At 50.2% G+C, this 57,671-nt stretch carries 56 protein-coding genes and 1 pseudogene (1 of these 57 running past the window's edge); 17 read left to right on the top strand and 40 right to left on the bottom strand.

Going from position 1 to position 57,671, the window contains the following annotated elements; genetic code table 11:
- Positions 1–401, top strand: the 3' portion of a protein-coding gene (locus AC1RVX_RS16015) for a phytanoyl-CoA dioxygenase family protein (protein ID WP_493217602.1). 325 nt of this gene lie to the left of the window's left edge; only the last 401 of its 726 coding nucleotides appear in the window; its start codon lies off the left edge, out of view; it ends in the stop codon at positions 399–401.
- 2 nt (positions 402–403) lie between these two features.
- Here the strand turns inward: AC1RVX_RS16015 and AC1RVX_RS16010 are convergent, their stop codons facing one another.
- Positions 404–946 carry a YaeQ family protein gene (locus AC1RVX_RS16010; protein WP_493217601.1) on the bottom strand — a complete coding sequence of 181 codons (543 nt, stop codon included), beginning with the start codon at positions 944–946 and terminating at the stop codon, positions 404–406.
- The gene (gene purU / locus AC1RVX_RS16005) at positions 946–1,818 is read right to left on the bottom strand and encodes a formyltetrahydrofolate deformylase (RefSeq protein ID WP_493217600.1); all 873 of its coding nucleotides are present in this window, start codon (positions 1,816–1,818) and stop codon (positions 946–948) included. The genes AC1RVX_RS16010 and purU overlap by 1 nt, the downstream gene beginning before the upstream one ends.
- Positions 1,819–2,065: 247 nt before the next feature.
- On the opposite strand from purU, the gene AC1RVX_RS16000 reads away from it, so the two are divergent.
- Positions 2,066–3,091, top strand: a complete 1,026-nt coding sequence (locus tag AC1RVX_RS16000; RefSeq protein ID WP_493217599.1) for an NADP-dependent oxidoreductase — start codon at positions 2,066–2,068, stop codon at positions 3,089–3,091.
- Between the two features lie 84 nt (positions 3,092–3,175).
- Here AC1RVX_RS16000 and otnI read toward each other — a convergent pair whose 3' ends face one another.
- Positions 3,176–3,967 (bottom strand): 2-oxo-tetronate isomerase, encoded by a 792-nt coding sequence (gene otnI / locus AC1RVX_RS15995; protein ID WP_493217598.1) that lies wholly within the window; start codon positions 3,965–3,967, stop codon positions 3,176–3,178.
- Between the two features lie 10 nt (positions 3,968–3,977).
- On the bottom strand, positions 3,978–4,937 hold the full coding sequence (locus AC1RVX_RS15990; protein WP_493217597.1) for a bile acid:sodium symporter family protein: 960 nt from the start codon (positions 4,935–4,937) through the stop codon (positions 3,978–3,980).
- Positions 4,938–5,143: 206 nt separating this feature from the next.
- Here AC1RVX_RS15990 and AC1RVX_RS15985 point away from each other — a divergent pair, with 206 nt between their 5' ends.
- A complete protein-coding gene (locus AC1RVX_RS15985) occupies positions 5,144–5,587 on the top strand; it encodes a GNAT family N-acetyltransferase (RefSeq protein ID WP_493217596.1) in 444 nt (147 codons plus the stop codon).
- Positions 5,588–5,595: 8 nt separating this feature from the next.
- Here AC1RVX_RS15985 and AC1RVX_RS15980 read toward each other — a convergent pair whose 3' ends face one another.
- A complete protein-coding gene (locus AC1RVX_RS15980) occupies positions 5,596–6,057 on the bottom strand; it encodes an acyl-CoA thioesterase (RefSeq protein WP_493217595.1) in 462 nt (153 codons plus the stop codon).
- 73 nt (positions 6,058–6,130) lie between these two features.
- On the bottom strand, positions 6,131–7,615 hold the full coding sequence (gene ubiD / locus AC1RVX_RS15975) for a 4-hydroxy-3-polyprenylbenzoate decarboxylase (RefSeq protein ID WP_493217943.1): 1,485 nt from the start codon (positions 7,613–7,615) through the stop codon (positions 6,131–6,133).
- Between the two features lie 488 nt (positions 7,616–8,103).
- On the opposite strand from ubiD, the gene AC1RVX_RS15970 reads away from it, so the two are divergent.
- Positions 8,104–9,033: a transglycosylase SLT domain-containing protein gene (locus AC1RVX_RS15970; RefSeq protein ID WP_493217594.1), complete on the top strand. Its 930-nt coding sequence runs from the start codon at positions 8,104–8,106 to the stop codon at positions 9,031–9,033.
- Between the two features lie 125 nt (positions 9,034–9,158).
- On the opposite strand, the gene AC1RVX_RS15965 is transcribed toward AC1RVX_RS15970, so the two are convergent.
- The 6 genes from AC1RVX_RS15965 to AC1RVX_RS15940 all read right to left on the bottom strand — a co-directional run bounded on the left by AC1RVX_RS15965 (position 9,159) and on the right by AC1RVX_RS15940 (position 14,814).
- Positions 9,159–10,331, bottom strand: coding sequence for a pyridoxal phosphate-dependent aminotransferase (locus tag AC1RVX_RS15965; protein ID WP_493217593.1), 1,173 nt, complete (start codon positions 10,329–10,331; stop codon positions 9,159–9,161).
- 212 nt (positions 10,332–10,543) lie between these two features.
- Positions 10,544–11,008 carry a transcription antitermination factor NusB gene (gene nusB, locus AC1RVX_RS15960; RefSeq protein ID WP_493217592.1) on the bottom strand — a complete coding sequence of 155 codons (465 nt, stop codon included), beginning with the start codon at positions 11,006–11,008 and terminating at the stop codon, positions 10,544–10,546.
- A gap of 47 nt (positions 11,009–11,055) precedes the next feature.
- The gene (gene ribH, locus AC1RVX_RS15955; protein ID WP_186945612.1) at positions 11,056–11,553 is read right to left on the bottom strand and encodes a 6,7-dimethyl-8-ribityllumazine synthase; all 498 of its coding nucleotides are present in this window, start codon (positions 11,551–11,553) and stop codon (positions 11,056–11,058) included.
- A gap of 94 nt (positions 11,554–11,647) precedes the next feature.
- On the bottom strand, positions 11,648–12,769 hold the full coding sequence (gene ribBA, locus AC1RVX_RS15950; protein WP_493217591.1) for a bifunctional 3,4-dihydroxy-2-butanone-4-phosphate synthase/GTP cyclohydrolase II: 1,122 nt from the start codon (positions 12,767–12,769) through the stop codon (positions 11,648–11,650).
- A 177-nt stretch (positions 12,770–12,946) separates the two neighbouring features.
- On the bottom strand, positions 12,947–13,828 hold the full coding sequence (locus AC1RVX_RS15945; RefSeq protein WP_493217590.1) for a PhzF family phenazine biosynthesis protein: 882 nt from the start codon (positions 13,826–13,828) through the stop codon (positions 12,947–12,949).
- A complete protein-coding gene (locus AC1RVX_RS15940) occupies positions 13,825–14,814 on the bottom strand; it encodes an XdhC family protein (RefSeq protein WP_493217589.1) in 990 nt (329 codons plus the stop codon). Before AC1RVX_RS15940 ends, AC1RVX_RS15945 begins: the two co-directional genes overlap by 4 nt.
- A 188-nt stretch (positions 14,815–15,002) precedes the next feature.
- Between AC1RVX_RS15940 and AC1RVX_RS15935 the strand changes: the two genes are divergently transcribed.
- Entirely contained in the window at positions 15,003–16,478 is a 1,476-nt protein-coding gene (locus AC1RVX_RS15935) for a peptide MFS transporter (RefSeq protein WP_493217588.1), read from the top strand.
- A gap of 47 nt (positions 16,479–16,525) precedes the next feature.
- Here the strand turns inward: AC1RVX_RS15935 and AC1RVX_RS15930 are convergent, their stop codons facing one another.
- Together AC1RVX_RS15930 and AC1RVX_RS15925 are read right to left on the bottom strand one after the other, a co-directional pair.
- Positions 16,526–16,771 (bottom strand): DUF1653 domain-containing protein, encoded by a 246-nt coding sequence (locus AC1RVX_RS15930; RefSeq protein ID WP_493217942.1) that lies wholly within the window; start codon positions 16,769–16,771, stop codon positions 16,526–16,528.
- Between the two features lie 18 nt (positions 16,772–16,789).
- Positions 16,790–17,401, bottom strand: a pseudogene (locus AC1RVX_RS15925) (3'-5' exonuclease); the annotation flags it as partial.
- Positions 17,402–17,711: 310 nt separating this feature from the next.
- Here AC1RVX_RS15925 and AC1RVX_RS15920 point away from each other — a divergent pair.
- The 3 genes from AC1RVX_RS15920 to AC1RVX_RS15910 all read left to right on the top strand — a co-directional run bounded on the left by AC1RVX_RS15920 (position 17,712) and on the right by AC1RVX_RS15910 (position 21,851).
- Positions 17,712–19,001 carry an MFS transporter gene (locus tag AC1RVX_RS15920; RefSeq protein WP_493217587.1) on the top strand — a complete coding sequence of 430 codons (1,290 nt, stop codon included), beginning with the start codon at positions 17,712–17,714 and terminating at the stop codon, positions 18,999–19,001.
- 178 nt (positions 19,002–19,179) lie between these two features.
- On the top strand, positions 19,180–21,432 hold the full coding sequence (locus AC1RVX_RS15915; RefSeq protein WP_493217586.1) for an OPT family oligopeptide transporter: 2,253 nt from the start codon (positions 19,180–19,182) through the stop codon (positions 21,430–21,432).
- Positions 21,433–21,581: 149 nt separating this feature from the next.
- Positions 21,582–21,851: a hypothetical protein gene (locus tag AC1RVX_RS15910; protein ID WP_493217585.1), complete on the top strand. Its 270-nt coding sequence runs from the start codon at positions 21,582–21,584 to the stop codon at positions 21,849–21,851.
- A gap of 105 nt (positions 21,852–21,956) precedes the next feature.
- Here the strand turns inward: AC1RVX_RS15910 and flgL are convergent, their stop codons facing one another.
- From flgL to flgB, 11 genes are all read right to left on the bottom strand, one after another.
- Positions 21,957–23,171: a flagellar hook-associated protein FlgL gene (flgL, locus tag AC1RVX_RS15905; protein WP_493217584.1), complete on the bottom strand. Its 1,215-nt coding sequence runs from the start codon at positions 23,169–23,171 to the stop codon at positions 21,957–21,959.
- A gap of 8 nt (positions 23,172–23,179) precedes the next feature.
- Complete coding sequence (gene flgK, locus AC1RVX_RS15900; RefSeq protein WP_493217583.1) at positions 23,180–25,432, bottom strand: flagellar hook-associated protein FlgK; 2,253 nt, start codon at positions 25,430–25,432, stop codon at positions 23,180–23,182.
- A 103-nt stretch (positions 25,433–25,535) separates the two neighbouring features.
- On the bottom strand, positions 25,536–26,453 hold the full coding sequence (flgJ, locus tag AC1RVX_RS15895) for a flagellar assembly peptidoglycan hydrolase FlgJ (RefSeq protein WP_493217582.1): 918 nt from the start codon (positions 26,451–26,453) through the stop codon (positions 25,536–25,538).
- 9 nt (positions 26,454–26,462) lie between these two features.
- Positions 26,463–27,590 carry a flagellar basal body P-ring protein FlgI gene (locus AC1RVX_RS15890; RefSeq protein WP_493217581.1) on the bottom strand — a complete coding sequence of 376 codons (1,128 nt, stop codon included), beginning with the start codon at positions 27,588–27,590 and terminating at the stop codon, positions 26,463–26,465.
- Positions 27,591–27,610: 20 nt separating this feature from the next.
- Entirely contained in the window at positions 27,611–28,279 is a 669-nt protein-coding gene (locus AC1RVX_RS15885; RefSeq protein WP_493217580.1) for a flagellar basal body L-ring protein FlgH, read from the bottom strand.
- A gap of 29 nt (positions 28,280–28,308) precedes the next feature.
- Positions 28,309–29,091, bottom strand: a complete 783-nt coding sequence (flgG, locus tag AC1RVX_RS15880; RefSeq protein ID WP_493217579.1) for a flagellar basal-body rod protein FlgG — start codon at positions 29,089–29,091, stop codon at positions 28,309–28,311.
- 62 nt (positions 29,092–29,153) lie between these two features.
- Complete coding sequence (flgF, locus tag AC1RVX_RS15875) at positions 29,154–29,894, bottom strand: flagellar basal-body rod protein FlgF (protein ID WP_493217578.1); 741 nt, start codon at positions 29,892–29,894, stop codon at positions 29,154–29,156.
- 65 nt (positions 29,895–29,959) lie between these two features.
- A complete protein-coding gene (gene flgE / locus AC1RVX_RS15870) occupies positions 29,960–31,294 on the bottom strand; it encodes a flagellar hook protein FlgE (protein ID WP_493217577.1) in 1,335 nt (444 codons plus the stop codon).
- Positions 31,295–31,386: 92 nt separating this feature from the next.
- The gene (locus tag AC1RVX_RS15865) at positions 31,387–32,061 is read right to left on the bottom strand and encodes a flagellar hook assembly protein FlgD (RefSeq protein WP_493217576.1); all 675 of its coding nucleotides are present in this window, start codon (positions 32,059–32,061) and stop codon (positions 31,387–31,389) included.
- Positions 32,062–32,083: 22 nt separating this feature from the next.
- A complete protein-coding gene (gene flgC / locus AC1RVX_RS15860) occupies positions 32,084–32,488 on the bottom strand; it encodes a flagellar basal body rod protein FlgC (protein ID WP_493217575.1) in 405 nt (134 codons plus the stop codon).
- 54 nt (positions 32,489–32,542) lie between these two features.
- Positions 32,543–32,947, bottom strand: a complete 405-nt coding sequence (gene flgB, locus AC1RVX_RS15855) for a flagellar basal body rod protein FlgB (RefSeq protein ID WP_493217574.1) — start codon at positions 32,945–32,947, stop codon at positions 32,543–32,545.
- Positions 32,948–33,124: 177 nt separating this feature from the next.
- Between flgB and flgA the strand changes: the two genes are divergently transcribed.
- The 3 genes from flgA (at position 33,125) to AC1RVX_RS15840 (ending at position 34,790) form a co-directional block, all read left to right on the top strand.
- Complete coding sequence (flgA, locus tag AC1RVX_RS15850; protein ID WP_493217573.1) at positions 33,125–33,847, top strand: flagellar basal body P-ring formation chaperone FlgA; 723 nt, start codon at positions 33,125–33,127, stop codon at positions 33,845–33,847.
- 131 nt (positions 33,848–33,978) lie between these two features.
- Positions 33,979–34,287, top strand: a complete 309-nt coding sequence (flgM, locus tag AC1RVX_RS15845; protein WP_493217572.1) for a flagellar biosynthesis anti-sigma factor FlgM — start codon at positions 33,979–33,981, stop codon at positions 34,285–34,287.
- A 2-nt stretch (positions 34,288–34,289) separates the two neighbouring features.
- Positions 34,290–34,790, top strand: a complete 501-nt coding sequence (locus AC1RVX_RS15840; protein ID WP_493217571.1) for a flagella synthesis protein FlgN — start codon at positions 34,290–34,292, stop codon at positions 34,788–34,790.
- An 86-nt stretch (positions 34,791–34,876) separates the two neighbouring features.
- On the opposite strand, the gene motD is transcribed toward AC1RVX_RS15840, so the two are convergent.
- The 9 genes from motD to AC1RVX_RS15795 all read right to left on the bottom strand — a co-directional run bounded on the left by motD (position 34,877) and on the right by AC1RVX_RS15795 (position 45,357).
- Positions 34,877–35,716 carry a flagellar motor protein MotD gene (gene motD / locus AC1RVX_RS15835; RefSeq protein ID WP_493217570.1) on the bottom strand — a complete coding sequence of 280 codons (840 nt, stop codon included), beginning with the start codon at positions 35,714–35,716 and terminating at the stop codon, positions 34,877–34,879.
- Positions 35,717–35,755: 39 nt separating this feature from the next.
- On the bottom strand, positions 35,756–36,490 hold the full coding sequence (locus tag AC1RVX_RS15830) for a flagellar motor protein (protein ID WP_493217569.1): 735 nt from the start codon (positions 36,488–36,490) through the stop codon (positions 35,756–35,758).
- Positions 36,472–37,203 carry an RNA polymerase sigma factor FliA gene (locus AC1RVX_RS15825; protein WP_186945636.1) on the bottom strand — a complete coding sequence of 244 codons (732 nt, stop codon included), beginning with the start codon at positions 37,201–37,203 and terminating at the stop codon, positions 36,472–36,474. Before AC1RVX_RS15825 ends, AC1RVX_RS15830 begins: the two co-directional genes overlap by 19 nt.
- A gap of 4 nt (positions 37,204–37,207) precedes the next feature.
- On the bottom strand, positions 37,208–38,050 hold the full coding sequence (locus AC1RVX_RS15820) for a MinD/ParA family ATP-binding protein (RefSeq protein ID WP_493217568.1): 843 nt from the start codon (positions 38,048–38,050) through the stop codon (positions 37,208–37,210).
- Positions 38,043–39,377: a flagellar biosynthesis GTPase FlhF gene (flhF, locus tag AC1RVX_RS15815; RefSeq protein WP_493217567.1), complete on the bottom strand. Its 1,335-nt coding sequence runs from the start codon at positions 39,375–39,377 to the stop codon at positions 38,043–38,045. Before flhF ends, AC1RVX_RS15820 begins: the two co-directional genes overlap by 8 nt.
- Positions 39,374–41,458, bottom strand: coding sequence for a flagellar biosynthesis protein FlhA (flhA, locus tag AC1RVX_RS15810; RefSeq protein ID WP_493217566.1), 2,085 nt, complete (start codon positions 41,456–41,458; stop codon positions 39,374–39,376). Before flhA ends, flhF begins: the two co-directional genes overlap by 4 nt.
- Entirely contained in the window at positions 41,455–42,606 is a 1,152-nt protein-coding gene (gene flhB, locus AC1RVX_RS15805; protein ID WP_493217565.1) for a flagellar biosynthesis protein FlhB, read from the bottom strand. The genes flhA and flhB overlap by 4 nt, the downstream gene beginning before the upstream one ends.
- Positions 42,607–42,834: 228 nt before the next feature.
- Positions 42,835–44,082 (bottom strand): MFS transporter, encoded by a 1,248-nt coding sequence (locus tag AC1RVX_RS15800; RefSeq protein ID WP_493217564.1) that lies wholly within the window; start codon positions 44,080–44,082, stop codon positions 42,835–42,837.
- A 69-nt stretch (positions 44,083–44,151) separates the two neighbouring features.
- Positions 44,152–45,357 carry an FAD-dependent oxidoreductase gene (locus AC1RVX_RS15795; protein WP_493217563.1) on the bottom strand — a complete coding sequence of 402 codons (1,206 nt, stop codon included), beginning with the start codon at positions 45,355–45,357 and terminating at the stop codon, positions 44,152–44,154.
- 313 nt (positions 45,358–45,670) lie between these two features.
- Between AC1RVX_RS15795 and AC1RVX_RS15790 the strand changes: the two genes are divergently transcribed.
- Positions 45,671–46,231 carry a TetR/AcrR family transcriptional regulator gene (locus AC1RVX_RS15790; protein WP_493217562.1) on the top strand — a complete coding sequence of 187 codons (561 nt, stop codon included), beginning with the start codon at positions 45,671–45,673 and terminating at the stop codon, positions 46,229–46,231.
- A gap of 37 nt (positions 46,232–46,268) precedes the next feature.
- Here AC1RVX_RS15790 and AC1RVX_RS15785 read toward each other — a convergent pair whose 3' ends face one another.
- Entirely contained in the window at positions 46,269–46,877 is a 609-nt protein-coding gene (locus tag AC1RVX_RS15785) for a TetR/AcrR family transcriptional regulator (RefSeq protein WP_493217561.1), read from the bottom strand.
- 14 nt (positions 46,878–46,891) lie between these two features.
- A complete protein-coding gene (locus tag AC1RVX_RS15780) occupies positions 46,892–47,236 on the bottom strand; it encodes a hypothetical protein (protein ID WP_493217560.1) in 345 nt (114 codons plus the stop codon).
- Between AC1RVX_RS15780 and AC1RVX_RS15775 the strand changes: the two genes are divergently transcribed.
- Positions 47,225–48,679: a 2OG-Fe(II) oxygenase gene (locus tag AC1RVX_RS15775; protein WP_493217559.1), complete on the top strand. Its 1,455-nt coding sequence runs from the start codon at positions 47,225–47,227 to the stop codon at positions 48,677–48,679. The two genes, AC1RVX_RS15780 and AC1RVX_RS15775, sit on opposite strands and share 12 nt — an antisense overlap.
- A 101-nt stretch (positions 48,680–48,780) precedes the next feature.
- Here AC1RVX_RS15775 and AC1RVX_RS15770 read toward each other — a convergent pair whose 3' ends face one another.
- Genes AC1RVX_RS15770 through AC1RVX_RS15760 form a run of 3 tightly spaced genes read right to left on the bottom strand, consistent with a single transcriptional unit; the run spans position 48,781 to position 52,077 of the window.
- Positions 48,781–49,659 carry a M48 family metalloprotease gene (locus AC1RVX_RS15770; RefSeq protein ID WP_493217558.1) on the bottom strand — a complete coding sequence of 293 codons (879 nt, stop codon included), beginning with the start codon at positions 49,657–49,659 and terminating at the stop codon, positions 48,781–48,783.
- Position 49,660: 1 nt separating this feature from the next.
- Positions 49,661–50,185: an SH3 domain-containing protein gene (locus tag AC1RVX_RS15765; protein WP_493217557.1), complete on the bottom strand. Its 525-nt coding sequence runs from the start codon at positions 50,183–50,185 to the stop codon at positions 49,661–49,663.
- A complete protein-coding gene (locus tag AC1RVX_RS15760; protein ID WP_493217556.1) occupies positions 50,182–52,077 on the bottom strand; it encodes a CHASE2 domain-containing protein in 1,896 nt (631 codons plus the stop codon). Before AC1RVX_RS15760 ends, AC1RVX_RS15765 begins: the two co-directional genes overlap by 4 nt.
- Positions 52,078–52,649: 572 nt before the next feature.
- Between AC1RVX_RS15760 and AC1RVX_RS15755 the strand changes: the two genes are divergently transcribed.
- The 3 genes from AC1RVX_RS15755 to AC1RVX_RS15745 all read left to right on the top strand — a co-directional run bounded on the left by AC1RVX_RS15755 (position 52,650) and on the right by AC1RVX_RS15745 (position 55,432).
- Positions 52,650–53,000, top strand: coding sequence for a hypothetical protein (locus AC1RVX_RS15755; protein ID WP_493217555.1), 351 nt, complete (start codon positions 52,650–52,652; stop codon positions 52,998–53,000).
- Positions 53,001–53,260: 260 nt separating this feature from the next.
- Positions 53,261–54,406 (top strand): acyltransferase family protein, encoded by a 1,146-nt coding sequence (locus AC1RVX_RS15750; RefSeq protein WP_493217554.1) that lies wholly within the window; start codon positions 53,261–53,263, stop codon positions 54,404–54,406.
- A 129-nt stretch (positions 54,407–54,535) separates the two neighbouring features.
- Positions 54,536–55,432 (top strand): hypothetical protein, encoded by an 897-nt coding sequence (locus AC1RVX_RS15745; RefSeq protein ID WP_493217553.1) that lies wholly within the window; start codon positions 54,536–54,538, stop codon positions 55,430–55,432.
- 63 nt (positions 55,433–55,495) lie between these two features.
- Here the strand turns inward: AC1RVX_RS15745 and AC1RVX_RS15740 are convergent, their stop codons facing one another.
- Positions 55,496–55,978 carry a hypothetical protein gene (locus AC1RVX_RS15740; protein ID WP_493217552.1) on the bottom strand — a complete coding sequence of 161 codons (483 nt, stop codon included), beginning with the start codon at positions 55,976–55,978 and terminating at the stop codon, positions 55,496–55,498.
- 555 nt (positions 55,979–56,533) lie between these two features.
- Between AC1RVX_RS15740 and AC1RVX_RS15735 the strand changes: the two genes are divergently transcribed.
- Positions 56,534–57,523: a carbonic anhydrase family protein gene (locus tag AC1RVX_RS15735; RefSeq protein ID WP_493217551.1), complete on the top strand. Its 990-nt coding sequence runs from the start codon at positions 56,534–56,536 to the stop codon at positions 57,521–57,523.
- Positions 57,524–57,671: the final 148 nt, after the last annotated feature.

Here is a 57,671-nt window from a genome sequence, read left to right as displayed (position 1 = left end):
AGAAAATGGAAGTGCCTGGATACACAAAATGGACACTAAAAACCGGCGTACACCATGTCGAGCCACCAGCAGATGTATTGGAAAACATGCTGACCCTGCGCATAGCGCTTGACGCTGCCGACCACGACAACGCCGCCCTGAAAGTCATGGCAGGCAGCCATCGTTACGGCAAACTAAAGGGTCAGCAGGTAGACACCTATGTTGAGAATGCCGCGCAAACAGATGTGCACGTCTGCGCCATGCAGGCGGGCGACGTTTTGCTGATGAAGCCACTGCTATTCCATGCATCGGACAAGGCCAACCATGCTAACCAGCGTCGGGTTCTGCATCTGGAGTTCAGCAGCACTACGCTGCCTGTACCCATGCAATGGGCAGAAGCAGCGGATGCAATGTCAGCCTGAATTTAAGAAAAGTCTTTCAGCGTTTCCAGATCAATCTGCACAGACGCTTCACCAGCAGACATCCAGATTTGTCCATCCTGTATCGTGCATTGCAATTGCATGTTGCGCTGGGCGAGTTTTTCCAATGCCTGGCTTTGCTCTGAAGGCACATTCATGACACGCAAATTCTTGGCACGGTCAAGACGGCTGTTCATTGCCTTCCACCAGATATCACTGGCGCTGGCAAAACTGTAGACAACGACCTGCTCTGAACGGCCACAGGCTTTCAGCAAACGCCTGTCGTCCGGCTGGCCGACTTCTACCCACAACTGTATGGCATCGGTGTAATCCTTCAGCCAGATATCGGGTTCTTCGGTATCAGATATACCCTTGCCGAATTCCAGGCGTTCTGCCGCATGAATGGCAAAAGCCAGCACACGTATCATCATGCGTTCATCGGTTTCGGATGGATGGCGGGCGATCGTCAGGCTATGGTCAGCATAATAGCCGCGGTCCATATCCGAGATATTCAGGTCAGCCTTGTAAATGATGGATTTGAGTGCCATTACTTGAACACCACCGTCTTATGGCCATTCAATAAAATACGATGTTCAACAAAGCATTTAACGGCACGCGCCAGCACCACGCATTCAACGTCACGACCGATAGCGGTCAGGGTTTCCGGTTCCATGGAGTGATCAACACGTTCCACATCCTGTTCAATAATCGGGCCTTCATCCAGGTCACCTGTTACGAAATGTGCGGTAGCGCCTATCAGTTTGACACCACGCTCATGTGCCTGGTAATAAGGCTTGGCACCCTTGAAGCTGGGCAGGAAAGAATGATGGATATTGATCGCCTTGCCCTTCAGCGCATCGCACAATTGAGGCGACAGTATCTGCATATAACGCGCCAGCACCACTAGCTCTATATCATTGGCAGCAACAATATCCAGCACTTTTTGTTCTTGTACGCGCTTGGCTTCTGCCAGTGCGCCAGCTGCCAGCGGCAGGTGATGGAAAGGAATGTTATAGCTGGCCGCCAACTGATAAAAATCGGTATGGTTGGATACGATGGCCTTGATCTCTACTGGCAGCAAACCGCTCTTGTAACGGAACAGCAAATCATTCAGGCAATGACCAATTTTGGATACCATCAACATCACGCGCGGCTTGTGATGTGCGTCATGCAGTTGCCAGTTCATTTGCATGCTACCACCTAGCACGGCAAAATCTTCCCGCAAGGCGCTGTCGCTGATGGCTGTGTCTTCCACGGCGAAATGTACGCGCATGAAAAAAGTGGCCGACTGCGCATCACCAAACTGGGCAGAGTCGATAATATTGCAGCCATGATGGGCCAGGAAACCCGATACGCTATGCACAATGCCGCGTTGATCGGGACAGGATAAGGTCAAGATATATTCTGGTCGTATGCTCATGATTTCAGTAGTGTGGCCCGGAGTTAATAGCGTCCAGGCCAGGGTGACAAATTAAATTCGTTGATATAGTAGTAAAGCTTAAAAATTAACTGTGTATTGTCGCATGTTCAGCCGCATAATTCATAGAACCCGATTCCAATTAAATAATCACAACAAAAAGCACGATCGTACTAATTAGTGTATAGTCACTCTTCTGACAGCCCCATTTTGATTCAGACGCCACAAGTACTTACATCAAGGAGACAACATGAGCACACTCAGCAACCAGCAATACCGCCTCGCCGCTCGCCCAGTTGGGAACCCCAAGCACAGTGACTGGAACTTCACCACAGAAGCAGTGCGCGACATCACCAATGGTGAAATTGTCGTACAAACCATTTATATCTCGCTGGACCCGGCCATGCGCGGCTGGATGAATGAGGGCAAATCCTATATCCGCCCAGTCGCCATCAATGAAGTGATGCGTGCTGGTGGCATAGGCAAGGTGATTGCTTCCAAATCCCCCAACTTTGCCGTTGGTGATTATGTTTCCGGCGGTACGGGTGTGCAGCAATACTGGGTAGGTGCTGCCGATGACAAAACGGCTGGCTTTTACAAAGTGAGCCCTAAACTGGCTCCCTTGCCCAAATTTATGAATGCCTTGGGCATGCCTGGCATGACGGCCTATTTCGGCCTGCTGGACGTGGGGCAGCCCAAGGCGGGCGAAACCGTGGTGGTATCCGGTGCAGCCGGTGCCGTTGGCCAGACAGTGGGTCAGGTCGCCAAGCAAAAAGGTTGCCGTGTTGTTGGTATCGCCGGTGGCAAAGATAAATGCGATTTCGTTATCAATGAACTGGGCTTTGATGCCTGCATAGATTACAAGTCCGGCTCAGTCAAAGATGGTTTGAAAGAACATTGCCCGAATGGCGTTGATATCTACTTTGACAATGTCGGTGGTGACATTCTCGATACCGTACTGACCCGCATCAATCTGAAGGCACGCATCATTATCTGTGGTGCCATCTCCCAGTATAACAACACGACTCCAGTCAAAGGTCCGGCCAACTACCTGTCACTGCTGGTCAACCGCGCCCGCATGGAAGGTATCGTCGTATTTGATTACGCTGCCCGTTATGGCGAAGCAGTAGCTGAAATGGGTAAATGGATGGCTGAAGGCAAGTTCCAGACGCGTGAAGATATCGTCAAAGGCATAGAAACCTTCCCCGATACCTTGATGATGCTATTTGAAGGTAAAAACTTTGGCAAACTGATCTTGCAGGTCAGCGAAGAATAAGTACTCTGCTTTACCAGGCGCACAACAGAAAAGCAGTCATGAAGACTGCTTTTCAGCTTCTTATTTGTATATCGGCATCATTCTTCACTTCAGCCAGGGCTTTACCCAGGACAAACCTTCCGACGTACCAGCGCGTGGCCGGTATTCACAACCTATCCAGCCCTGATAGCCCAGTTCATCAAGCAAATCAAACAGGTAAGGATAATTGACTTCACCCTGATCCGGCTCATGCCTGTCCGGCACACCGGCTATCTGTACATGACCAATACCGGCGTGCTTACGTGACATATCACGGCGCAGCTTGGTGGCGACATCGCCTTCGACAATCTGGCAATGGTAAATATCAAACTGCACACGCAAATTCTCTACCCCAACTTCCTGGCAAATTTCCTGTGCTTCATCCTGCCGGTTCAAAAAGTAACCGGGGATGTCGCGGGTATTGATGGGTTCAATAACGATGGTGATGCCATCCCGGTCAGCCAGCAAGGCGGCATAAGAGAGATTGCTTAAATACACGGCGCGATGCTTTGCCCTGTCCTGCTCTGGCTGGATCAGGCCAGCCATCACATGTAAAGTGCGATTACCCAGGGCACGGGCATAGTCCAGCGCCTGATCAAAACCTAGTTTGAACTCTTCTTCACGCCCCGGTATCGATGCCATGCCACGCTCACCCGCTGCCCAGTTACCGGGCGAGGTATTGAACAACACCTGCGTCAAACCATTGTCCTGCAATAGTTTTTGCAAGTCCTGCACCGGATATTCATAGGGAAACAGATATTCAACTGCCTTGAAACCATCTTTCGCAGCAGCAGCAAAGCGCTCAGTAAAAGGTAATTCGGTATACATCATGCTGAGATTGGCAGCAAAACGTGGCATGTTTGACTCCTTATCTTTTTGCGTAGCGTTGCGCCATCACGGCACATACCATCAACTGTAACTGGTGAAATAGCATCAATGGTAATAAGACCATACCTACGGCATGACTGGCAAATAAAACTTTGGCCATGGGTACGCCACTGGCAAGGCTTTTTTTGGAACCGCAAAACACGATCGTGATCTCATCTTCCTTGCTGAACCCAAAACGGCGGCTGATGAACATGGTCAAGCCCATGATGATTGTCAGCATAAGTCCGCTGACAACCAGCAGGCTTAACAGCATCAGTGGCGGTAATTGCTGCCACAAGCCTTGCACCACTGCCTCGCTGAAAGCGACATACACCACCAGCAATATCGAACTTTGGTCCACCATTTTCAATATGCCTGCATATTTCTGCAACCAGGCCTGCAACCACGGACGCACCAGTTGACCAGCAACAAACGGCAGCAATAGCTGGTAGACAATTTTCAGCATGGCATCTATGGAAGAATGACTTTCGCCATGCGCCACGACGACCAGACTGACCAGCAAAGGGGTAATGAAAATACCCAGCATATTGCTGGCCGAGGCACTGCAGACCGCAGCCGGTACATTGCCGCGCGCCACCGACGTAAATGCGATAGACGATTGCACAGTGGAAGGCAAGACACACAAAAACAGAATGCCCACATAAAGTTCAGGCGTCAGCAAAGGTAATAATAAGGGCTTCAGACTCAGCCCCATCAGCGGAAAAACAGCAAAAGTAAATACCATGACCAGCAAATGCAAGCGCCAATGGGTAATACCCGCAAGTACAGCCTCGCGTGACAATTTGGCACCATGCATGAAAAACAGCAAGGCAATCATGCCAGTGGCCAGATGATCAAAACCGATTGCAACGCCTCCACGGGCGGGGAAAAGGCTGGCCAGAGCCACAACACAAAACAACAACATGGTCATGTTGTCGCGTAAAAAACGGGGTCGCTTCATAATGGATGCGAAAATTCGAGTTAGAGAGTTAAATTTGCTGTAGTACGCATAGATTGTACTTGAATAACGCAAGTCGCCATGGCTGCGCGTAATAGAACACCACAAACGTACTGATTGCATGTATTTAGCTTGACGATACAATAACGGTCCGCGCTGGCATCAGTTTTGCCAGTCAAAGATAAACCCAGAACCAGATCAAAAACCTGATGACCAATCCCTCCCGACTACATTTCCGACAAGCCAAGGCCGATGATGTCAGCACCGTCATGCGCATACGCCTTGCCGTCAAAGAAAACACGCTATCCAACCCCAACATTATCACGCGCCAGATGTACCTGGATTATCTTGATGCGCTGGGGCGCGGCTGGGTGGCAGAACTGGATGGCGAAATCCAGGGCTTCTCATATGCCGCACACGAAGACAGCAGCATCTGGGCCTTGTTCATCTCGCCCGAGCATGAAGGTAAGGGCATGGGTAAAGTCTTGCTGAAGCTGGCCGTCGATTACCTGTTTGAGTTGGGTAACAACGAAGTCAAACTGGGCACCAGCCCCAACACCCGGGCCGACCGCTTTTATGCGGCCCAGGGGTGGAAACGGGGTGAAATGAAAAATGCCAAAGAAGTGGCGTACACCTTCAGCAAGCCACTTTAGGTCGTAATCTATGTAGAAGCAGCGGTCGCTGGCACCACAGCTGGCAGATAAATATCACAAAACTCAGCAGGCATGCGGCGTGCGCGACCACTGCTCAACTCTATGCAGACCAGATCCCAGCGCCCCCTTAATACAGTGGCACCGTCACTATCGCGTATCAATTGAAAGCGCCTGTCCATGGTGAGTTTGCCATCGCTGGCAAACAACCAGGTGGCCAGTGTCAGTGGTTCACCCAGCAGGGTTGGCAATACATAATCATATTCCCCACGCCGTATCGCCATGGCCCGGTCCAGTCTGTGGTAATCGGCCAGGTTCAGCCCAAGGGTTTCTGAATGCCCCCATGCGACTTCTTCACACCAGCGCACATACACGGCATTGTTGGTGTGATTCAGCCCATCGATATCGCTGGCTTGCGGTGTAACAGACCGCGTGAACGGCTGCGGATAATCCCAAATTATTAAACTACTCATATATAGAGGATAAAAAATACGATATCTAAACCTGCATCTAAAACAGATCTAAAACAGATCTAAAACAAACACGTCACAAACCCAGCTCTTGCCAGATCTGGTCCACCCTCGCCTTCACTTCTGGCGTCATCTGTATGGTGGTACCCCATTCACGGCTGGTTTCACCCGGCCACTTATTGGTCGCGTCTATACCCATCTTGCTACCCAGCCCACTGACCGGAGAAGCGAAATCAAGATAGTCGATAGGCGTATTATCTACCAGCGTGGTGTCACGCAAGGGATCAACACGGGTGGTAATCGCCCAGATGACTTCTTTCCAGTCACGGATATTGACATCTTCATCTACCACCACGATGAACTTGGTATACATGAACTGACGCAAAAAACTCCAGACACCGAACATCACACGCTTGGCATGGCCGGCATAGGCTTTTTTCATCTGTACCACGGCCATGCGATAGCTACAGCCTTCCGGCGGCAAATAGAAATCAGTGATCTCGCTGAACTGCTTTTGCAGCAAGGGAATGAAAACTTCATTCAATGCCACACCAAGCACCGCTGGTTCATCCGGTGGTTTGCCTGTATACGTAGAGTGATAAATAGGATCACGCCGCATGGTAATGCGGTCTATAGTAAACACGGGGAACCAGTCTTGCTCATTGTAATAGCCAGTATGGTCGCCATACGGACCTTCCAGTGCATGTTCATAGCCACTGGGGTGATTGGCATCCGGATAGATATGCCCTTCCAGTACGATTTCTGCCGATGCTGGCACACGCAACTCGCTACCTATGGCTTTGACCAACTCGGTACGACTGCCGCGCAAGAGACCTGCGAACTGATATTCAGACAAACTATCCGGCACTGGTGTCACCGCACCTAATATAGTGGCCGGGTCAGCACCCAGGGCAACAGCGATGGGATAAGGCTGGCCTTTATTGACGATGCCGTGTTCACGAAAATCCAGCGCACCACCACGATGGGCAAGCCAGCGCATGATAACTTTATTGCGACCAAGGACCTGCTGTCTATATATACCCAGATTCTGACGTTTCTTATTTGGACCTTTAGTAATCACCAGACCCCAGGTAATCAGCGGTGCGATATCACCAGGCCAGCAATGCTGTATAGGTAAACGCGCAAGATCAACATCATTGCCTTCCCAAACGATCTCCTGACATTTGGCACCACGTAATTCTTTCGGTGACATGTCCCAGACTGCTTTGACCAATGAGCCAAGGCCAAGTATTTCCTTGAAACCCTTGGGTGGTTCCGGCTCTTTCAAGGCAGACAGCACATGCCCTATCTGACGTAATTCACTCAGGCTTTCTGCCCCCATGCCAAGTGCGACACGGCGTGTGGTACCGAACAGATTGCCAAGCACTGGTATGGTATGACCGCTTGGTTTGCTGAATAAAAGAGCAGGACCTTCTGCCCGCAAAGTGCGGTCGCAAATTTCCGTCATCTCCAAATACGGGGAAACTGGCAGGTCCACCCGTTTAAGTTCGTTTTTTTCTTGCAATTGAGAAATAAAATCTCTCAAATCAGAATATTTCATCATTTTTCGCTTTTTTGTATCTCTACACTAGGAACACTAGCATTTTCGGCCAAGTGTTTGATTTTATTGATCTTTGCTGCATCGCAGCACATTTCATCAGACATAAAAGTAATTAAAATTCATTTTGATAGTGTTGACTTGATATAAAACCGCCCCTACAATTCGCCCAACTTGATGAAGAGGTTAATGACTTCCGCCACTTTCGATACAAAGAAGGTTTCGCCAAACGGTAACATCATTCACGGGGATCGGGCCCCATATAACATTTTAAGGATTGTTTTCAAAAGGCGTCTGCCTTAACCCGAAAATAGTTGTTTGTCACTGGACACTCCATGACAGGTCTGACGGACCTGATTTGACAAACGGCTCCGGCGTCTTGTGTTCACACACTGGTGACAAAGACGATGTTTCTGATTCGCGGAAATAAGCAATATCCGTTTGGCTTTTAAATAAGTTGAATGATGCATCGCGAAGATTCAGGAGGTAACATGTTTCAACGTTTTATTTTAGCAGTACAAAGAAGCAGTATCGCTTCAACAGACAAGCGCCAGGCGCTGTCTTTGGTGGCGCGTGACACTACAAATGGTTTTATGACTATCGTTCGTCAATTGTTCATGATGTCTGGCGTTATTGCCATGACAGTATTGGCGACGATGTTTATTAAACCGGAACTGACTGACAAATTCAAAGACCTGTCCCCTTACGCCGAAGCAGAAGCGGAAGAGACAGCGGTAGCACCGGTACCTGCTCCCAATATCGCAGCCTTGATGCATACGCCGGGTCAGGCAGCCAGCAACCCTTACACGCAAGCTGGTATGTCTGAAGAAGACTCCAAAATGCTGGGCAACCAACGTCAACAGCAATGGGTCACCAATTGGCTGGCAAAACGCTATCACATTGCCAATGATGCCACCAATATGCTGGTATCTGCCGCGTATCTGACAGCCAAGGAAATCAAGCTTGATCCTTTGCTGATTCTGTCTGTTATGGCGATAGAATCCGGTCTGAATCCGTTTGCGGAAAGCCCGGTCGGCGCACAAGGTCTGATGCAGGTCATGTCCAAGGTACACCATGACAAGTTTCAGGAAATGGGCGGCGTTAAGGCTGCGCTGAACCCGGTTGCCAATATCAAGGTTGGTGCATTGATCCTGAAAGACTATGTCACTCGTGCAGGCTCTGTCGAAGCAGGACTGAAAATGTATGTCGGTGCTGCCGATGCAGAAAATGACTCTGGCTATGGCTCGCGCGTCTTGACTGAATACAAACGCCTGAAAGACGTTTCTACTGGCAAGAACGTACCAACCATATTCAATGCACCTGCTCCGGTTGCACGCCCAGTTGAAGTAGTCGGCAAACCAGAGGCAGTTGAAGTCAAAGCGCCTGTGGAAGTCAAAAAGGACCAGATCGCCACCCTGTAATCCAGACAGGATTCATTGCAGCACACCTCTTCAAGTATAGAAATGCCATCAGCATGAAAATGCTGGTGGCATTTTTATTTGTCCTATCCTCCCTGTTGCACTTCCTAACCAAGACTACCTCCCGATCAAGACTGTTTCCTGACCAGGAACTTCTTCAGGCGCGCGACTGCCTCTTGCAGATTTTTCAGGGAATTGGCATAAGAAATCCGCACATGGGTATGCGCAGTTGCCGGGCCAAAATCCAGGCCGGGTACGATCACCACGCCGGCCTCATTCAGCGCCTGCCTCGCAAACGCATCGGCATCATCTGAAAAAGCTGAGCAATCTGCATATACATAGAAAGCACCATCAGGGGTCACCGGCACATCAAAGCCCAATTCACGCAAGGCGGGGACGATATAGTCACGCCTGCGCTTGAATTCTGCCTTGCGTTCTTCATAGATCGCGATGGTGGCAGGTTCAAAACAGGCCAGTGCCGCATATTGCGCAACAGATGAAGGGCAGATGAACAGGTTCTGCGCGAGTTTTTCCAGTTGCGGTACTATCCTCTCTGGTACCACCAGCCAGCCAAGCCGCCAACCTGTCATATTGAAATACTTGCTGAAGCTATTGATGACCACCACATCGTCATCCAGCGACAGCGCAGAAAATGGCGCGTCGTCATACGAAAGGCGCTGGTAGATTTCATCGACGATTGTAAAGCCACCCAGTTCCTTGACGGTCGCTATGATTTTCTTCAGTTCTGTATGTTCAATCGAGGTACCGGTAGGATTGGATGGCGATGCCAGCAAGACACCGCTGCTTTGTGTATCCCACTGCTGGCGTACGATGGATTCCGTCAACTGGAAGCGATGTTCAGCCCCACTGGCTATTAATTTGGCCTTGCCTTCAAAGGCCGCCACGAAATGTCGGTTGCATGGATAACAGGGGTCAGGCATCAGCACTTCCCTGCCCGGCTCAACCAGAGCGGCACAGGCCAACAACAAGGCGGCAGAGGCACCGGCGGTCACAATAATCCGGTTGGTCGGCACTTCAATGCCATAGGTACGCAGATAATCGTCGGCAATGGCCTGGCGCAGTGCTGGCAAACCCAGTGCCGACGTATATTGCAAGCGGCCATCGGCCATGGCCCTGGTGGCGGCATCGATGACGGGCTGCGGCGCGGTAAAGTCTGGTTCTCCTATTCCCATATGGATGAGATGTCGGCCCTGGGCTTCCAGTGCTGCAGCCATCTTCATGAGTTCCATCACGTGAAAAGGGGCAATATTGTTGAGTCTCGATGCAAGATTATTGTGCATGCAGTATCCTGAAAAAACTTGTTGGTGCAGTAGTTATATAGGGCAAACGCAAAATTGTCCCAGCAAGGTGTCAGCGACGAAGACAGTGCTATGGTACGGCTAGGAGCTGCAACGCAGCTGGGGCGGTTTTGCGTTTGCCCTATTATAAAAAAGCCGCCTTATTTTTCAAAAAAATAAGGCGGCATTCACTCAATTCAATTGGGTCTTCGGCCTTATTTGCCAGCAGCCACCTCGGTAGCGCGCAATTTGGCAGCAACCTTGTCCAGCACGCCATTTACATATTTATGGCCATCCAGACCGCCAAATGATTTGGTCAGTTCAACCGCTTCATTGATGACGACGCGATAAGGGATTTCGATGTGATTCTTGAGCTCGTAAGCACCAATCAGCAAAGCGGCATGTTCAATCGGCGACAATTCAGCAATGCTGCGGTCGATCAGCGGGGCGATTTCTTCACGCAAGGTGATAGATTGTTTGATCGCGCCATGCAACAGGGAATCAAAATGTTCTCTGTCAGCCTTGTCAAAACCGTGCGCTTCACGGATATGGGCTTCAATCGCGCCCGAATCTTCATTGTTCAACAACCATTGATACACACCTTGCAAGGCAAATTCGCGCGCACGGTGACGTGGCGAACGGGTTTTGCTTGGATTGGCATGTTGGGATTTATTATTCATATCTTCTCTTACATTTTTTAAAGCTGGGGTGATCGTTGCGAAAACGATCAGGCATCATAGTGTACGTCTTCTGTGGCTTCTGCCAGTTCTTCCAGTGCCAGAGTGAGATTGGCCATCTCTACGGCAACACGGGCGGCATCACGACCTTTTTCCTGCATGCGAACTTCTGCCTGCTCATCATTTTCTGTGGTCAGGATGGCATTCGCAATCGGGATACCGGCATCGAGGCCAACGCGGGTAATGCCAGCGCCGGATTCATTCGATACCAGTTCAAAGTGATAAGTTTCACCACGGATGACAGCACCCAGGGCGATCAGGGCGTCAAACTGGTTGGTTTCTGCCAGTTTTTGCAGGGCCAGTGGCACTTCCAGTGCGCCTGGTACAGTCACATGCAGGATGTCTTCGTTCAATACACCCAGCAATGACAATTCAGCCAGGCAGGCATCCAGCAAACCCTTACCGACGTTTTCATTAAAGCGCGCCTGTACGATACCAACACGTACACCTGCACCATCCAGATTTGCTTCGTAATGTCCAACTGTCATGATGTTCTTTCTTGCGCTGTTGCGCTTGATAATTGATATGGGGATGAGGACAGCATATCAGGCCGGCAGCTCAACCGCCCGCCTTTCGTTCTCATCACGGTTTGTCTGAGCAAGGCTTGTCCAAATAACCAACAACTTCCAGATTAAATCCCGTCATGGATGGCATTTTGCGTGGATTGGCCAGCAATTTCATCTTGCCGACACCCACATCCTTCAAAATCTGTGCACCGATACCGTAATTGCGCAAATCCATGCGGGCAGCGCGGCTCACTGGTTTGGCTTCAGGTGTATCAAGCGCCTTGAACTGGTCAAACATCTGGTCGGCAGTTTCTTCGCAATTGAGCAAAACGATAACACCCGAATCCGATTTCTGGATGGCTGCCATGGCTGCAGCCACATTCCATGAATGCGTGGTGGCCTGGCTTTCCAGCAGATCAAGTATGGAAACAGGTTGATGCACACGCACCAGGGCTGCTTTTTCTGGCGTGATATCGCCATGTACCAGGGCCAGATGGGCAGAGCCGCTAGGCTTGTCACGATACACGATTGCCTTGAAGCTGCCATGTACGGTATGCATTTCACGCTCGGCAACGCGGTCAACAATGCTTTCTGTCTGGCTACGATAATGGATAAGATCAGCAATGGTGCCGATTTTCATGTCATGTTCACGGGCGAATTCTATCAGGTCAGGCAGACGGGCCATGGTGCCGTCATCCTTCATGATTTCGCAAATCACGGATGCGGGCGTCAGGCCAGCCAGTTCTGTCAGGTCACAACCTGCCTCGGTATGGCCGGCGCGCATCAGCACTCCGCCCCTTTGCGCCTTGAGCGGGAAAATATGGCCTGGCTGGACAATATCAGCCGCAGTAGATTTTTTATCAACAGCGACTTGTACAGTACGAGCGCGGTCTGCTGCCGAGATACCGGTGGTGACGCCCTCTGCCGCTTCGATGGATACGGTGAAATTGGTGCCAAAAGAAGTCCCATTGCGACTGGTCATCATGGCCAGGTTTAATTGTTCGCAACGCTCTTCGGTCAGTGTCAGGCAAATCAGGCCGCGACCAAACTTGGCCATGAAGTTGATGGCTTCAGGGGTGACGAATTCGGCGGCCATAATCAGGTCGCCTTCGTTTTCACGATCTTCTTCATCAACCAGTATTACCATGCGACCAGCGCGCAATTCGGCAACGATTTCCTGGGTAGTAGACATGCTCATAGGGGAATATTCTGAACCGGGCCACCGACACAATGACAGAAGCAATGTAGTCGCACCACGGATTTTTCAGTGCAAATGAATGAAGTCGCTATTTTAAAGGATTTACGCCTGCTCTTCCTGTGCTTTATCTTGATTTATAGCGGATTTCTTGCCGATACATGTGAGTTTGGCGATGGTTTATTCGATTTGAACCTGTCCCTGGGCGATTTCCCTGACTCTGCCACCTACCCGTATGGCTTGATCTTTTGTCACTTCAAGGTATAAGCGGCATGGCCGCCCCATCTGCACACCCTGATTAATCACCATACTGACTGGCACCGCCTGTCCCTGCGCCATCCACCAGCCGCCCAGGTTGGCGCAGGCGGAACCAGTGCCAGGGTCCTCGCTAAAACCGCCATCTGAACGCGCAAAGACATAACGCGCTGTTACCCGCCTGGGTTCTACATTATCTACAGACTCATCAAAGGCAAACACATAGGCCATCCTGCGACCTGCCCGGTTGGCTGGCCAACTTGCCAATTGCGCACTGTCCGGCTGCGCTTTGGCAACAGCATCGGCTGACTTCAGTGGCACCAGCAATTGTTCACTGCCGGTATTCACCCATACAGGGGTGGACAGCAAATCAGCTTCCTGCAAGCCCAGCATTGCTGCTACCTGTGCTGATGGCAGTTCACAAGGCCGGGTCTGCACCTCACCGTGATGTGGTGCCACAAGTGTCCAGATACCTTGTTGATCCAGCGTCATGGGAATGATACCCGCCTTGCATTCCAGGCCAAACTGCAACTCATTTTGCAACTGCTGGACAACATGAGCTGTGCCCAGGCTGGGATGGCCGGCAAAGGCCATTTCCATGTCCGGTGTAAAAATACGCATCCTGGCACTGGCATCAGCCTGTTCTGTTGGCAGGATGAAGCTGGTTTCCGACAAATTGAATTGCCTTGCCAGCGCCTGCATCTCGGCATCTGCCAAGCCATCTGCCTGCTCAAAGACGCACAGGGGATTGCCACCAAACTGGCTTTCAGCAAAAACATTCACCAGACGAAACGCATAATTTCTCATACCAGGGCCGCCTTGGCATGGGCGACATTGACTTCTGCTGGCAACAGCACGTTGTTTTTCACCGCCGTCAGTTCGGCCAGGATGGAAATGGCAATTTCAGCCGGAGTCTTGCTGCCTATATACAAGCCTATGGGGCCATGCAGTTTCGCCAGATCGGCATCAGTCAAATCAAATTCCTTCAGTCTTTCCCTGCGTTTGGCATTGTTCACGCGAGAACCTATGGCACCGACATAAAAAGCCTCTGACTTCAAAGCCTCCATCAGGGCAAGGTCATCCAGTTTGGGATCATGGGTCAGGGCCACGACCGCGCTGCGGCTGTCGAGCTGCATTTCCAGTATCAGGTCATCCGGCATGGCGTGGACCACTTTGACACCGTCGACATGCCAGCCATTGGTGTATTCTTCACGCGGATCACAAACGATCACCTGGTAATCCATCCCCAGCGCAATACTGGACAGAAAACGCGACAACTGCCCTGCCCCAATAATCAGCAATCTCCAGCGCGGGCCATGCACGGTCAACAGCATGTTTTCAGTCGCCACCAACTGTTGAGCGGGTGTAGCTGTTTCCAGCCTGACGTCGCCGGTACGCAGATCCAGTTGCCGGGACAACAGTTCATGCTGTTCCAGTCTCTGCAGTAATTCGCTGATACGGCTTCGCGCAGACAGTGGCTCTATACACAATTGTATGGTACCGCCACAGGGCAAGCCAAAACGATGGGCTTCGTCAGCGGTAATGCCATAAGTGACCAGTTCTGGTAATTCTCGCACGATGCCTTCGCGCTGCACACGTTCTATCAGGTCATCTTCTATGCAACCGCCCGACACCGAACCAACCACCTGTCCATTACTACCTATCGCCAGCGTCGCCCCTTCTGGCCTTGGGCTCGATCCCCAGGTCTTGACGACAGTGACCAGTTCACAGGCCATGCCGGCACGTATCCAGGCGTCACAGGTTTTCAGTACTTCCAAATCAATACTATCCATTACTTTACATTCAAATTAAAGAGCTGCTCGCCGTGCCCATGCACACAAGCGTCAACATACCAGAATATTGTCTTACATGCAGCGCCGGAATCGTCACAACATCCATATGACATCTGTATGACATTTAGAGGACTTAGCCGAGATTCTTTGCATTACAATGCCAGCCAAACCTATGCCCCGGAGGCCACTTGTCAACAATCAAACAAAAAATAGCCGCCATTCCGGAAGGTGCCGGCGCCCTGTTTTTCATACAGATTTTCGCCACCCTGGGTTTCGCCGTCCTGTATTCAACTTTGGTGTTGTATGCCACCAAAAAGCTGAACTTCAGTACCAAGGATGCCACTGCCATCATGGGCGTGTTCGGTGCATTCAATTATGGTCTGCATCTGTTTGGTGGTTATCTGGCGGGCAGGTTCATCAGCAATCGCAATCTGTTTGTTGGTGGCATGATCTTGCAGGTTATAGGTTGCGCCATGATTTCTACCGGCACATCCAGCATGCTGTACTGGGGCCTGGCCTTCTTCCTGACTGGCAGCGGCTTGAACGTTACCTGTCTGAACCTGATGCTGACCCAACGTTTCAAACCAGAAGACAATCGCCGTGAAAGTGCCTTTCTGTGGAATTATGCCGGGATGAACCTGGGTTTTTTCATCGGTTTTACTGCGGCCGGCTATTACCAGTTGCTGGAAGACTATTCCAGCCTGTTCATTTTTGCCACTATAGGTAATTTTATGGCGATTGTGCTGGCAGCGGTCAACTGGCGTGTCCTGTCCGATCTGAACACGACACTGCTGGATGCAACCCCACGCCAATTCCGCTGGCGCTTTCTGGTAGGTTTGCTGGTCATGGCTGGCCTGGTACCCCTGGTTGAATTCATGTTGCATAAGGCAGAAGGCACAGGCGACCTGATCATGATAGTCAGCGTCATCATAGGTTTGATATTGACAGCACTGACTGTCATCCACAAGGATAAGCGTGAACGCAAAAACATGTGTGCCTATATCATACTGACCCTGGGCTCACTGGTTTTCTGGACGCTGTATCAAATGGCCCCCATGGGCTTGCAGCTGTTCGCCGTCAATAATATTGACCGCATGGTCTGGGGTTATGAAGTCGCTCCGCAGTGGATACAGAATATCAATAGCTTCGTCATCATGTTTGGCGGCCCGTTGATGGCCATGCTGTTTGACAAACTGCGCGCGCGTGGCTGGAATATTGATATCCCACGCCAGTTCTCTGCCGCGCTGATATTAATTGGCATTGCATTCCTGGTGCTGCCACTGGGTATAAAGACCGCAGCCGCCAATGGCCTGGTTGCCTTCAAATGGATATTCATCAGCTATCTGCTGCAAAGCATCGCTGAATTACTGATCTCACCCATAGGCTATGCCATGATAGGAAAGCTGGCACCACGCCAGTATCAAGGCGTCATGATGGGAACCTGGATGCTGGTGACCGGCACGGCATCCATCCTGTCCAGCAAATTTTCGGGCCTGATACCAGAAGCGACGGAAGGCCTGCCCTCTCTGACCAACCCTACCTACAACTACATTTTCTCGGTTCTGGGCTGGGGCAGTGTAGTTGTCGGCATTGTACTTGTCATACTGATTCCGGTATTACGCAAGCTGATTACCGACGGGCCTGGCAAAACAGCAAAAGCCTGAAAGTTAAGCCTGCTCTTACCGTAATGGGGCAAGGCTGGCGCTGTGAATTATTCGGCAATGGGCGTGAAGCGCTGCACTTTCACGCCATTGATTTCCAGCATTTCAAAGAACACTGCCTTGGGCCGGGTCCAGACACTTCCATCATGTGAACGATAAACGATCACGGGGCTCAGGTCAGACTCTTGCGTCGCTTCGCATACCAGTTCATAGATGCCGCCCTTGTAATGGCGGTAACGCTGCACGGTGGCAGCCTTGGTGGAGATATTTTTGACTGCCTGTGCCGGGGGGATCATTTCAACCAGCGGTCCGGCACTTTGCTTTTTCAGAAAGGCGGGCACTTTCGCCGCGGTCAGTTTGTTCACATCTTGCAGCAGACGTGGGTCTATGCCGTTGAAACCATAGCGATCTCCCAGTTCCATAGCAATCCGCAGCATGAGTTTAGATGCGACTTCAGCGTCTGCTTCCGCCCTGTGTGCCGCACCTTTAAAGCGTATCCCCAGCGATGATGCCAGCGGCCCTAGGGAATAACTACTCAGCCCCGGAAATATGCGACGTGACAATTTCACAGAACAAATAAGCCCATCATAAGAAGGCCACAGCCCCAGGCGATCACTTTCTGCCAACAAGAATTTCTCGTCAAAACTGGCGTTATGTGCTGCCAGCGCATCGTTACCGATAAATTCCAGCAATTCCGGCATGACTTCCGATACAGGTGGGGCATGATCCACCATGGATTGGGTAATACCTGTCAATTCGGTAATAAAGTACGGAATACGCACGCGGCAATTGATCAGGGAAACATAACGATCCACAATTTCACCACCGGCTATGCGCAAGGCAGCCACTTCGGTAACACGCCCACCCTGCTCTGGCGTCATGCCCGAAGTTTCAAAGTCAATCATCACTACTGGTTTTTCAAACATCATTTTTTTCTCTGACGGGAACTAATCAATATCAATACAATCTACTAACAAGTCGCTTCAACAAAAAAGCTGAAGACGACTGCGGGACTTTTGCATCAAGCTCCAACTCTGGAAATTTCCAGTTCCCTGACATTATTCCTGATGACCGTATTGTAAACGCTGACTCATCTTGCCCAGCCTTTAACTTTGTCATCCAAAAGCATTTAGCACTTCTTCGTTGGCATCGTAGCCAGAGTCTGTCGATGGTATGTGTGATATTTCCATCGCCATGCATACAGCAATAAACAGACAGCGCATTGTGTTTGTAAATATGATAAATAAAATTTTTAACTTAATTTCCCTTCCAAAACGGGATTTACTACGTGATCTGATCTACCGCCGTTTGTGGACATCGATATTGATCAGTTCTTTCGGCGCACAAGTCACCATGCTGGCATTGCCACTGACAGCGGCAGTGCTTTTGCACGCCACGCCCTCTCAGATGGGGATGCTGACCTTCATGGAAGTGCTGCCCTTTGTCTTGCTGTCATTACCGTCAGGCGTGTTGCTGGACAGGGTGCGCAAGTTGCCAGTGTATATCGTCGGTGAAATCACGATATCGCTGGCGGTCGCCAGTGTACCGCTGGCTTGGTGGCTGGGTTATCTGGGCATGACCTGGCTGTATGTGGTCGGATTCATGATAGGCATGGTCAACACTACCGCCGGCTCAGCATCACAAATCGTGCTGACTCAAATCGTGCCGCGTGACCGTCTGGTGGAAGCGCATGCCAAAAATGCCCTGGCCACATCCGGAGCGGAAGTCGCTGGTCCGGCAACAGCGGGGGCGTTGATCAAATTGATGGGAGCACCACTAGCCCTGCTGGCAGATGCCCTGCTGTTGCTGACATCTGCAGTCATCCTGCGCGGTATCCAAATAAACGAAGTGCGCCAGCCACGGGAAGACGCCCATTTCTGGCGCGACCTGAAGGCGGGACTGTCTTTTGTCAGAAACAAGCCATTGCTGATCACTCTGGCAATGACAGTTGGGGGCTGGCAGCTTTGTTATAACGCCGCCCTGGTGGTGCAGATTTTATTTGCCACCCGGGAACTGGGCCTGTCCGAACAGGCCGTTGGCCTGAGTTACATGGGTATGGGAATAGGTACCATCATTTCCAGCGTCTATGGTAATCGCATCAGCCGCCGTCTTGGCCCTGGCCCCTGCATGGTGCTGGGGGTAGCAGTTTGCGGTGTGGGCTGGGGTTTGCTGGCATTGGCACCCGCCAATAATTGGGGTATAGCTGCGTTTGGTTTCATGCTGATGTGTTTTTCCATCGGTGGCGTGTTGATTTTTATTAACTTTCTGGCATTACGCCAGGCAGTGACGCCCGAGGCCATGTTGGGACGCATGACCAGCACCATGCGCTGGCTGATATTGATACCCGCTGGCCCCGGTGCACTGATCGGCGGCTGGATGGGTGAGCACCTGGGTTTGCGCTATTCACTGGGTTTTGCCGGTGCCTGTGCCCTGCTGCTGGCGTTTATTGCCGGCAAAAACCCGGTTATTCGTGGCATTACTGCCCTGCCAACGCTGAGCAAACAAGAAGAGATGGCGCAAGTCTGATCACAGCATTGCAAATTGACGGAAAAAAGCGAGATAATGCGCGATTATTTATGTTTTTTCATCGGCCTTTCCCGGGAGACAAGAAAAGGGATGGGCCGGTAATTCGCCAGGCTGAAAAAATATCCGCCTTTTTCTACCTCAATTTGACAACAATACAGGTACACCAATGCCAAAAGAAATGTCAGCCTCCAGTACCAAGCCGGGGTTTAAACCATATATCCCCGATTCGGCACAACTACCCGAAATGACCGCACGCGCCCTTATCATGGGCGTGGTGCTGGGGATGATCTTCGGTGCGTCTTCACTTTATCTGGTTCTGAAAGTCGGTTTGACTGTCAGCGCCTCGATCCCGGTTGCAGTGATCGCCATCACCCTGTTCCGGCTCACCAATAAATTAGGAGCCAAAGACGCCACCATTCTGGAAAACAGTATCACGCAGACTGCCGGTTCGGCTGGTGAATCCCTGGCCTTTGGCCTGGGTGTGACCATGCCAGCGATTTTGATTCTGGGTTTTGACCTGGAAATCTCACGCGTGATGCTGGTCGGCTGCCTTGGTGGTTTGCTCGGTATTTTGCTCATGATCCCCATGCGCAGAACCATGATCGTGGAAAAACACGATGAGCTGAAATATCCGGAAGGCACGGCCTGTGCCGAGGTATTGAAAGCCGCCGCAACGGATTCATCGCGCGAAGCAGCAGGCGAAAAAAACAACCCGAATGCGCTGGATGATGCCAGCAAGCGTGCAGCCATCATCTTTGGCGGTTTTGGTATCGGCCTGTTGTACAAAATCGCCAACGTGGCACTTAAAGGCTGGAAAGATACGCCCGAAGTCGTGTTTGGTGCACCGTTGAAAGGTGGCTCGCTGGGTGCTGAAGTATCGCCAGAATTGCTGGGTGTCGGTTACATCATCGGCCCGCGCATTGCCTCTGTCATGGCTGCAGGTGGTGTCATGTCTTACCTGTTGCTGATCCCGATGATCAAGTTCTTTGGTGACGCATTGAGCGTACCACTGGCCCCGGGCGTCAAGCTCATCAGCCAGATGAGCGCACATGATGTACGTGGTGCCTATATTCTGTACATAGGCGCTGGTGCTGTTGCTGCCGGTGGCTTGATCAGTCTGGTACGCGCCATGCCCACCATCTGGCGCAGTCTGTCGGCCGGTTTGTCTGGCCTGGGCAAAGGTGCCGCTGCCGTCGCTGCACCATTGCGTACCGATCAGGACATACCTATGAAATGGGTGGTCATTGGTGCGCTGGCGATCATTGCCATCATCACGTTCGCCACACCATTGCACATGAACTTCCTGGGTGCCTTGCTGATATTGGTATTCGGCTTCCTGTTTGCGACTGTGTCTTCCCGCCTGACGGGTGAGATCGGTTCTTCTTCCAACCCGATTTCTGGCATGACGGTGGCAACCTTGCTGTTTACTTGCCTGATTTTCCTGATCATGGGCTGGACTGGTGGTCAATACTATGTCACTGCCCTGTCTGTGGGTGCCATCGTCTGCATCGCTTCCAGCAATGCCGGTACTACCTCGCAGGATTTGAAGACAGGTTATATCGTCGGTTCCACCCCACGCCTGCAACAGTATGCAATTTTGGCCGGGGCGTTTTCTTCCGCCCTGATCCTTGGCCCTATCCTTTTGAAACTGAATGATTCTGGCACAGTGTATGTACCGGCAGCCCAGGTGGCTCCGGCACTGGTAACAGATGTATCAAAGTTGACCGACACAGCACAATTGCAGGGCCCGCAAGCCGAACAAGATAAAGGCACGTACAAGGTTTGGCACAAGAATGACAATGTGGGCGGCCCTGCCGGTAAATATTTTGTCGACAACGCTGGTAAAGCCGTGTACCTGGTTGACCCGGGCATCAACGGTGCATACAACAAGCGCCCGGACGGTTCTGAAGTGAAGAAATATGATGCCCCAAAAGCCGTGCTGATGTCTTACATCATCAAGGGCATACTGGATCGTCAACTGCCTTGGACTCTCGTCCTGTTTGGCGTAATGATTGCTGTGGTACTGGAAATGGCAGGCATACCGTCACTGGCTTTTGCGGTGGGCGTATATCTGCCACTGTCTTCCTCTGCCCCACTGTTCGTTGGTGGCATGATACGTTGGGCAGTGGACCGTCGTAATAACAAGCTGGAGCACAACCAGCATTTGAGTGAAGATGAGAAACAGGCTGCCGGTGACCGCAGTTCCGGCGTCCTGCTGTCGTCCGGTTACATTGCTGGCGGTGCGCTGGCAGGTATCGTGATTGCCTTTACCGCAGGTATCCTGACAGACTTCGACAAGAAAATAGGCGACTGGGCAACGGCCAACAATCCTTTCTTTGAAGGTCCGAATGCCGATGCGCTGTCACTGATTCCTTATGTACTGATTGCATTTGCACTGTACTGGGTGGCCCGCGAAAAGAAAGCCAGTTAAAATCGCCAAATCAATAACTAGTCAATAACTAGTGGGCTGTAACAAGGGGCTGATTGCCACACGCAATCAGCTCCTTTTTTCTTGTCTATCCTGTAGCAAGCAAGCCATTGGAAGTACAATATCCATCAATAATTAACACTGGAACCATCATGTCAGAACCCCAAACCGCCGTCGATTGCAAGAACCAGCCCGTAGTCGTCGGCGACATCGTCCGCATCGTCAACCTGGACAAGCGATTCATCAAGAGTTTTCCGGAAGATGAACGCATCCTGATTGAATCAATGATAGGCCAATTCTTCAAAGTCATTGATCTGGATGAAGAAGGCCAGCCTTGTGTCGTCCGTGAATGGCATGACGAACATGGCATCATGCAGACTCACGTGATCGCATTAGATTCTGAAGATATGGAAAAAATCTGATAAATCTGATTATTGCCCATTTAAAAATGGCCTGACATATCAATATGCCAAGCCAATTTTAAATTCAAAGAATAATTCCAAGAAAGCGAATTCGTCAATCAGGTGTTAATTGATATAACTGAATAATGACAGTTGCGAAGTTTTCACAAAAGATTGCTGCGCTGCCTGCAAGGTTGTTTGCTGCTGATTCAGTTCAGTAATTGCCTTGGCATAATCCAGATCAAGCAAGGAAGACAAATCCTGTTTGAAGGCAACCCCTTTGGCATCGCCCTCATTATCAAGGTTGTCAATTTCTTGCAAACTGGTACCAAGCTGCGCCCTTACCGTCAGAACATTATTTAAAGAGGCATCAACATTATTGTTGCCCTGAGTCAGAGCGGCGGTCAGGTCCTTCTTCGCCGCAACAGTATTGGCAGGCGTGTTGAGCGCATTAATGACATCTGTGACGGTTTCAAAAATATTTTGATTACCTGGCTGGACAGAAAATTTATCGTCTGGCGCAGGAGGATTTGGCGTATTTGTAATCGTCAGGTTGATACCATCGAAAGTCACTGGCGTTCCACTGACATAGGGTGTTAATGGCAAAGCCGTTGCACCCGTGGTTTTATTGACGATGGTAAAAGAAGTGCCGATGTTATCAAACTGCACTTCATAATTATTCCCCGTAAGACTACCCACTGTCGGCACATTGATGGCAGCAGTAGCAACCGCCTGTCCGAGGTTGGAAGGATTGGATTGCACGTTGAATTGACCAGCCGATGTGCGGATATTCTCGAAAATTCCAGTGCCCGGCGCACTCAAGGGAATTTGCCTGGAGGTATCGGCCTGAAGATAGCGCTGCCCCTGATCTCCATTATAGGATGCACCGCCTGCAGTTTTGGTATAAGGTGCTACCGTCGTGGAATAACCTGAAAACAAATAATTTCCAGTGCCATCGGTTGAATTTGCCAACCCCAACAACTGATCCAGATTACCCTGCAACTCTTGGGCGATAAAACCTCTGTCAGTATCAGAATAGGTACCATTACCTGCTTCTACAAGCAGCGTTTTAATGCTGTGCAGAGCGGTTGTTACATTACCCAGTACGCTTTCAGCGGTGCTCAGATTATTCTTCGCATACTGGCGATTCGTAGCAAACTGGGTATTAACTGAGTCAGATTGTGAAATAACCAACGCCCGAGCCGAAGCGATCGGGTCATCTGCAGGCGTCAGCACACGGCGGCCAGCAGCAATTTGCTGTTGGGTTGTATTCAAACCAACTTGCAGGTCACTGATTCTGGCACCACCAGTTTCATAGATGGTGCTTGTACTGATACGCATGATAGCCTCTATTGCCCTAATGCCAACAGGGAGTTAAATAATGTGCTTGCAATTTGCATCAATTTACCGGCAGCCTGGTAAGCCTGCTGATACCGCAATAAATTGGTCGCTTCCTCATCAAGATTAACACCTGAAACAGACTGTTGTGCAGTCACAGATTGTGCCAGCAGCTTGGTTTCGGAATCATTGGTAATCTTCACTTCATTCGCCTTATTACCCACCAGGCTGACAAATTGGGCATATCCACCCTGAAATGTTGTCGTCTTACCACCTACGGTATTTTGCGTTTGCAAATTAGCGAGTATGACTGCGTTCCGGTTATCCCCTGAGCCATTGGTATTGGGGCCAATGTTGAAAACATCCCCATTCGCCGGGCTGCCACTCAAAGAAAAACTAATGCCGTTATAACTAATGGTAGCACCTTCAGTATATGGAATCGCTGTCCCTGCAGGATAAGTCGTTGAGGTATTACCATTGGTGACTGTCACATTTGCAGTTGCAGGAAAGCCCGTGAGCGTTTTTGCACCAGAGTTATAAGTCAGTTGCGTTGCGGCAACCGGTATCGCTGCAGACAAAGTAAAAGTGTCACCATTCGTTGGCGGTGTCGCCCCATCACTAATGGAAAAGCTGACACCACTGAAGCTGATGGTGGCTCCACTGGTGTAAGGCACAGTAGCTGGTGGCGGGTAATTCGTGGTCACTGCACCTACTTTTACGGCTACGGTGGCACCAGCCGGGAATCCAGTAATATTGGGAGAATTAAAAGTCAAAGTGACCGGCGCTGCCAAAGTGCTTCCGACATAAGAATCATCTGTTGTCGCAGCGCTGATGGTCGCCGTAGCTGAATTGCTGCCCGAAGCCACCTGCGAATTTTGGACACCAACACTGATCTTGCCACTACCGGTATTGGTCGTCGGAAAAGACGTTGCCAAAGGCGCAGCAGCCGCCAGCTTTGCAGGGTCCTGGACCGCAACGGAAATACTGGAACCTCCTGCAGCGGTAGGTCTGATCAAGTATTCATCACCTGCATTCGGCACTGCGGCGGCCGGTGGTGCCGCCAACTGAAATTTAACACCATCAAAACTGGTGGGCAATGTGGCACTGGTCTGGGATACACCATCAGACAAGCGTGTGATTTTGTAATTACCGCCAATGAACTGCAAGCGATAATCGCTGGTCGTCAACGCAGTTGTGTCGGTAATCGTCGCATTTATGGCTGCTGTCGAGGTATTCAACGCACTTGGCGTTGAAAGTGGCCCGGCAATGTTGAACAAATTAGCGCCTTGTTGACCATTCAGGTCCAGACCCAATTTTTGTTGATCGTTAAACTGGGTTGCCAGACCTATCGCTACCCGGCCTATATTATTTTGTGCAGCATCAAGCGTACTTGCGCGAAAATCAAGCAAGCCCCCCAATTGACCACCAGCAAAACTATTCTCAGGCAATAATATCGATTTACCATTGGCAACATAGGATACTTCGGCCCTGGTCGGGTCAGTCAACGATTGGCCTACCTGCAATTGATTGACATTACTGCCTAATACCAAGGGCTGCCCGTTGCCTATGAAAATATTATATTTTGCCCCTTGCGGTACAACGCTGACTTTGGTGAGCTTACTTAACTCCGTCACCAATTGATCCCTTTGGTCCAATAAATCATTTGGGGGACTACCAACATTGGCAGTTCCCTGCGCCTTTTCTATGGTGTCATTCAAATTCGCCAGCTGCGTCGCATAGCTATTGATAGAACCGACTACCGTACCAATCTGACCATTGACATCATCACGAATCTGGTCGAGTCGGGATTGAAGACTGTTCAGGCTACCAGCCAAGGATTGGGCAGATGAAACAGCAGACTGACGCGCAGCAGCACCGGCAGTGCCATTTGGACTGGCAGCAAGATTCTGGAAAGATTTGAAAAAACTTTGCAAGGCAGGCGTCACACCTGCGGTAGGATCTGCAATCAGATTATTGATCTGGCTGATCTGGTTGTTATATACACTTGCCTGGTTTTGCGCTGATTGCGCCGAATTGACCTGCCCCGACAGAAAAGAATCGTAAGTGCGTTGTATCGCTGTGACAGAAACACCCTGGCCTATGAATGAACCCCCAAGATTTTGTGGTTCATTTGCGGCTTGTATAATGACTTGACGACTGTATCCAGGCGTCGACGCATTGGCAATATTTTGGCCGGTTGTCGTAATACCCAACTGCGCAGCAGCCAAAGCAGATTGCCCAATTCCAAATACATTTGAACCCATAATTAAACCTGCTTTTTTGCTAAGTGAGCTACCGAGTGCCATCAATACTGTTTTCGGTGCGTTTCGTCAAAACTTTAATCTGACGCGCTTCAACAGAGGCAATTTAAGTTGAAAGAGACTGCCTGATAATTTTTGTCAGCTTGTTGGCATATTCAGGATCGGTGGCATACCCTGCTTTTTGCAAGCCGTAAGCAAAACTTGTCGCATCTTTAGCGTTAGCAATAACATTTTCATAACGCGGATTTTTTGTAATCAACTTGGCATAATCCTTGAAAGCGTCGGCATAAGAATCATAAGCCTTAAACTTTTCCACCTTGCGCTGGGCAACGCCATTCACATACTCTGTTGTTACAGCATCAACAGTTTTACCTTTCCAACCCTTGGTAGCTTTCATGCCAAAGATATTATGACTGGTAGAACCATCCGCTGTCTTTATTTCACGCTTACCCCAACCACTCTCCAGTGCAGCCTGCCCCAGCATGAACTTGGCGGGAATACCAGTTTCCTGGCTGGCCTGTTCGGCATGTGCTGCCAGTTTTTCCTGGAATTCCCGCACATGGTTTGGACCAGTAAACGCAGTTTTGGGCGCATTGGCTGGCTGTTGCTCAAATTTCAGATTATCCAGGTAAGAGTTCAGGCCCCTGATACTGCTTGTACTGCTGCCACTGCTGGCACCAGCAGCGCTACCAGACGCATCCGATTCCAATGCCTGATTCATCGCATTATTCGATAATTGCTTAACCAGCATGTCGGCCAGACCAACGCCTTTTTTTGCCATGCTCTGTGACAATTGCTGATCCAGCATGGACGTGTACATGCGGCTTTGCTCATTGTCCAAAGGACCATCCTGACCACCAGCCTGACGCATGGATTTCAGCATCATATTCATGAACAAGGCTTCAAATTGCTTGGCCGCACCCTTGATGGCTTCGGGTGAATTATTTCTGGCTGACTGCTTGAGTTCGTCCAGCGACTTGCTGTCGAAAGCAGTTTTATCAGAGAAATCGGTACGGCCTATCATATCGATTCCTTAGATGATTTCCAGATCGGCACGCAATGCGCCCGAAGCCTTGATAGCTTGCAGGATAGAGAGCAAATCTTGGGGGGTAGCACCAATGGCATTCAATGCCTTCACCACCTCAGACAGCGACACACCCGCCTTCAACATCAGCAACTGACCCTGGTCCTTGGTAATGGTGACCGTAGAATTGGCAGTCGCTGCCGTCTGCCCGGCAGCCAGTGCGTTTGGCTGACTTACCGCATTATCGGTATTGATGACAACCGAAAGATTACCATGCGCCACCGCACAGGTTTCCAGTGTGACCGCCTGGTTCATGACAATGGAACCTGTCCTGGCATTCAATATCACTTTGGCTGCCATTTGCGCTGGCGTTACGTCGATATTTTCCAGGTTACCCAAAAAAGCTACGCGTTGATCAGTACTGGTCGGTGCCTTGACCTGAATGACGCGACCATCCATGGCGGCGGCTGTATCTGGCCCAAAGCGGCGATTGATGGCATCCACCACCCGGCTGGCAGTAGAAAAATCGGAAGCATTCAATTCCAGCTGTATGGTCGCGCCCTGGGTTACCGAATTCGGCACGGCTCTTTCCACCGTTGCCCCACCTGAAATTTTACCCACACCCAAATGATTGACCTGTGCCTTACTGCCGTTGGCAGCTGCCCCCACACCGCCCACCAGCACATTACCCTGCGCCATCGCATAAATCTGACTGTCTGCGCCTTTCAATGGTGTCATCAGCAAAGTACCTCCGCGCAGGCTTTTTGCATTACCCATGGAAGACACTGTGATATCCAGCGTCTGGCCCGGTTGCGCAAATGCGGGTAAAGAGGTCGTGACCATCACCGCTGCCACATTCTTCAATTGCAGACTGGTGCCAACCGGAATGGATATCCCCAATTGCTGCAACATACTGATGATACTTTGCACGGTAAATGGTGTTTGCGTAGTCTGGTCACCACTGCCATCCAACCCCACTACCAGGCCGTATCCCAGCAACTGATTCTGGCGCACGCCCTGTATACCAGCCAGATCCTTGATGCGTTCAGCATGTGCTTCGGACACCAATATGCTACTCATGACTCCCAGCACGATGCAGAGCGCCTTGATCAATCTGGAAGATGAGAGAAATTTCATAAACCTATCCTTGCCTTTCACTATAAAGGAAGGAAACTGAGGAAGAACCGGGTGAGCATGGAATTCAGTTCAGCCTTGTCTACATTCGACGTAGAACGGTATTCAAAACGCGCATCTGACACCTGGGTCGAAGCAACAATATTGCCAGCCGCAATGGTGGTAGGGTTGACAATGCCAGAAAAACGAACAAATTCAGCCCCCTTATCAAAGGCTAACTGCTTTTCCCCACTGACCAGCAAATTACCATTTGGCATCACGTCGATTACCGTGACGGCGATGGTGCCGGTAAAGCTGTTGCTGGCACCTTCTGCTCCTTTTTCATCAAACTTGGTCGACGATGACGTAGACAGACCAGCTTGCGCTGTCGTCGTCGCTTTCATACCGAATATGGTAGGTGCAGCAAAAGCTGCCGACCCGGTTTTACTGCCGGATGCCGCAGCCGTTTTGGCAGCCGACGTTTTCTCACTGATGGAAATGGTCAAGACATCACCCACCATACGGGCTTTGGCATCCTCATACAAAGGGCGATAACTCGCTTGCTGGAAAATCGCTCCATTCGCTTCGCGCATGGGCTTGGCTGTTTGCTGCTGCATGGACATAGGCTGATGCACAATCGGCGTTGGCGTTACTGCACATGCAGTCAGCAACAACAGCGGCAACAGTGCCAATAAGCTGAGGTTTTTCATCATTCACTCATTCATCTGTTGTAATCAATGGCTTACAGTTGCGACAGGCGTTGCAACATCTGGTCTGATGTAGTGATCGCCTTGCTATTAATTTCATAAGCGCGCTGGGTTTGTATCATGTTGACCAGTTCTTCAGCCACATTGACGTTGGATGTTTCAACCGACCCCTGCACCAGCAAACCTGCACCATTGGTGCCCGGTGTATTTGCATTTGGTGTACCAGAGGCAGCGGTTTCCACATACAGGTTTTCACCCATGGACATCAAACCTGCAGGGTTGATGAACGTCGCCAATTGCAGTGAGCCAACCTGCACAGGGGCAGTAGAACCCGGCTGTGTGACCGATATCGTGCCATCACGACCAACTGTAATGGACTGCGCATTTGCAGGAATGGTAATGGCGGGCTGAATCACATAGCCGCTTGAAGTCACCAGTTGACCCTGATTATCGCTCTGAAAAGAACCGTCACGGGTATAACCAGTCGTACCGTCAGGCATCAGCACCTGAAAAAAGCCCTGACCTGAAATTGCAACGTCCTTACTGTTACCTGTCTGTTGCAAATTTCCTTGTGTAAATAATTTTTCTGTCGCGACCGGGCGCACACCTGTACCCAGTTGCAAGCCAGACGGCAACTGAGTCTGCTGTGAACTTTGTGCGCCAGGTTGGCGTATATTCTGGTACAGCAAATCTTCAAACACGGCGCGCGAACGCTTGAAGCCATTGGTGCTGACGTTGGCGAGATTATTGGACACGACGTCCATCTGGGTTTGTTGCGCATCCAGGCCAGTTTTGGCTATCCATAATGAACGTATCATTGTTTTCCCCTTTTTCGCCTCAACGGCAAATTCTCACACTTGCCATTTTGCAGCAAAAGGCATCAACTCAAAGTCAAGATCTGAGTGGCTTTACCGGCGTTATTCTCGGCATTCTGCAAAAGTTTCATTTGCATTTCAAAACTGCGAGCCAGATTAATCATGCTGACCATGGATTCCACTACATTGACATTACTGTTTTCCAGCATGCCGCCTGCAACGGTCACAGCGGGATCGGCATCGATCGCAGTCCCATCTTTGGTCTTAAATAAGCCATCGTCACCACGCACCAGGTTTTCTTCGGGTGGATTGACCAGTTTCAATCGTCCTATGATTTGCACCGCATTTGGTTTGGGGCCACTTGGAACGGTTGAAACCGTACCGTCCTTGGCAATCTCAATGGATACATCAGGCGGGATCGTGATCGGTCCACCGTCGCCAACCAGGTTCAAGCCATTTTGCGTCTGTAAAATGCCGTTTTCACTAAGCTTCAAACTTCCCGCCCTGGTGTAGGCTTCTGAGCCATCTGGCTTTTCTACTGCCAGCCAACCTTTTCCTTGTACGGCAACATCCAGTTCGCGGCCGGTGATTTGCAAACTACCGGTGGAAAAATCCGTACCGACAGTGGCATCGACAACGAAAGCGCGCGTCTGCAATCCTTCGCTCTTGACAGGAACAGCACGGAACGAATCAAGCTGGGCACGAAAACCCGTGGTCGATACATTGGCCAGATTATTCGACGTAGTGGCCTGTTGCTCAAGAATATGCTTGGCACCGGTCATTGCGGTATACACCAGCCTATCCATGAGCAACTCCCCTTACTTTAAAAGTCAAGAAACGCATTGCAATACAAATCAGTGTCATCAAATCATTAACGAAGATTGACCAGCGTTTGCATGACCTGATCCTGGGTCTTGATGGTTTGTGCGTTGGCCTGATATACCCGCTGGGCAGTAATCATGTTCACCAATTCACCGGTCAAGTCAGTATTGGAATCTTCCGTTGCAGAAGCAGTAAGGCTGCCGAGGCTACCCGAATTTGGTGGCCCTACCAGCGCATTGCCTGATTCAGCAGTTTCTATCCACTGATTGTCACCTGTCGATTGCAAGCCATTTGGATCAGTAAAATTGGCCAATACCACTTGTGCCAGCACGGCAGTTTTGCCATTGGTATAACTACCCACGATAGTGCCATCCTTGGCCGTATTGAATTTGGACAGTTTGCCGGACGCAAAACCATCCTGGGTATTTTTACTGACACTGAAATCTGAACCAAATTGCGTCGTACCTGTGAAATCGTATTTGATATCGACTGCGGTATTAATTGGCGTCACCGCACCAGTACCCACAGGGACCGTCAAATTCATCGCCTTGGTATCAGTTGCAGAAAACGGTGGCGTAGCAACAGTCAATTTACCCAAATTATCAAAACCGATACGTCCAATGGAATTGGCGGTAGCGCCTGCACCAGCTATCAAAGTCCCATCCACCGTAGCAAATACGTCCCACTCTATCGTCGCAGGAGCGGTAGGTGCAGTGGTAAGATTATCGACTTTGACAAAAAACGACTGGATCACATGTGAATTACCCAAGCTGTCAAACACGGCAATCGAGGTCGAACTATCATAGGTCGTTGGATCAGTCGCACTGAACACGACTGGCGTAATCACAGGTGGCGACGCAACCGGTACCGCCGTACCCGGCACCAATTTGCGCGAGTCCAGATTCATCACTGCATTAATCGTCGTGGTTTGTGCCGGTGCAATATCCGCAGTATTGATGTTGATGGTAGCAGGTGCCCCAGTGGATAACACCCCCGCAGAATTGGCGACATAACCGGTCAGTTGCGCCCCTTGTGCATTGACGATATTGCCCAGTTTATCAAGCTGAAACTGACCATTTCGTGTATAGGTAACTGCACCGTTTGTAGACATGCGAAAGAACCCGCCACCATTGATCGCAATGTCGAGAGGATTATTGGTCGTGGTGATATTGCCCTGCGTGAATTGCTGCACAACACCAGACACCTTGGTACCAATACCTACGGTGCCAGCGGAAGACCCGTTCAGCGAATTAGCGTAGACGTCAGCAAACTGCGTCTGCCCCTGCTTGAAACCGACTGTACTGGCATTGGAGATATTGTTACCAATCACATCCAGCGATTTTGAAGCTGCATTGAGACCACTAAGTCCTTGTTGAAAACCCATGATATTTCCCCTTTTACTTTAAATATGGCTTTGTCACTTGCATTACTTTGCCACTTGCATTGCCACTTGCTGTGACTGGATTACGACAAGGATTAAAAAATTCGCCTTACATCACTCATATTGACATCACCCACATTGGCAACACTCAACTTCAAGCCCTGCGCATTTGAGGCAATACTTGATACCACTCCCAGCGACAGACTGGTTGCATCAAGCGTCTTGTCGGTAGACTTGGCAACAATATCAAACTTGTAAACACCATCTGGCGCTGTTGCACCACTGTCTGTCTTGCCGTCCCAGGTGAAGTTATTGACACCCTGCGACAAGGCGCCTTCACTGATTTTTCTGACGACTGTATTTGAACTATCGCGTATCACAACGTCAACACTGCTGGCCGGTTCCGGCAGGTCCACACCAAAACCGCCGCTACCATTAGTCAAACTGATCGCGCTGCCTGGCGCAAGCACACCATGACCTATCATGCTGGCAGCCTGCAGATTCTGGCTTGTCTGATAGCTTGCATTCAATGCTGTGACTGTCGCATTGAGCTTATCAATACCCGAGACTGTCGACAATTGCGCCATTTGGCTGGTCACCTGGGCATTGTCCATGGGGTTCAACGGGTCCTGGTTCTTGAGCTGAGTAACCAGCAAAGTCATGAAGCGATTTTGCGCATCTTCAGTTGAAGTTGCCGCGGTCTTGCTGCCATTCATGGTCGTCAACAAAGCTGGGTCGACGGTGCTGCTTTGTACGCTGCTGGTAGCCATTTTCTTTTCCTTTTACAAAAACTTATTGACCTAAAGTCAAGGTCTTCAGCAGCATGGTTTTTGCTGCATTCATTACTTCAACATTATTCTGGTAAGAACGTGATGCAGATATCATATTGACCATTTCCTCCACCACATTCACGTTTGGCGTGGCGACATAGCCCTTTTCATCAGCCAGCGGATGCTTGGGGTCATACATCAGTTTAGGCGGATTACTGTCTTCTACAACCTCATTCACCTTGACAGCGGTAGAAGCCGTACCCGCCAACGGTACTGCGCTAAATACCACTTGCTTGGCTTTATAGGGCTGCCCGTCTGAACTGGTGACACTATCGGCATTCGCCAGATTGCTCGACACCACGTTCAGGCGCTGCGATTGCGCACTCATGGCAGAACCGGCAACATTAAATACATTAAAGAGTGACATGATGATGATCCTTGTATCTGTGCTTCTAATCCGTGCTTCTTTCTAACCCTGAATTTAACCCTGTATTGCTGCCAGCATATTTTTAATCTGCATATTGATCATGGTCAGGCTTGCCTCATAGCGCAATGCATTGTCGGTAAATTGATTGCGTTCCACATCCATATCCACCGTATTGCCGTCCACACTTCCCTGGATTGTAGGCCGGTACTGCGCCGCCACCCCTGCTACCGCAGTCGACGTATCCATGTGCTGACTTGCCGTTTTATTTAGTGCAGTGGGTGATTGCGTCAGGTTTTGATGCAAGGCATTGCTCAACGCTGCAGAAAAATCAATATCCCTGGCTTTGTAATTAGGGGTATCCGCATTGGCAATATTTGATGCCAGCAATTGCTGACGCTGCCCCCTGACGGACAGAGCCGTTTCATGAAAGCGCAAGAAATCATCTAATCCACCAGCCATCATATTCTCCTTTACCACCAGTCAAGCATGCATACGGTTTGCTATACCTTGCATATTATTCGTCACCAGACAAGTTTGATCAGACAATCAGAACGAGAAAACCCCACTTATTCCTGCTTTCAAAAAACTGCAGGAATCCTAAAATGGAATCCGGAACAGATAAAAGCAGGCATCAGAATGAAACTTCCACAACTCACAGGCAAACGCTGGTCAGCATGGCTTTTGATAGCAATGGCTGGCGCAACCGGGATGGCGCACGCAGCCAACCCAGTCACGGCACAAGACCCCGCACAGTTGCGACAGGTCGCACTTGATTTTTTGACACTCCAAACCAACGGCATGAATGGCGAAGTGCAAATCACCGTTGCTGAAGTTGACAAACGCCTCAACCTGCAAGCATGTGATGCACCCAACCCTTATTTACCACCGGGTAGCAAACCCTGGGGCAAAGTTACCCTGGCCATCAAATGTGGCGCACCGGCAACCTGGCTCATCTATTTACAAGCAAATGTGCAGGTAACAGCAGATTATTATGTAACTGCCAATGCACTTTCCCATGGACAAGTGATTACCATGGCCGACCTGAGCAAATTACGTGGTGATATTTCAAAACTGCCGGCAGGTGTCGTTACCAGTCCAGAGCAGGCAATTGGCAAAAGCATGCAGATGTCCCTGGCTTCCGGCAGTATCTTGCGGGCCGATGTCTTGAAAAGCCCATCCGCGGTACAACAAGGGCAATCAGTAAGGGTTATCAGTTCCGGCCCTGGCTTTCAGGTGGCTACCGATGCAATTGCGCTCAATAATGCCTCAGACGGACAAGTCGCCAAAGCAAAAACCAGTTCAGGGCAAACCATTAGCGGCATAGCCAAAAATGGTGGCATTATAGAAATAATTTATTAGCAGAAAAAAATGCTTGCGAGAAATACACTTAAGCTTGTGCAATATTTTTTTGAGGTAAGGTTAAAGTTTAAAATTACACAGCCGATAAACTGGATGTAGATGTTTGTAATTCCCATACTGAGGGTATCGCTGTGAAAATTGATGACGCACTTAACAAGACCTCTGGGCTTCCCGTAAGCCCGCAGCAGGCTCGCACGGAAAAACCGGCAGATAACACGTCGGCTCCGGTTGCGAATTCGTCGAAAGTGCAAATTTCGACCCTGTCCACGCAATTGCAGGCCCTGCAAAGCACACAGGCAAGCAATGCCGTATTTGAGACCAAGAAGGTGGAAGCGATCAAGCTGGCTATTTCTGAGGGACGCTTTCAGGTGAACTCGGAAAAAGTTGCTGACGGGCTTCTGGAAACAGTCAAAGACTTACTTAATGCAAGAAAACGCTAGCCATGAACACAACAAGTTCCGGACACACAGCAATTGAACAATGCCTGCAGGAAGAAATCATCACCATGTCTTCCCTGGCAGAATTGCTGAAAAAAGAGCAGTCTGCACTTGTTGATAGTGATGTCAGCTTGCTTAACGATTACACCCAAAGCAAAGGGCAACTGCTTGGCAAGATGTCTGAACTGGAGAAAAAGCGTAATGCGTTTCTGACGCAACTTGGGTACAAAGCAGATCTGGATGGCATGCAAGCGTATTTACAACAAGCTGGCAGCGCAGATAATGCACATCATACAGCGAATTATTGGGAACAACTCCTGCAAGTGTCTATGCAAGCGAAAGAGGACAACAAGATCAATGGCCAGTTGATCAACCGCAGATTGGCACAAAGCCAGTCCATGTTAAACGTATTACAACAAGGGAATCAAACCACTTCCCCTATGTACGGCCCGAATGGCCAATCGACCATCAAAGGTACATCAGGCAAAGGCTATATTGCCACTTGATTAGCCCTGGATATGATCACGAATAAAAAAACAGACCCTTGATCCGGGTCTGTTTTGCTTTGGCCTGCAGATAATTCACACTGATCTTAGGGAATCGGTACAGCCGGTGTGGTCGCTGGCAAAGGTGATGTCGCTGGCACTGAAGAGGATGAAGGAGTCGCAGGTGCAATCGGTACATCCACAACTGGCTCTGGCAATACTGCCAATATGGTGACCGACACCCGGCGGTTCCTGGCACGACCTTCTATTGTATTATTGTCACTGACCGGCAATTTTGCCCCCTGCCCCACGGCTGTCACCCGGAATTCATCGACACCGTTTTCAGTCAGCAACCTGGCAACCGTGCTGGCGCGCACTGCTGACAATTCCCAGTTTGAAGGGAAGATTGGATTTTTGATGGGTACATTATCTGTGTGTCCCTCTACCTGTATGGCGTGGTTATCCACCTTCAGGACACCGGCAATGGCTTTCAGGGCCTGTATCGAATCCACATTCAGGCGTGCTTCACCAGGCGCAAACAGCAGGCTGGCATTGATTTCGATGGTAATGCCACGACTGGTCTGACTGACCCTGACCTTGCCTTCCCGCACCAGGGGTTCCAGCACTGTCAGGATATCCTTGGCCATGGTCGTCATCTGCGCCTTTTCCTTGCGCAAGGCTTCATTCGTGCGGTTGTTTTTTACCAAAGGCAAAGGGTCAAGCTTGACGATCGGCTCATTCGGCACATCTACCGCCCTGGGGTTGACCATGACCTTGCCAAAAGCACCCGTCAGTGAATTCGACAGCACCCGGTATTTACCTTCATTGAGGGAGGAAATCGCATACATCACCACAAAGAAAGCAAACAACAGGGTAATAAAATCGGCGTAAGAAACCAGCCAGCGATCATGGTTATCGGGCTCTTCGTGGAATTTTCTTCTGGCCATAAGTGTCTTTAGTGCATCACGGCGGGCAAGCCATCAATTTTAATGGTTAGTCAATCGTTCTTCCACCACACGCGGACTATCCCCCAGAGCAATGCTGTAAAAAATGTCAGATAACATTTCCCGCCGGGTGACTTCCCTGTTAATGATTTCTTTTAGTTTGTGACTGACTGGCAAGAACAGCAGGTTGGCCATGCCCACCCCATATATCGTTGCCACAAAGGCCACAGCAATACCGCCACCCAACTTGGATGGGTCAGTGAGGTTTTCCATCACGTGTATCAAACCCAGCACCGCACCCAAAATACCGATGGTGGGGGAATAACCACCTGCAGCTTCCCAAATTTTGGCAGCCTGACGTTGCTCCATCTCATATAACGAAATATCAACGTCCAGGATATCCTTGAGCCTTATCGGGTCTATGCCGTCAATCACCAGGCGCAAGCCCTTGCCAACGAAGGGATCAGTCGACGCATTCATATAGCGTTCGAGGCTGAGAAAACCTTCCCTTCTGGCGACGACGCTCCAGACCAGCGCTTCTTCGACATTCTTTTTGCTATTGTCTGGTGGCTCTGACACGACCCAGCGCAACATGCGCACGCCGTGGGCAAAGGTCTTGATGCGGCTTTGCATCAGGACCGCCCCAATAGTTCCCACTACAACGATCACAAAAGCAGCTGGCTGTACCAGTGAAGAAAGACGCCCCCCCTCCAGCAACTGACCAGAAAGGATGCCGACAACAATCAGTAAAAGTCCGACTATGCTAGCCCAGTCCACGCCTTCTCCCTTAAGTACGCCCTGAGCCTGGCTACCGCCTGACTATGCAATTGTGACACCCGTGACTCGGACACCCCCATCACGGCCCCGATTTCCTTCAAGTTTAATTCTTGCTCATAATACAAGCCCATCAGCAATTTTTCACGCTCGGGCAAACTGTCAATCGCCCCGATTACAGCATCACGGAAGTCATCATTGAGCAAATCCTGCAAGGGGTCGCCTGACAAGTCAGAACAATAATGATCGAGAAAATGTTCTTTCGTGTCGGCGTCATGAAAGTCTTCGTAATACACCAGTTGATGGCCACCACTGTCGGTCAGCATGTCCTGGTATTCTTCCAGCGACAGCTTGAGCGATTTGGCAACCTCGGTTTCCAGCGGTGGCCTGCCCAGCTTTTGCTGCAGGGTGTTCATGGCATTTTCTATTTTGCGCATGTTCTGGCGCACGCCACGCGGCAACCAGTCACTGCTGCGCAACTCATCCAGCATGGCCCCACGTATGCGCTGCACGGCATAGGTTTCAAACTGGGCACCATGCGTGTCTTCATAGCGGTTGACGGCATCCAGCAAACCGATCATGCCAGCCTGCACAAGATCATCCACCTCCACACTGGGAGGCAGACGCGCCTTCAACTGGTAAGCAAGTCGCTTGACCAGTGGGGCATGCTCCCTAAGGAGGAAGTTTTTATCTGACTTTCCGCTAGCGGTGTACATGTGATTATATTCCGAGACCGACACCCAGCTCAGGGACTCCCTCTAAACATAATGTCGAACGCGCAGTCATTGCCAATTGTTCCGCCAGTTTCGAAAAAGCCAGCGAAGCACGCGCCTTGGGAAAAGCGTCAATCACGGAGCGACCCAAATGCGCAGCCTTTCTTACATGTTCATCTTCCGGCACATGGCCGACATAGTGCAAAGGCACCGCCAGATAACGGCTGGCAGCCTGCGCCATATTTGTGTAAATCAATCTCGCCTCTTTTTCTGATGCGCCGGATACTAAAATTCCATAACCGCGCCGTCCTACCCTGTTACTGACCCGTTTGATCAAGCCATATGCGGCCTTGATCATATGCGGATCAGCAGAAACCTGTATCACCAATTCACTGTCATCCAGCGATGCCAGCGGAAATGCGTCATTCGCATTAATGTCGCCATCGACCATCACCAGGTCAGCCTGATTTGCCACGACATCAAACACTTCAGTCAATTGCCGCGCACTTTCTGGCGGCAAGCCTGAAGCTATTGATGCCTGCCTGGTCAACATCGTCACCGACAAACCTGCGGCTACCAATTTGATTGCATCCTTCATTGTACGCTGTTGTCTCGCTACATCCAACAAGGTACGATCATTGCTTGCATTCAGCCAGGCCCCCACGCTATTGTCCGAGGCCCGCGCATCGATCATCAACACTTCATTACCCTGTCTTGCCAGTGACACACCAAGGTTGACCAACATGCCACTTTTTTCATCTTCTTTCAAAGCCGACAAAAAAGTAAACACCCTGGGTTTGGGGCCAGCCAGCATGCGACGCAAACCTTCTGCCTGATCAAAACTAGCCAAGGGACACCTCCTGCGACATGCCTGCAGCACGTGCCGCATTCCCTGCCCCCATGGTGCCAGCCATCAGCAAAGGCAATTCTTCATCCAGGAAACGGAAAGCTGCAGTCTCACGTTTCAGTTTAAAAGCGCGATCAATCAGATACAGCTTGTTGGCGATGTGCAGGTCTTCTGGCACCCGCTGACCGCTGGCCACGTAATACACCATCAGTTTCTGGCGTATCGCAATATCCAAAGCCCCGCCTATGGTGGCAGCCTCGTCAAGCTTAGTCAAAATACAACCTGCCAGGCCATTGCCCTGATAAGCACGCACTACTTCGCTCAGTGTTTCACCAGTCGAAGTGGCATTCAGACACAGCAAACGCTTTACCGGAGTGTCTGTTCCAGACAACATGGCAACCTGTTCTGTCACCATTTTATCGCGCTGACTGACACCAACAGTATCGATCAATACGGTATGTTTGTTTTTGAGTTCGGACAAGGCAATGCGCAAATCCGCCTCATCCTTGACGGCATGCACCATGACGCCAAGTATCTTGCCGTAAATGCGCAATTGCTCGAAACCACCAATACGATAGCCGTCGGTGGTGATCAGGGCCAGCTTGGAAGGACCATGGCGCATCACACAACGCGCTGCCAGTTTGGCCGTAGTGGTGGTCTTGCCAACGCCAGTCGGGCCTACCAAGGCATAGACGCCACCTTTTTCCAGCATTTCGTTTTCATTGTCGATGGTGGACAGATTACGTACCAACGTATTCTTGATCCAGTCCAGACCATTTTCGACCTTACCCGCTTCCGGCAATTTTTCAACCAGATAACGCGACAAGCCCGCACTGAAACCAGTTGCCAGCATTTCACGCAGAATATCTGCCTTCTGCGGATGCCGCTTCTGGGTTTGGGTCCAGGATATTTCTGCCAGTTGCGACTCCAGCATGCTGCGCATGGAACGAATTTCCGACATCACGTTATTCAACTCACCCGCGCTGACAGCCGCCTCAATATCGGCATCCATGGCAACAGCCGGTTTCAGCGGACGATGAATAACTGCCGGTGCTTCGGCCTGATAACGTGGCGCAAAACGCGGTGCATCGGGTATTGGCGGCGCCAGTGATGTTGCGGATGCCATTGACGCTGCTGACGCTGATAACGCTGGCGTATCATCGCCGGACGATGGCGTAATGGCACTGATAGCCTCATCAGCCATGGCCAAAATCTCGACCTTGCCACCGACATTGCGGTTAGACAAAATTACCGCGTCAGCGCCCAGGGCATCCCGCAACATGCGCAAAGCTTCGCGAGAAGTATTCGCGGTAAATTTTCTGACGTTCATGATTGACCTCCGACCAGGCTGGTGACTTTAATTGTTTTTGTTTCGGGTAATTCTGCGTGCGACAAGACTTTCAGTTGCGGTACCGTGCGACGCAAGAAGCGTGACAGCAAAGCCCGCAGCGGTGCCGGTACCAGCAAGACTGGTGTCAGCCCCAATTGTTCCTGATGCTGGGCGGCAGCCTCGGTCTGGCTGGCCAATGTGTCTGCCAGGCCGGGTTCAATACCGGCACCATCTGCACCACTGGTCTGCAGGGCTTGCATGAGCAGTCGTTCCAGGCGATTGTCCAGCGTCATCACGGTCAACTCATTCCCGGTTGGGAATATCTGCTGCACAATGGCACGGCCCAGGGCAATCCGCACCTGGGCAGTCAGCTCACCTGCATCCTGGGTATGTGTGGCCTGTTCTGACAGACATTCGATGATGGTGCGCATATCTCGGATATGCACACCTTCTATCAACAGGTTCTGCAAGACTTTTTGCAGTACCGACAAAGGCAGGATTTTCGGCACCAGCTCTTCCACCATCTTCGGCATATCTTTAGCCAGATGATCCATCAGCAACTGTACTTCCTGACGGCCCAGCAATTCGGCGGCGTGGGAAGTGATCAGATGATTCAGATGAGTAGCAATGACAGTCCCGGAATCCACGACGGTATACCCCATAGATTGAGCCTGATCACGCATGCTTGCGTCGATCCAGACAGCAGGCAGGCCAAAGGCAGGGTCATTCGTGACCGCACCTGGCAAATTACCAGTGACCATCCCCGGGTTAATCGCCAGGTACTGACCACTGAGTGCTTCGCCTACGCCCACTTCCACCCCCTTGAGGGTGATGCGATAGGCAGACGGCTTGAGTTCGAGGTTGTCGCGGATATGCACAGGTGGCGACAAAAAGCCGACTTCCTGTGCAAATTTTTTGCGTATGCCTTTGATACGGCGCAGCAATTCGCCACCCTGGTTTTTATCCACCAGCGGGATCAGGCGATAACCAACTTCCAGCCCCAGGGTATCGACCGGCATAATATCTTGCCAGGTTGCTTCTTCCATCTCTTGGGCTGCTGCGGGAGTGTCTTGTTTTTCTTCTGTGACAGGAGCGATCTGATTACGCTTGTTCAACAGATATCCGCCGCCACACAAGATTGCGGCAAGCAAGATGAAGGCGATATGCGGCATGCCGGGTATCAGGCCCATGCCACCGATAATACCGCCCGTAATAATCATGACCTGCGGTTTGGCAAACAACTGGCCAATCAACTGACCACTGATATCCTGGTCACTGGCTACACGCGACACGACGACACCGGCTGCAGTAGAAATGATCAGGGAAGGAATCTGCGCGACCAGGCCATCACCAATCGCCAGCAGCGTGTAGTTTTTCAGCGCAGAAGCGAAATCCAGATCATGCTGCACCATGCCGACGATCAGACCACCGACGATATTGATCACCGTAACCATGATGCCAGCCACCGCGTCACCGCGTACGTATTTACTGGCACCGTCCATGGCACCGTAAAATTCTGCTTCTTGTGCAACTTCGGTGCGACGACGACGGGCTTCTTGCTCAGCTATCAAACCGGCATTCAAATCAGCATCAATCGCCATCTGCTTGCCTGGCATCGCATCCAGGGCAAAACGTGCGCCCACTTCAGCAATACGGCCAGCACCTTTGGTCACAACAGTAAAGTTGATGATGGTCAGGATAATAAACACCACGATACCAACGGTGTAATTACCACCAATCAGAAAGTGGCCGAAAGCTTCAATCACCTTACCGGCGGCATCCGGACCGGTATGGCCCTCGGTCAAAACAACCCGTGTAGAAGCCACGTTCAGGGACAGGCGCAGCATGGTACTGACCAGCAAAACGGTCGGAAACACCATAAAATCCAGCGGCTTTACCGTATACAGACTGGTCAGCAAGACGATGATCGCAATCGCAATATTAAAGCTGAAAAACACGTCAAGTACAAATGCCGGCAAGGGCAACACCATCATCGCCAGCATCAGGATAATCAGGAAAGGCGCGGCCAACGCCCGGGAATTCATACCGTTCATCCAGACAGGTAATTTGAGGCTATTCATGCTGGGGCTCCTGCTTGATTATTCGGGTCCAGCTCAGGTGGTACATATAAGTCATTCGGTTCCATCGGTTTATTTCCAGCACCTGTGCGATAACTGCGTAACTGATATACATAAGCCAGCACCTCGGCCACGGCAGCGTACAAAGCTTCAGGGATTTCATCGCCAAGATCTGTATGTTTAAACAGCGCACGCGCCAGCGGTGGTGCCTCCAGCAAGGGCACCTTGTGCTCTTGTGCCAGTTCACGAATCTTGGCCGCCACTGCATCTGCACCCTTGGCGACCACCTTCGGTGCGCCACGTCCACCTTCGGTGTATTTCAATGCCACCGCAAAGTGGGTCGGGTTAGTGACCACAACGTCGGCGGTAGGAATTTCTGCCATCATGCGGCGGCGTGCCATTTCACGCTGCTGGGCACGGATTTTTGCCTTGATCTGCGGATTACCGTTGGCTTCTTTCGATTCCTGAATCACTTCCTGATGCGTCATTTTCAGTTTTTCAGCGTATTGCCACATCTGATAAGGCGCATCGATAGCGGCAATCGCCACCAGCGAACCAACGATAGCCAGAAAACACACACCCATCATGTGACCAACGTGGGCAGGCCCGGTTTTCAATGATTCCAATGGCAGGCCAAAAATGGCATTTTTCTGACTCATGATGACCATCCAGGCCACCACACCAACCAGAATGGTTTTGATAATCGCCTTGAGCAATTCCACACCGGCACGGGTGGAAATCATATTGCCCAGACCCGAGATAGGGTTCATGCGCGCAAAATTCGGTTGCAGCGCCTTGGCACTGAACAGCCAGCCACCGATCAGCAAAGGCGAGCCCAGCGCAACGATCAACAGTAGCCCCGCTATCGGCGCAAATGCCACCAGCACATCCCACAGACTGGCACCGATTTTGGAAAACAGTAACGATGGGTCATAAATAATCTCGCGTTCCATGGACAACCCAGTGATCAGAGCATGATTCAATTGCCTGACCAGACCATCCCCCATGGCCCATAGCGAACCACCCGCAGCCAGCAAAATGGTGCAGGTTGACAGTTCACGCGAACGTGGAACATCGCCCTCTTCCCGCGCCTGTTCAAGGCGCTTGGGCGAGGCCGGTTCGGTTCTTTCGAGATCGCTATCTTCGGCCATGGCCGACTCCTGTTATTTCCACAAAGCAACCAGCACGCTGATTACACAAAGATACAGGTGTAATTATTGGCTATACCAGAAGTACAAGATGCGTGGAATAAAGGAGGAAATACCCCTTAGCTCGGGGGAAAGAATGGCCCTTTGTACTTAAAGGGCCATGAAAGGCTGAAATCTGAATGTCAGCCTGATGACAAGACATTCAGATTTAGTTGATTGAATTACAGCTAATCAGGCAGGTACAGCTACAGGCGTCGCCACCATGCGGTGAATGAAATACATCATGACAGCCGTCAGCAGCACCGTGCAAACCAAAATATCACCCAGCAAATCAAAATGCAGTATCGCGCCACCAGCAGGCTGGCTGACTATCATCCCGGCAACCACAGAGCCGACACCACCGGCAATTTGCTGTAGCGATGAATTGATCGCCATGAATGCGCCACGGCTATCTGCGGCTGGTACAGCCGACATCATTGCCTGGGCAGGGATCATGCGCGAAAAAATACCGACAAACAGCAACACATTGACCAAAATGACCATAGGCAAAGGCGTGACACCAAGGCGGGTGTAGATGACAGCCATGACAATCGTCATCGCAGCACCGAATAAAAACATACGATATTTGCCAAACTTGTCACTGAGCTTACCAACCAGAGGACCAGTGACGATCGCACCGAAACCTGTGACCAGATAAATCATCGGCAATTCCTTCATCGAAATACCCAGGTTATTGACTGCAAAGGCGCTGCTGAACGGCATCAGCATATAGCCGCCCACGCTCAGGAAACCAGTAGCGGCGAATGCCAGCACATAACGGGGTGTTGCAATAGTAGTTTTCAAATGATGGAAAGGATTACGATCAGGATGCAACTGCAAATGCGCATCAATCGGCTTCAGGTTCACAATGATGATGACGCCGACAATAGCTGCTATTCCCACGATCATCATGAAAGGCGCATGCCAGCCCAAGTGAGCGGACAGATAAAGACCAATAGGCAAACCCAGTATCTGGCTACCGGCAAAAGCCGTTTGCAATACACCCATGACCCTGCCGCGCATACTGAAATGGAACAGGTCAGTCGTAATCGCCATCACGATGGCACCGATGACGCCGCCGAAAAGACCAGTGACAATACGTGCGAATAACAGGAAGTAGAAATTAGGCGCAATACCGCACAGGAAGGTACCCAGCATAAAGCCGCAATAAAAAAACATGAGCAGTTTTTTACGGTCAAACCGGTCAGCAAAACCCGCTGCCGCAAAACCGGCGATACCAGCGCTGAACGCGTAGGCAGATACCACCACACCAAACTGTGATGGTGTGATATTCAATGCTGGCATCAGGATCGCACCCAGTGGTGACATGATCATGAAATCCAGAATAATAGTGAACTGTAAAAACGCCAATATGGCGAGGACAAATTTTTGATAGCCAGTGAACTGCGTTGGCGGTTCTGTAGAAATAGTTTGAGTCATTTTTTCTTTCTTTTGCATTGAAACTCAGGCTCTTTGTCTTGGCCTGATTTCACATTGCCATGTAGTTTATTAAGCAGCTTCTCTGAAGCCTTCTTTTTGTAACAGCACATCCTGATTTCCAGAAAAAAACTCCCTGAAAAACGGTACTGCTTCATAGGAATGAAAGACCCTGGTAAATTTCAGTGTTTCCGCTGCGGTCTTAGCATTCCGTGCGCGCATTTCGGTTTCATAAGCGGCGATAGCTACACGCATATCCAGCCCCGGGTTAAGCAATTGATTGGCCAGCACCAGAGCATCCTGCATTGCCATATTTACTCCCTCACCCGCATACGGTGGCATAACATGAGCGGCGTCGCCCAGCATGGTCAGGTTAGACAAAGATGGCCAGCTTTGATTGACCGGTGCGCAAAATTGTGGGCGCGGTACGAAAGGCAGAGTGGCATGCCTGAATAATTCTGCCCAGATATTACTCCAGCCCTTGAATTCCTGCTTGAACCAGGCAAACACCTGATCGCGGTCAGAAAAATCAATTTTGCATTGTGTGCACCAATGCTGATCCGCTTTGTGTCCAGTGTAAAAAACCACACTGCCATCACCTTTCAACGTGATGAACAAAGTCTTTTCATCGTCAAGCGCACAAACTTTCCCACCGTCCAGCAACTCATACAATTCCGGAATAGCAGTTTTTACGTCAGCGACAATGCCTTCCAGCACCGTCACACCAGAATACTCCGGTGCAAGCTGCGTGATATAGGGACGGATTTTTGAGTTAGCACCATCGGCAGCAATGAGCAAATCAGCAGTAAATTTATCGCCGTTTTCAAATGTCATTTCAACTGACTCATCCGTCCTGTGCAAAGACGAGAAACGGGCATCCCACACCACCGTATCATCCGCCAGCGAAGCCAGCAGCAAATCCCTTAATGGGCCACGATCTATTTCTGGCCTGTCATTGCTCTCTGTCTCTGGCCCAATCTCATCAATAATGACTGCTGCCTGTGCGTCCACAAACAGCATTTTCTCGGCACCCGGACGATAAGCCAGCTCAAACGCATTCATCAAACCAGCTGCACGCAAGGCAGACAAACCAGAGCCTTCATTCAAATTCAGGGGAGCACCCTGCACTCTGGCGAACCGATTGACATCCCGTTCAAATACCTTCACTTTCGCACCTTGCATTTGCAACAGCCGCGCCAATGTCAGTCCGCCTGGCCCTGCACCTATGATGGCAATCTGCTTGTCTTGTATTGGACTTTGCTTATGGATTTTTGTCATTGCGGTCATTCCGGTTTTTATCCATTTCATTGCTTGCTTTTGCATGCGCATGCCGAGATTGCTGCTGAATGGATAGACGTTTTGAAATTGCAAATATTGCAGCAGAGCCGAAGATATTCCCGAAGATATTCTCGAATATATTTTTAAGTGCCAGAAATCGGCAAGCTGAACACTGCCTTGAGTCACACTATAATTTAACCAAATTAAAAAGTAAAGTCACTTAATTTATTAATTTACGTAATAATTGAAGTGGAAAATATGCTAGAATGAAACAAATGATAAAAACAGCAAAAAATAGCATTAAGGGGCTTTGATGGGACTGAGGGAACGAAAGAAAGCGAAAACCAGGAAGATGATTTCTGATCTGGCAACCAGGCTTTTCATAGAAAAAGGTTATAACGAAGTCACGACAGCAGAAATTGCCAGACTGGCAGAAGTATCTGTACCTACGCTATTCAAATATTTCCCCACCAAAGAGACCCTGGTATTTGATGAAGAAGTAGAGCGGGAAGAAAGATTAATCTCTGCCGTCACTGACAGAAAAGAAGGCGTATCCATACTGGACGCCTTGCTTGAGCATTTTTCAAGCTATATGGCTTTTGACGTGAAAAAGAAAAAAGAAGTAGATGCCTTCAGAAAGCTGATTTATTCCGCGCCAGATTTACATGCCTATGCCAAACAAATCTGGATGCGTTACGAAAAGTCACTGGCTGTAGCGCTACAGCAGGAAACAAAAAATAAATTGGAGAAAGCAGAAGCCGAAGCCCTGGCCCACTTTATTCTGGATGCTTTTCACCGGTCGAAAGATGCCGAAAACCCTAAAGCATCCTTGCATGCCTTGTTCAATTTGATGAAGAATGGCTGGAAAGAGTAAGCCTCTGGCACATCCTTTCCATCACTTGCAAGATGGTTCAGACTACCGCCTGAGCCGCCAGGCTGTTTTCAATAAATACCCTGGCGGTAGTCGCCGCATAGCCCTGCGGCATAATATCCCCCGCAGCGCTGGCAAGCTGAAACGCTCCCTCCATAAAAGCCAGCAAACCCGCTGCCAGCCCCGCCACCCCATCAGTAGCCCTCTTCCGATCTTGCAGACATGCTGTTAATAAAGCCTGTATCAATGTCAATTCAGCAGCAATGGCTTCTTGAAACACGGCACGTACTTCAGGCTGCCTGACGGCTTCAGCGCCAATCACCACCCAGGCAGACACTGCCTCTGGCATGGCACCCGCGCCTTTTGCCAGCCTGGCCTGAATGTAAGCAGTCAGCTTTTCTTGCGGCGTAGTGGCGCTGGCTGACAAGATCTCATAACGTTCACGCGACAGGCTGGCCAGAAACCTTACCAGCGCGACCAGAATTTCACCCTTGCTTTTGAAATGATAGTGAATCAGGCCAGGTGCGAGTTCCGCTTTCTTGGCAATGGCCAGTATCGTCGCCTTTTCATAGCCCTGCTCTGCCATGACGGACAAGAGGGCAAACACGATTTCCTGGCGACGCTGTTCTGTATTTGATTTTCTCGACATCCTGGTCTCTTTTCTCATGCGAGCGCAAGCCATAAGACATCTGGCCAGCTTCCTGCTTTATGGCGAATTGGCAAATCAAAGCAGGACCATAAATTAATTTTGGTTGAATAACCAAATTTTACTTGGTTTTTCATGAAAACTGACGTATTCTTCATTTTAAGTTGGTTGACCAACCTATTTAAAATGAAATCATCATGACTACCATGCGTAACAGACAACAGCCCACCACCAGCAATACAGCTAGCAATGCCAATAGCAAGGACATAAACAGAGCCCAAAACGGTATCGCAACATCTGCGGCGCTGCCAATGGTTGAATTCCCCCTGCCCCGCGAAGCAGGTTTTTGCATGCTTATTCATGATTTTTTGTCCGCACAGGAATGTCAGCACTACATATCCCTTGCCGAAAACACCGGCTTTCAAAGTGCAGAAACCGATTACCCGCCGTCTTACCGCAATAACGACAGGCTGGTTATGGATAATCCCTTGCTGGCTGCGCGCCTTTTCCAGCGCCTGAACACGCGTCTGCAAACGAATGATCAGGGTGCTGCCATCCGCACTATCGAAGACTGGCAACTGCATGGCATCAATGAACGTCTGCGTTTTTGCCGCTATCGCCCTAATCAGCAATTCAATATCCACCAGGATGGTGTGCACTTTCGCAATGCTGGCTATCAGTCGAAACTGACGTTCATGATTTATCTCAGTGATGAAGCCGACTTTTGTGGTGGCGATACAGTGTTCTTTGATGCCGGGCCAGAATCCGCCTCTGAGCAAGCAGGCATACTCGGGCGCGTCACACCCAGGGCCGGTAGCCTGATCCTGTTTGACCACAGCTTGTGGCATGCAGGTGAAGTCGTCACCCATGGCGTCAAACACATCATGCGCAGTGACCTCATGTATCGCAAGCAGCAACCTGTGCTGCAAATAAAAGAAGAAGCAGCTCCCACACCAGCGCATCAGGGCTATGTCTGGGCCATGACGAAGTTGCCGCAAGGCCGTATAGCCAGTGCAGGCAGAGATACCAGCATACGCATCTGGCAAGGCGGCGGTCGTCCGGTAAATGTATTGCGAGGACACAGCCAGTCTGTACTGGGGCTGACAGTCAGCAGGCAACAACGATTGGCATCGGTATCACGCGACCGCAGCTTGCGCTTGTGGAATCTGGACACAGGTCTTTGCGAGAAAAACGTGCATGCACATGACGCTGCCGTCCTTGGCATTTGCACCCTGCCAGGGTCTGGTCTTGCCACTTGCTCGGCTGATCACAGCATCAAACTCTGGACGGATGATGCTGACCAGGTAGCCAACCTGCATGGACACACAGGCTGGGTATGGGCAATCTGCCCTGTGTCTGACAGCTTATTGGCGAGTGCATCAGAAGATGGATCGGTACGTCTGTGGAATATCCAGCAACAGCAATGCATTACCGTCTTGCCTGGTGAGGCGGCACTGCGCTGCGTTACCGTTTCACCTGACGGCAACAGTCTGGTGACTGGCGACATTAACGGCAAAGTAACGGTATGGTCTGGATTATTAAGCAAACCGACCATCACACGCCAGTTGCAAGCGCACGACGCCGCCGCACGCAGCATACGCTTTTTATCTGCAAATATACTGGTCAGCAGCGGCGAAGACAAATGCGTGAAATTATGGGATGCCCATAGCGGTATGCCGATCAGCACCAACCGCCACGATAATTTTGTCACCGATATTCTGGTGCATGACACTGGTCATTACCTCAGTTGTTCTTATGATGGCAGCATACGCATACATGCTGCACCGAACAACAAACATATGTAAGGGATGATCTGAACGGCAAGCCGTCAAAGCAAAACGCCCATCAATGTTGGGCGTTTTGCTTGAGCCAGGCGATTGATCACATTGCATTTGACATATATGATTTAGCGACTGAACTCTTTAGAACGTTCAGCAAAGGATTTGCCGACTGATCCATTGCTGGAATCGAAACGGCCATTCATAACCTTGCTCAGACTGTCAAGACGATCTGTTGGTGAGGGATGGGTTTCAAACAATAAGCTAAAATTATTGTCTTGCGCACTTTGCGCCTGCAGAGTCTGTAAAACGCCAGGCAGACCATAAGGATCAAAACCGGCGCGGGCAGCAATCACAACACCCGCACGGTCAGCTGCATATTCATCACCCTTATCCAAACCTTTGGTATACATTTCCTTACCTAAATTGACCAACTTGCCTTTATATTCAGCCAAATTACCTTTGGCGACATAACTACTCACCGCCTCTCCACCGAAATCAGTCCACGCTTTTGACTGCATGGCATTCACATGATGTTTCAGTACGACGTGTGCAATTTCATGCGACAGAACACCAACCAGTTCCGACTCGTTGCGCATACGCATCAGCAATCCCTTTGTGACAAAGATCTTCCCGCCCGGTGTAGCAAAAGCATTGAACCCCACATCGTCAAGGACACCAAAAGTCCATGGCAAATCTGGCCTTTCAGTTTGCGATGCCAACCATCTCCCCAAGGTGTTCACATAGCGCTGCAACGGCGGATCATTCAGCAGAGGCTTGGCTCCAAGCAAAACGGCAGCAAACTCATTACCTATTTCTATTTCTTTTGGTTCGTCTATCCCCATACTATCGATAACAGGTTTAGCCTTATCAAGCAGGGCACCAGCGGGACCAGTTTTATTTTTAACAGCATCAAGTGCTTTATTAAAAAAATCCAACTGCGCCGCCGCCGAACCGGACAGTGCAAGGGTCAGACAGGCAACCGCGATTTTTTGTAGTTTGCGCATCTTAATTGCCCTCCCGCTTACCAGCCGCATCCTGGCCCGAATAATCAACATTGCTTGCCACCAGTTTTGAACGCTGTGCGAACGCCTGGGCGCTGTTTTTATCAACCGCAAATTTTTGCATTTTCTGAAGCTCAGCATAATTCGGCGATGCGCGTTTCAAGTCTTCTTTGTCCAGCCCCTTGACACCTGTACCCACAGTGCCAGTATTGGACGTGCGGCCAGAGGTAGCCAACGCCCCCAGCAGACTGCCACCACTCGATGGTACCGCGCTGCTAGTGCCAGCCGTGGTTTCCATACGCAGATCCAGCAGCTTCACCCAACCAGATTGACCGTTGGCGGTTTTCACCTGTGCCCAGCCACCAGATCGCTGCAATACATCAAGCTTGGTCTGGTTAGGCAGCGTGGTCACGGTGGCAGAGTCAAACTGCGCCTTGTCACGCAAATCTGTGCTGCGCTGGGTGTAAGCACTTTCGGCACCGGCGCTGCCAGCCAGCAGCACGCTGATGATTAAAATCGGGATTTTCATGCACTTTTCCTTATAGGTTCATACAATTCAACTTCCGCGACCCGACCTTTGACGGCAAAAGCCCCGCGCAACTCAAAATCGAAATCAAAATGGGACTTTGACTGGGCGCAGGCCTGCGCTGTCTCCCTGGTAACCAGCACCCGAGCAACACCCTTGGTCAGCCCCTCTACCCGGCTGGCAAGATTAACGGTATCGCCAATTGCAGTGTAATCCAGCTTGCGTTTGGCACCAATAAAGCCTACCACAGCAGACCCCGTGTGTACACCAATGCCCACGTCGAAGTCAACCAGGTCAGACCCGTCTGCCAACAATTCCTGCCGGAAAGCCAGCAGGTTGGCCTGCATTTCCATGGCTGCGGCAACTGCATGCCTGGCGTGTTCGGCATCATCTAGCGGTGCCCCCCAAAAAGCCATGATGCAATCACCGATAAACTTGTCCAGCGTGCCGCCATGTCGCCAGACTACCTCGACCTGATGCTCAAAATAACGGTTGAGCAGTTTCACCACTTCATCCGGGGACTTGCTTTCAGACAAGCTGGTAAAGCCGCGTATATCAGAAAACAGGACCGATATCTGCCGCGTTTGCCCGGATAAGCTTTCTACCGTTTCACCGTGGTCAACAATTTTTCGTACCACCTCAGGGTTAAGGAAGCGGCCAAACAGCGATACCATCCTGTCACGTGTGCGGCGTTCACGCAAAAAACCGGCAATGGCAGCTGACAAAAACCAGGCCCAGGCAAACACCAGAGGCGTGGCCATGGGCAACATCAGGTGATGGGTGATCATATTGTCGGCCACCAACAGCGCCAGCACCGTGGCCACCAGCAACAGGCTACCTGTCAGCACTGGGTTGACACGACGGCGAAAGGCGAAGACCAAACCAACTATCATGCATACGCCAATGGTGAATGGCCAGATAGCTGTCACATCACGGATGGTGCGACCATTTTTCAAATTATCGATCGCCACCGCCAGGATATCCACCCCCGGATACCCGGCGTCCAACGGTGTCAGATGGTGATCAAAGGCCCCCGCTGCCGACGAACCGATGACGACAATTTTATTCTGGAAGCGCTGCTTCAACTCTGCCAAAGCGGCAGGCGACAAGTCCGGCATTTCTTCAGTCAACTTCTTGAACAGGTCGGCATAGGCATAGCGTTGATGACCTTTTTCTGGCCACAGCAATTGAAAGTCTTTACCGGCTGGCAGGTGACCATTCAGATCACCAACCACTCTGGCCGGCAGGGACGGTATCTTCCAGCCATTCACATCCATATATAAGTGATAGCGACGCACCACACCATCGGCATCGTCTATGCTGTTGACCAAACCCAGCCGCCAGGCTTTGCGATCAATCGCATAAGGTAATTGCAGTGTTGCCCGCGCGTCCTTGCCGCCGGGCTGGGTAATCGCAAAGACATCACGCACATCCTGCAAGGCGACATCCCTAACAAATGCCGAAGGTTTGAGCTGCAAAACTTCAATATAGGTATGCGGTAATTGCTGGATTTGCTGCGACAGAAAAGCATCACTCAAAGGCTTTTCCTGATCGCGCTCATGAAAATTCAAATCAAACACGACGGCACGCGGCTCCAGCGTCGCCAGTGATTCCAGCAAAAATCCGTGTGTCTCACGCTTCCAGGCCCACAGGCCAGCAATTTTTTGCATGCCCAGCATGCTGGCATCATCGATATCCACCACCACAATATCGGGATCTGCCTTATAGCTTGGCGCGTGGTGCCGCAGATACACATCCCCCAGCCGCGACTCTGTCGTGGCCAGCCCATGCAAGCCAAACAGCTCCACCGCCATCGCCAGCACCAATAGCAAGGTCAGCGCCGCATACCAGCGCGTCGTTGCATTATTGATGAAGGGGAAGAGTTTTTTTAGCATGTCGTTGAGAAAGAGGAAAATGACTGGGAGTGCATATAACTCAACTCACCAGAAAGAATTTTATCGAATATCTTCTCACAACCGGCAGCAAAAGAATCAACAGGCGACACGACTGCAATCAATACCGTTTCCGACGGCCATACATTTCGGCTCAACGTAAGTATAATTTCCGCCTTCGTTATCAATGCCATTAATAAAGTATTGAGCATATGTGTACTGTCTCAAAAATACACATTTACACCAAGAAAACTAAAATGCAAATGATCGCTTGCAGTGCTTTTCCTGAAGGTTTTTTCAAAAATATTAGTTTTACTCTTAAAAACTGATTGTTGACCAATCACTTCATTTCAAACAAAAAATTGGCCCTCCAGTAATTTCGGCGCGCAATCAAAATTAATTGTGAAATGTGGAAAAAATAATAATGCATATTTGCAAATTAAAAAAAACTGTTTAAAATGATCTAAGGCCTAATCGATGTAATCAGGTATTTTTTAGTTTATATCCTTAAGCTATTTAAGCAGCGAATGGTAGTCTTTTTGCAAACTCACTTTTCTTTTAAGGAATATTTATAAATGCGTGAAATTTCTAGCAGCGAATTGTCTTTGGTTAGTGGTGGCGAGTTTGACTCTGTTGACAACTCTGACACTGGGGCAATGGATAGCAATGTCGGATTTGCTAGTTTCACAACAGACGACAACGGTGTAAACACGGTTACGGCATATGATCCGGTAAATGATTTATACATGGTTGGTGTTGATCAATTGCGTACTGATGGGACTTTTCATTTGGCCGCATTCAGCAATAGTGGCTCTCAATTTGAAGGGGGCGCTCTTACTATAACCCAGGGTGATAATCAAGGTATGTATTTTATATCAGCCGAAGATTTTGTGAATAACGGAATGACTTGGGGAAAGAAAAATTGAAATTTACAAATGAACCTTTAAAAGTGTAATTCATAAGCGTAATGCCGTTCAGTTAAGATCGAGCGGCATTTTCATTTCAGGGGGTGAAACGGCGGACGATGCTGTTAACTTGCAGCAGCAGGGTTGATGTCCCCCGCCGTCTTGCTGAAGCACAGAAAGTTCCCAATTGAGAGCGTCTGGGACAGTAGCTCGCAAAGCATATGCCCATTAAAATCCTGACCACCAAGTCTGCGCTTTAACCACATACCGACGACAGCTAGATGCACCCTAAAAGATTAAACGGCCTGGACACCCTGCGTGCAATGGCCATACTGCTGGTATTGATGTCTCACTACTGCGGCTTTGTCAGCAAACATCAGACATTTGGCTTCGTCGGCGATATAGGCTGGGCTGGGGTGGATTTGTTTTTTGTGCTGAGTGGCTACCTGATAGGCAACCAGATCATGGCTACCATGGCAAATGGCGAGCCACTGTCGTTACAGAACTTTTTTGCCCGACGCCTGTTACGCACCCTGCCCAATTACTATGTGGTGCTGGCCGCCTATTTTATTTTTCCGGTAGCACTGTCTGGGCGCAGTACCTCGCCGCTATGGCAATTTCTCACATTCACACAAAATATAGGGCTGGAATATGGGCAGACCTTCTCCCATTCGTGGTCTTTGTGCATAGAAGAACAGTTTTACCTGATACTGCCGGTCATCAGTCTGATCCTGTTCAGATTCAAAAGCCCACTCTGGCTAGCCTGGGGCCTACTCATCGCGGCAATTGGTGGTGGCATGCTGTTTCGCGGTATGGCATTCTTACATGGTCATCCTGCGTTTGATGCGCAAGTTTATTATTCCACCTTTGGGCGCTTTGATGAATTGCTGCCCGGTGTCGCCATCGCCATGCTCAAGAATTTTCATACAGGCTTATACGACAGACTGATGCGTCACGGCCAGGCGCTGCTGGTCACCGGCCTGCTTGCCACCTGCGGCGTCTTGTATTGCATCAACAGCGACGACTATAGCAAGCTGATGATCGTCAACTCTTTGGGCTTTTCGCTACTGGCCATCAGCTTCGCCATACTTACCCTGGCCGCACTTAGCCCCAACAGCTACCTGTACCGCCTGCGCGTGCCAGGTGCAGGTCAACTGGCGCTATGGTCGTATGCCGTTTACCTGGTACACAAACCCGTGTTCATGCTGATTGGTGCGGAATTGGCCAAACGGCAAATCGACGCGAATGCGCCACTGACTATCATTCTGGTGACTGCAGCCGGAATATTTGGTGGCTGGTTGCTGTACAGATTAGTGGAAACACCGTTTATGCAAATACGGGCACGGTGGTTTCCAAGCAAAATCCAGCAAACAAGCAGAATTACAAAAACAGAAGATAATCGAGCTTACGCCAATTCCAGCGTTTAAAAATTGAAAGCATACAGGTCAAAGTTAGATTCCACTCTTTGACACCAGGGCAGCGAAACATCTGTCAGGTCATTGGTGGAAATATCCATATCTTTGCTACACTAGATTTTTTATCCTCGCCCTAATCCTGTGACCACCATTGTCCGCACTGCCAGCATTGCTACCGCCTGCCTTATGCTGGTAGCTGCTGCCTATTTCACCTGGCAAAGCCTGAGTGAAACGGATAGCTCAACGAAGCCCGCAGAGGCCACAGACAAAGTCATTTCTAATCGATCAGCGAACTGGGGGAATGCCCCGTTTGCTAACGGCACTGCCAGACCATTACCGCGCGTACAAAGTCAGGATGCACAAGAGCAAGCCACGGTTGTCATGGGACGAAATGGCAGAGTGATTGATTTTGGAGGGAAGAACGCCCAGGAATACATAGCACAATGGATAAGTGCAGCACGCACGGGTGATGCCAACGCAGCCTACAAGGTATATCAGGCTGAATCCGTCTGTGCGAACAATGACGAACCCGCCCCCGAATATCAACACCCTGCGGAGCATGAGCAATTCTTACGCGAACGTGAAGCACTGAAAAAACTCTGCGCAAATATCACCCCAACACAATTGCAAGAACGCATGCAGTTTTTGACACTGGCTGCCAATGCTGGCAATGCGGATGCAAAGATTGATTTCTATATGGAAGGCCCCTACGGCAAAACCATAGACTTGGCAGAAAACCGGGATGACCCCGTGGTCAAAAAATGGAAAGAAGATGCCGTCAATTATTTAAAAGACGCAGCAGGGCAATGTGAGCCCTTTGCGATGGGCCTGCTGGCTACCGCATATGATGCAAGCGAAGTGCTAGCACATGACATGAAAATGTCCATGACTTACAGCGTGGCCGAGGCCGCAGCACGTGGGCATCCACTAAGTGCTGAACAATTGAAGAAACGTTTTGGTGAACAAATGACTGAAACAGATTTTGGCTATGCGCTACAGGCAGGGACGCAAATTGCGCAAAGCGCTTGCAAAAAATAAGCTGCAAAATTGAGCTAAAAAATTGGGCTGACTAGCTGCCAGCCCAACCCCAACAAAAACCGTTTAATTCCAGAGATAGCAGTAAGTCTGGCTGCGCTCCAGATTACTACCCAAAGCACCACTGGCAGAAATTGTTTTGACCCAGCCATCAGGTGCTGTGGTTTTAGGTACAGCACCGCAATTAGAATGCACCCAGTGTATGCCTACCCCACTGGTGTAGGGTTCACCACACATTTCCAGCTTGTCGTTGACTTTAATGGCCGCCAAAGATTTAGGAATGGATTTGGCATTTTTGACGTAATCGACAGCATACACATTATCCATCGCTAGATCATAGGTTTGACCGTCCTGGTCTACACGGACCTGGACATGGGTATGCGACAGCCCTACCCCTTTCAAGGTTTGTGTTGCTGCAGCAAATTTCGGCGCACTCACAACGACACCCGTGAGCAAGGTGCCGGCGGCAGCCTGACAACTACTCTGTTCGCTCGCCATGACGCATAAAGACTGGGAAACCAACAACAAGGCAACTAATAGCTTATTCAATTTCAAACTCCTTTTAACGACGTTAGAAATGACCCCATATCCTGGGTAGAAATACATGGAGGGAATTGAGGCGCGCGACTATCAATACGCTGGCGACAAGCAAATGGTGTCAGCACTCAAACGTGCACATCAACACCCAGCGTCTGTCGCCAGTTGGCCAGACATCTTCGCCGCTGATTTGCTAACGGAAAGACCACGGAAGTAGATATCACTTTATACATATCCGTCAAGCAATTTATGTAGAATATGTATACAAATTTGTGCAATGCGTCATGCCGCCAAATGCACTATCTGCAAATGCATCAGCGTCACAGACATTTCTGTTCACAGCAAGCAGAAGGCAATTATTCAATTCTGCCTGGTGCGAAACATCATCAAAATAATAATTTTTTTGCAATATTCAAAGCAATAACCTATATTGCATAAATAGCATATTTAATTGCAAACTAACCAATCACCCTGCTTGCTTATCTGAGGCTGCACTTGCGACAGCAAAGCTGCCGCGCCTTTTCGGTTTGCACCTGACTCAACGCCCATTGAAGAAAGAGGTAACTCATGTTCACGAATAAGCGGCAGCGGGCATATCCCTGGCATTTGGCACTGACGCTGAGCTTGTTGTTGAGCTTAGGAGGTTGCGCCACCGACAAGCCAGAACCGCCTAAACAATCGATGATGATGCCGATGTCTGCGGCTAATATGGATATGCAAAAAAGAATGTCCATGCCCAGCAGTGCTGCCGAAGAAAATTATCAGAAACAATGTCATGACTGGAAATACCCTGAGCTAACTGGGACATTCAACAACTGGGTGGCGGTCTACAAATGCCTCAAATGCGCAGAAAGCGAACCGAACCAGTCGCCAATTGTGCTGGACCCGACAACGGCCAATAGCAGAAGCGGCTGGACCGTCCCCACCAATTTGAGCGACCCCAACTATGCCGTGAAGCTGGTACGCAAGGATGACCATAACAACTACGCCTTTGCAGTCAGCCCTCCAGGTGGCAGACCGCTGACCATCGTTTCATCCAACTGGGGAGGCGCAGGGACAATGACGTTCACACTGGAAGAATTCCATTTCCATGTCCCTGCCGAACACGCCATCGTCAGGCAACCCATATCCATGCTGGAAATGCATGTCAAAGCCAGCGGCGTTGGAAGTGGTGCCATCAGCAATTGGACGGCAAAAGCCGTATTTGCAGTGCAATTTGCCATAGGGCCAGAAACTGGTGGTCCCTATTCGGTGCTGCAACCAGTGGCAGAAAGCATGGCAGGCAAATCCGCCCTGCCGATCAAACCCTTCCAACTGGGCAGCCTGATTGTGCCATTCACCACACAATCACAATTTCAATATTACGGATCACTGACCACCCCAACCTGCGATACACCGGTATTCTTTTTCGTGCTACGGGAACCCGTGCGAATTCATTCTGCTGACTGGAACTCCATCGCCAACAGCCTTACGTCATTGAACGGCGTTTCCAACGCCCGCCCATTGCAGGCGCGGCCTTTGACGACGCCATCAAGTGTGGCGATAGTGAGTCCGTGATTGGGAATGACGGATTGCCCGAAAATTCAACGGCGGTAGTAGTCCACACGACCTCTTGTTGCAAGTGCGCTTTGAGCTTCCCCTGAAATTTAGTTCCCCAAAGGTGACGTAAAATAAACGTAACTTTGGAAAAACAAATGATGAACAG

It is taken from the genome of Undibacterium sp. GW821-FHT11B02 (genome assembly GCF_058808955.1).
The sequence above is the reverse complement of the archived record's forward strand: the minus strand, read 5'-3'. Positions and strand labels throughout refer to the sequence as shown.

Excerpts from the sequence above, each read along its gene's own strand:
- AC1RVX_RS16010 (WP_493217601.1), bottom strand. The coding sequence starts at position 946 with ATGGCACTCAAATCCATCATTTACAAGGCTGACCTGAATATCTCGGAT.
- purU (WP_493217600.1), bottom strand. The coding sequence starts at position 1,818 with ATGAGCATACGACCAGAATATATCTTGACCTTATCCTGTCCCGATCAA.
- AC1RVX_RS16000 (WP_493217599.1), top strand. The coding sequence starts at position 2,066 with ATGAGCACACTCAGCAACCAGCAATACCGCCTCGCCGCTCGCCCAGTT.
- otnI (WP_493217598.1), bottom strand. The coding sequence starts at position 3,967 with ATGCCACGTTTTGCTGCCAATCTCAGCATGATGTATACCGAATTACCT.
- AC1RVX_RS15990 (WP_493217597.1), bottom strand. The coding sequence starts at position 4,937 with ATGAAGCGACCCCGTTTTTTACGCGACAACATGACCATGTTGTTGTTT.
- AC1RVX_RS15985 (WP_493217596.1), top strand. The coding sequence starts at position 5,144 with ATGACCAATCCCTCCCGACTACATTTCCGACAAGCCAAGGCCGATGAT.
- AC1RVX_RS15980 (WP_493217595.1), bottom strand. The coding sequence starts at position 6,057 with ATGAGTAGTTTAATAATTTGGGATTATCCGCAGCCGTTCACGCGGTCT.
- ubiD (WP_493217943.1), bottom strand. The coding sequence starts at position 7,615 with ATGAAATATTCTGATTTGAGAGATTTTATTTCTCAATTGCAAGAAAAA.
- AC1RVX_RS15970 (WP_493217594.1), top strand. The coding sequence starts at position 8,104 with ATGTTTCAACGTTTTATTTTAGCAGTACAAAGAAGCAGTATCGCTTCA.
- AC1RVX_RS15965 (WP_493217593.1), bottom strand. The coding sequence starts at position 10,331 with ATGCACAATAATCTTGCATCGAGACTCAACAATATTGCCCCTTTTCAC.
- nusB (WP_493217592.1), bottom strand. The coding sequence starts at position 11,008 with ATGAATAATAAATCCCAACATGCCAATCCAAGCAAAACCCGTTCGCCA.
- ribH (WP_186945612.1), bottom strand. The coding sequence starts at position 11,553 with ATGACAGTTGGACATTACGAAGCAAATCTGGATGGTGCAGGTGTACGT.
- ribBA (WP_493217591.1), bottom strand. The coding sequence starts at position 12,769 with ATGAGCATGTCTACTACCCAGGAAATCGTTGCCGAATTGCGCGCTGGT.
- AC1RVX_RS15945 (WP_493217590.1), bottom strand. The coding sequence starts at position 13,828 with ATGAGAAATTATGCGTTTCGTCTGGTGAATGTTTTTGCTGAAAGCCAG.
- AC1RVX_RS15940 (WP_493217589.1), bottom strand. The coding sequence starts at position 14,814 with ATGGATAGTATTGATTTGGAAGTACTGAAAACCTGTGACGCCTGGATA.
- AC1RVX_RS15930 (WP_493217942.1), bottom strand. The coding sequence starts at position 16,771 with ATGATCCCCCCGGCACAGGCAGTCAAAAATATCTCCACCAAGGCTGCC.
- AC1RVX_RS15920 (WP_493217587.1), top strand. The coding sequence starts at position 17,712 with ATGATAAATAAAATTTTTAACTTAATTTCCCTTCCAAAACGGGATTTA.
- AC1RVX_RS15915 (WP_493217586.1), top strand. The coding sequence starts at position 19,180 with ATGTCAGCCTCCAGTACCAAGCCGGGGTTTAAACCATATATCCCCGAT.
- AC1RVX_RS15910 (WP_493217585.1), top strand. The coding sequence starts at position 21,582 with ATGTCAGAACCCCAAACCGCCGTCGATTGCAAGAACCAGCCCGTAGTC.
- flgL (WP_493217584.1), bottom strand. The coding sequence starts at position 23,171 with ATGCGTATCAGTACAAGCACCATCTATGAAACTGGTGGTGCCAGAATC.
- flgK (WP_493217583.1), bottom strand. The coding sequence starts at position 25,432 with ATGGGTTCAAATGTATTTGGAATTGGGCAATCTGCTTTGGCTGCTGCG.
- flgJ (WP_493217582.1), bottom strand. The coding sequence starts at position 26,453 with ATGATAGGCCGTACCGATTTCTCTGATAAAACTGCTTTCGACAGCAAG.
- AC1RVX_RS15890 (WP_493217581.1), bottom strand. The coding sequence starts at position 27,590 with ATGAAATTTCTCTCATCTTCCAGATTGATCAAGGCGCTCTGCATCGTG.
- AC1RVX_RS15885 (WP_493217580.1), bottom strand. The coding sequence starts at position 28,279 with ATGATGAAAAACCTCAGCTTATTGGCACTGTTGCCGCTGTTGTTGCTG.
- flgG (WP_493217579.1), bottom strand. The coding sequence starts at position 29,091 with ATGATACGTTCATTATGGATAGCCAAAACTGGCCTGGATGCGCAACAA.
- flgF (WP_493217578.1), bottom strand. The coding sequence starts at position 29,894 with ATGGATAGGCTGGTGTATACCGCAATGACCGGTGCCAAGCATATTCTT.
- flgE (WP_493217577.1), bottom strand. The coding sequence starts at position 31,294 with ATGGGTTTTCAACAAGGACTTAGTGGTCTCAATGCAGCTTCAAAATCG.
- AC1RVX_RS15865 (WP_493217576.1), bottom strand. The coding sequence starts at position 32,061 with ATGGCTACCAGCAGCGTACAAAGCAGCACCGTCGACCCAGCTTTGTTG.
- flgC (WP_493217575.1), bottom strand. The coding sequence starts at position 32,488 with ATGTCACTCTTTAATGTATTTAATGTTGCCGGTTCTGCCATGAGTGCG.
- flgB (WP_493217574.1), bottom strand. The coding sequence starts at position 32,947 with ATGGCTGGTGGATTAGATGATTTCTTGCGCTTTCATGAAACGGCTCTG.
- flgA (WP_493217573.1), top strand. The coding sequence starts at position 33,125 with ATGAAACTTCCACAACTCACAGGCAAACGCTGGTCAGCATGGCTTTTG.
- AC1RVX_RS15840 (WP_493217571.1), top strand. The coding sequence starts at position 34,290 with ATGAACACAACAAGTTCCGGACACACAGCAATTGAACAATGCCTGCAG.
- motD (WP_493217570.1), bottom strand. The coding sequence starts at position 35,716 with ATGGCCAGAAGAAAATTCCACGAAGAGCCCGATAACCATGATCGCTGG.
- AC1RVX_RS15825 (WP_186945636.1), bottom strand. The coding sequence starts at position 37,203 with ATGTACACCGCTAGCGGAAAGTCAGATAAAAACTTCCTCCTTAGGGAG.
- flhF (WP_493217567.1), bottom strand. The coding sequence starts at position 39,377 with ATGAACGTCAGAAAATTTACCGCGAATACTTCTCGCGAAGCTTTGCGC.
- flhA (WP_493217566.1), bottom strand. The coding sequence starts at position 41,458 with ATGAATAGCCTCAAATTACCTGTCTGGATGAACGGTATGAATTCCCGG.
- flhB (WP_493217565.1), bottom strand. The coding sequence starts at position 42,606 with ATGGCCGAAGATAGCGATCTCGAAAGAACCGAACCGGCCTCGCCCAAG.
- AC1RVX_RS15800 (WP_493217564.1), bottom strand. The coding sequence starts at position 44,082 with ATGACTCAAACTATTTCTACAGAACCGCCAACGCAGTTCACTGGCTAT.
- AC1RVX_RS15795 (WP_493217563.1), bottom strand. The coding sequence starts at position 45,357 with ATGACAAAAATCCATAAGCAAAGTCCAATACAAGACAAGCAGATTGCC.
- AC1RVX_RS15790 (WP_493217562.1), top strand. The coding sequence starts at position 45,671 with ATGGGACTGAGGGAACGAAAGAAAGCGAAAACCAGGAAGATGATTTCT.
- AC1RVX_RS15785 (WP_493217561.1), bottom strand. The coding sequence starts at position 46,877 with ATGTCGAGAAAATCAAATACAGAACAGCGTCGCCAGGAAATCGTGTTT.
- AC1RVX_RS15775 (WP_493217559.1), top strand. The coding sequence starts at position 47,225 with ATGCTTATTCATGATTTTTTGTCCGCACAGGAATGTCAGCACTACATA.
- AC1RVX_RS15780 (WP_493217560.1), bottom strand. The coding sequence starts at position 47,236 with ATGAATAAGCATGCAAAAACCTGCTTCGCGGGGCAGGGGGAATTCAAC.
- AC1RVX_RS15770 (WP_493217558.1), bottom strand. The coding sequence starts at position 49,659 with ATGCGCAAACTACAAAAAATCGCGGTTGCCTGTCTGACCCTTGCACTG.
- AC1RVX_RS15765 (WP_493217557.1), bottom strand. The coding sequence starts at position 50,185 with ATGAAAATCCCGATTTTAATCATCAGCGTGCTGCTGGCTGGCAGCGCC.
- AC1RVX_RS15760 (WP_493217556.1), bottom strand. The coding sequence starts at position 52,077 with ATGCTAAAAAAACTCTTCCCCTTCATCAATAATGCAACGACGCGCTGG.
- AC1RVX_RS15755 (WP_493217555.1), top strand. The coding sequence starts at position 52,650 with ATGCGTGAAATTTCTAGCAGCGAATTGTCTTTGGTTAGTGGTGGCGAG.
- AC1RVX_RS15750 (WP_493217554.1), top strand. The coding sequence starts at position 53,261 with ATGCACCCTAAAAGATTAAACGGCCTGGACACCCTGCGTGCAATGGCC.
- AC1RVX_RS15735 (WP_493217551.1), top strand. The coding sequence starts at position 56,534 with ATGTTCACGAATAAGCGGCAGCGGGCATATCCCTGGCATTTGGCACTG.